Origin of the sequence: Mycetocola sp. CAN_C7 (assembly GCF_015752285.1) — a bacterium.
Classification (GTDB): Bacteria; Actinomycetota; Actinomycetes; order Actinomycetales; family Microbacteriaceae; genus Mycetocola_A.
The window spans coordinates 285,233-336,322 of record NZ_JADOUY010000005.1 but is presented as its reverse complement, the minus strand read 5'-3'; the positions used below and the strand labels follow the sequence as shown (position 1 = coordinate 336,322).

Annotated in this window: 47 protein-coding genes (1 of these 47 running past the window's edge); 11 read left to right on the top strand and 36 right to left on the bottom strand. The window is 65.8% G+C overall.

Translation table 11 applies throughout. The annotated features are described in order from the left end of the window. Positions 1–522: 522 nt before the first annotated feature. The 4 genes from IWX78_RS13350 to IWX78_RS13335 form a co-directional block, all read right to left on the bottom strand. Positions 523–912 (bottom strand): tautomerase family protein, encoded by a 390-nt coding sequence (locus IWX78_RS13350; RefSeq protein WP_196834022.1) that lies wholly within the window; start codon positions 910–912, stop codon positions 523–525. Between the two features lie 265 nt (positions 913–1,177). Further along, positions 1,178–2,332 (bottom strand): flavodoxin-dependent (E)-4-hydroxy-3-methylbut-2-enyl-diphosphate synthase, encoded by a 1,155-nt coding sequence (gene ispG / locus IWX78_RS13345; RefSeq protein ID WP_196834021.1) that lies wholly within the window; start codon positions 2,330–2,332, stop codon positions 1,178–1,180. A gap of 84 nt (positions 2,333–2,416) precedes the next feature. Further along, a complete protein-coding gene (locus IWX78_RS13340) occupies positions 2,417–3,052 on the bottom strand; it encodes a CoA transferase subunit B (protein ID WP_196834020.1) in 636 nt (211 codons plus the stop codon). A 1-nt stretch (position 3,053) separates the two neighbouring features. Further along, on the bottom strand, positions 3,054–3,827 hold the full coding sequence (locus tag IWX78_RS13335) for a CoA transferase subunit A (protein WP_196834019.1): 774 nt from the start codon (positions 3,825–3,827) through the stop codon (positions 3,054–3,056). A 216-nt stretch (positions 3,828–4,043) separates the two neighbouring features. On the opposite strand from IWX78_RS13335, the gene IWX78_RS13330 reads away from it, so the two are divergent. After that, positions 4,044–5,228 (top strand): acetyl-CoA C-acetyltransferase, encoded by a 1,185-nt coding sequence (locus IWX78_RS13330; RefSeq protein WP_196834018.1) that lies wholly within the window; start codon positions 4,044–4,046, stop codon positions 5,226–5,228. Positions 5,229–5,246: 18 nt separating this feature from the next. On the opposite strand, the gene IWX78_RS13325 is transcribed toward IWX78_RS13330, so the two are convergent. Both IWX78_RS13325 and IWX78_RS13320 read right to left on the bottom strand, forming a co-directional pair. Then, positions 5,247–6,911, bottom strand: a complete 1,665-nt coding sequence (locus IWX78_RS13325) for an HNH endonuclease signature motif containing protein (protein WP_196834017.1) — start codon at positions 6,909–6,911, stop codon at positions 5,247–5,249. Between the two features lie 87 nt (positions 6,912–6,998). After that, positions 6,999–9,041 carry a prolyl oligopeptidase family serine peptidase gene (locus IWX78_RS13320; protein WP_196834016.1) on the bottom strand — a complete coding sequence of 681 codons (2,043 nt, stop codon included), beginning with the start codon at positions 9,039–9,041 and terminating at the stop codon, positions 6,999–7,001. A gap of 63 nt (positions 9,042–9,104) precedes the next feature. Here IWX78_RS13320 and IWX78_RS13315 point away from each other — a divergent pair, with 63 nt between their 5' ends. Continuing rightward, on the top strand, positions 9,105–10,487 hold the full coding sequence (locus IWX78_RS13315; RefSeq protein WP_442929253.1) for a pyridoxal phosphate-dependent decarboxylase family protein: 1,383 nt from the start codon (positions 9,105–9,107) through the stop codon (positions 10,485–10,487). 139 nt (positions 10,488–10,626) lie between these two features. Next, positions 10,627–10,899, top strand: coding sequence for a DUF2277 domain-containing protein (locus IWX78_RS13310; protein WP_196834015.1), 273 nt, complete (start codon positions 10,627–10,629; stop codon positions 10,897–10,899). Positions 10,900–10,950: 51 nt separating this feature from the next. On the opposite strand, the gene IWX78_RS13305 is transcribed toward IWX78_RS13310, so the two are convergent. From IWX78_RS13305 to IWX78_RS13290, 4 genes are all read right to left on the bottom strand, one after another. After that, positions 10,951–11,253, bottom strand: coding sequence for an SHOCT domain-containing protein (locus tag IWX78_RS13305; RefSeq protein WP_196834014.1), 303 nt, complete (start codon positions 11,251–11,253; stop codon positions 10,951–10,953). Between the two features lie 117 nt (positions 11,254–11,370). After that, positions 11,371–12,036 carry a response regulator gene (locus IWX78_RS13300; protein ID WP_196834013.1) on the bottom strand — a complete coding sequence of 222 codons (666 nt, stop codon included), beginning with the start codon at positions 12,034–12,036 and terminating at the stop codon, positions 11,371–11,373. Beyond that, positions 12,033–13,229: a sensor histidine kinase gene (locus IWX78_RS13295; protein ID WP_196834012.1), complete on the bottom strand. Its 1,197-nt coding sequence runs from the start codon at positions 13,227–13,229 to the stop codon at positions 12,033–12,035. The genes IWX78_RS13300 and IWX78_RS13295 overlap by 4 nt, the downstream gene beginning before the upstream one ends. A 107-nt stretch (positions 13,230–13,336) precedes the next feature. Then, on the bottom strand, positions 13,337–14,725 hold the full coding sequence (locus IWX78_RS13290; protein ID WP_196834011.1) for a M50 family metallopeptidase: 1,389 nt from the start codon (positions 14,723–14,725) through the stop codon (positions 13,337–13,339). Between the two features lie 85 nt (positions 14,726–14,810). On the opposite strand from IWX78_RS13290, the gene IWX78_RS13285 reads away from it, so the two are divergent. Then, positions 14,811–16,343 carry a Mur ligase family protein gene (locus IWX78_RS13285; protein ID WP_334684739.1) on the top strand — a complete coding sequence of 511 codons (1,533 nt, stop codon included), beginning with the start codon at positions 14,811–14,813 and terminating at the stop codon, positions 16,341–16,343. Positions 16,344–16,350: 7 nt separating this feature from the next. On the opposite strand, the gene dxr is transcribed toward IWX78_RS13285, so the two are convergent. Both dxr and IWX78_RS13275 read right to left on the bottom strand, forming a co-directional pair. After that, the gene (gene dxr, locus IWX78_RS13280) at positions 16,351–17,433 is read right to left on the bottom strand and encodes a 1-deoxy-D-xylulose-5-phosphate reductoisomerase (RefSeq protein ID WP_196834009.1); all 1,083 of its coding nucleotides are present in this window, start codon (positions 17,431–17,433) and stop codon (positions 16,351–16,353) included. A gap of 35 nt (positions 17,434–17,468) precedes the next feature. Beyond that, a complete protein-coding gene (locus IWX78_RS13275) occupies positions 17,469–18,446 on the bottom strand; it encodes an FKBP-type peptidyl-prolyl cis-trans isomerase (protein WP_196834008.1) in 978 nt (325 codons plus the stop codon). A 237-nt stretch (positions 18,447–18,683) separates the two neighbouring features. On the opposite strand from IWX78_RS13275, the gene IWX78_RS13270 reads away from it, so the two are divergent. Then, a complete protein-coding gene (locus tag IWX78_RS13270) occupies positions 18,684–19,364 on the top strand; it encodes a lysophospholipid acyltransferase family protein (protein ID WP_334684741.1) in 681 nt (226 codons plus the stop codon). A 17-nt stretch (positions 19,365–19,381) separates the two neighbouring features. On the opposite strand, the gene IWX78_RS13265 is transcribed toward IWX78_RS13270, so the two are convergent. Beyond that, complete coding sequence (locus IWX78_RS13265; protein ID WP_196834006.1) at positions 19,382–19,852, bottom strand: OsmC family protein; 471 nt, start codon at positions 19,850–19,852, stop codon at positions 19,382–19,384. 49 nt (positions 19,853–19,901) lie between these two features. Between IWX78_RS13265 and IWX78_RS13260 the strand changes: the two genes are divergently transcribed. Beyond that, positions 19,902–20,924 carry an asparaginase gene (locus IWX78_RS13260; RefSeq protein WP_196834005.1) on the top strand — a complete coding sequence of 341 codons (1,023 nt, stop codon included), beginning with the start codon at positions 19,902–19,904 and terminating at the stop codon, positions 20,922–20,924. 123 nt (positions 20,925–21,047) lie between these two features. Next, entirely contained in the window at positions 21,048–22,172 is a 1,125-nt protein-coding gene (ald, locus tag IWX78_RS13255) for an alanine dehydrogenase (RefSeq protein ID WP_196834004.1), read from the top strand. 10 nt (positions 22,173–22,182) lie between these two features. On the opposite strand, the gene IWX78_RS13250 is transcribed toward ald, so the two are convergent. The 7 genes from IWX78_RS13250 to IWX78_RS13220 all read right to left on the bottom strand — a co-directional run bounded on the left by IWX78_RS13250 (position 22,183) and on the right by IWX78_RS13220 (position 32,644). After that, a complete protein-coding gene (locus tag IWX78_RS13250) occupies positions 22,183–25,068 on the bottom strand; it encodes an FtsK/SpoIIIE domain-containing protein (RefSeq protein WP_196834003.1) in 2,886 nt (961 codons plus the stop codon). Between the two features lie 103 nt (positions 25,069–25,171). Continuing rightward, positions 25,172–25,978 carry a PP2C family protein-serine/threonine phosphatase gene (locus IWX78_RS13245; protein WP_334684738.1) on the bottom strand — a complete coding sequence of 269 codons (807 nt, stop codon included), beginning with the start codon at positions 25,976–25,978 and terminating at the stop codon, positions 25,172–25,174. A gap of 87 nt (positions 25,979–26,065) precedes the next feature. Next, positions 26,066–27,214, bottom strand: a complete 1,149-nt coding sequence (locus tag IWX78_RS13240) for a DUF4192 family protein (protein WP_196834002.1) — start codon at positions 27,212–27,214, stop codon at positions 26,066–26,068. Positions 27,215–27,302: 88 nt separating this feature from the next. Continuing rightward, positions 27,303–29,279: an ABC transporter ATP-binding protein gene (locus IWX78_RS13235; protein ID WP_196834001.1), complete on the bottom strand. Its 1,977-nt coding sequence runs from the start codon at positions 29,277–29,279 to the stop codon at positions 27,303–27,305. Then, on the bottom strand, positions 29,276–31,009 hold the full coding sequence (locus IWX78_RS13230) for an ABC transporter ATP-binding protein (RefSeq protein ID WP_196834000.1): 1,734 nt from the start codon (positions 31,007–31,009) through the stop codon (positions 29,276–29,278). Before IWX78_RS13230 ends, IWX78_RS13235 begins: the two co-directional genes overlap by 4 nt. After that, entirely contained in the window at positions 30,999–31,619 is a 621-nt protein-coding gene (locus IWX78_RS13225; protein ID WP_334684737.1) for a TetR/AcrR family transcriptional regulator, read from the bottom strand. Before IWX78_RS13225 ends, IWX78_RS13230 begins: the two co-directional genes overlap by 11 nt. Positions 31,620–31,669: 50 nt before the next feature. Beyond that, a complete protein-coding gene (locus tag IWX78_RS13220) occupies positions 31,670–32,644 on the bottom strand; it encodes an aldo/keto reductase (RefSeq protein ID WP_196833999.1) in 975 nt (324 codons plus the stop codon). Positions 32,645–32,754: 110 nt separating this feature from the next. On the opposite strand from IWX78_RS13220, the gene IWX78_RS13215 reads away from it, so the two are divergent. Together IWX78_RS13215 and IWX78_RS13210 are read left to right on the top strand one after the other, a co-directional pair. After that, entirely contained in the window at positions 32,755–33,288 is a 534-nt protein-coding gene (locus IWX78_RS13215) for a methylated-DNA--[protein]-cysteine S-methyltransferase (RefSeq protein ID WP_334684736.1), read from the top strand. Between the two features lie 61 nt (positions 33,289–33,349). Further along, entirely contained in the window at positions 33,350–33,931 is a 582-nt protein-coding gene (locus tag IWX78_RS13210; RefSeq protein ID WP_334684735.1) for a DNA-3-methyladenine glycosylase I, read from the top strand. Positions 33,932–33,947: 16 nt separating this feature from the next. Here IWX78_RS13210 and IWX78_RS13205 read toward each other — a convergent pair whose 3' ends face one another. From IWX78_RS13205 to prmC, 13 genes are all read right to left on the bottom strand, one after another. Then, positions 33,948–34,685, bottom strand: coding sequence for a YaaA family protein (locus IWX78_RS13205; RefSeq protein ID WP_196833998.1), 738 nt, complete (start codon positions 34,683–34,685; stop codon positions 33,948–33,950). 29 nt (positions 34,686–34,714) lie between these two features. Continuing rightward, complete coding sequence (locus IWX78_RS13200) at positions 34,715–34,978, bottom strand: F0F1 ATP synthase subunit epsilon (RefSeq protein WP_196833997.1); 264 nt, start codon at positions 34,976–34,978, stop codon at positions 34,715–34,717. Positions 34,979–34,980: 2 nt separating this feature from the next. Then, entirely contained in the window at positions 34,981–36,447 is a 1,467-nt protein-coding gene (atpD, locus tag IWX78_RS13195; RefSeq protein WP_196833996.1) for a F0F1 ATP synthase subunit beta, read from the bottom strand. A gap of 26 nt (positions 36,448–36,473) precedes the next feature. After that, positions 36,474–37,373 carry a F0F1 ATP synthase subunit gamma gene (locus IWX78_RS13190; protein ID WP_196833995.1) on the bottom strand — a complete coding sequence of 300 codons (900 nt, stop codon included), beginning with the start codon at positions 37,371–37,373 and terminating at the stop codon, positions 36,474–36,476. A 3-nt stretch (positions 37,374–37,376) separates the two neighbouring features. After that, a complete protein-coding gene (gene atpA, locus IWX78_RS13185; RefSeq protein ID WP_196833994.1) occupies positions 37,377–39,014 on the bottom strand; it encodes a F0F1 ATP synthase subunit alpha in 1,638 nt (545 codons plus the stop codon). Positions 39,015–39,063: 49 nt separating this feature from the next. Beyond that, on the bottom strand, positions 39,064–39,858 hold the full coding sequence (locus IWX78_RS13180; RefSeq protein ID WP_196833993.1) for a F0F1 ATP synthase subunit delta: 795 nt from the start codon (positions 39,856–39,858) through the stop codon (positions 39,064–39,066). Further along, positions 39,858–40,409 (bottom strand): F0F1 ATP synthase subunit B, encoded by a 552-nt coding sequence (locus IWX78_RS13175; protein ID WP_196833992.1) that lies wholly within the window; start codon positions 40,407–40,409, stop codon positions 39,858–39,860. The genes IWX78_RS13180 and IWX78_RS13175 overlap by 1 nt, the downstream gene beginning before the upstream one ends. Positions 40,410–40,437: 28 nt before the next feature. Next, entirely contained in the window at positions 40,438–40,674 is a 237-nt protein-coding gene (atpE, locus tag IWX78_RS13170; protein WP_079728361.1) for an ATP synthase F0 subunit C, read from the bottom strand. 50 nt (positions 40,675–40,724) lie between these two features. Next, positions 40,725–41,522 (bottom strand): F0F1 ATP synthase subunit A, encoded by a 798-nt coding sequence (gene atpB / locus IWX78_RS13165; RefSeq protein ID WP_196833991.1) that lies wholly within the window; start codon positions 41,520–41,522, stop codon positions 40,725–40,727. 168 nt (positions 41,523–41,690) lie between these two features. Further along, entirely contained in the window at positions 41,691–42,137 is a 447-nt protein-coding gene (locus IWX78_RS13160) for a hypothetical protein (RefSeq protein ID WP_196833990.1), read from the bottom strand. After that, positions 42,134–43,414, bottom strand: coding sequence for an MraY family glycosyltransferase (locus tag IWX78_RS13155; RefSeq protein WP_196833989.1), 1,281 nt, complete (start codon positions 43,412–43,414; stop codon positions 42,134–42,136). The genes IWX78_RS13160 and IWX78_RS13155 overlap by 4 nt, the downstream gene beginning before the upstream one ends. Beyond that, complete coding sequence (locus IWX78_RS13150) at positions 43,411–44,097, bottom strand: L-threonylcarbamoyladenylate synthase (RefSeq protein WP_196833988.1); 687 nt, start codon at positions 44,095–44,097, stop codon at positions 43,411–43,413. Before IWX78_RS13150 ends, IWX78_RS13155 begins: the two co-directional genes overlap by 4 nt. Before the next feature lie 62 nt (positions 44,098–44,159). Then, positions 44,160–45,044 carry a peptide chain release factor N(5)-glutamine methyltransferase gene (gene prmC / locus IWX78_RS13145; protein ID WP_196833987.1) on the bottom strand — a complete coding sequence of 295 codons (885 nt, stop codon included), beginning with the start codon at positions 45,042–45,044 and terminating at the stop codon, positions 44,160–44,162. Between the two features lie 165 nt (positions 45,045–45,209). Here prmC and cysK point away from each other — a divergent pair, with 165 nt between their 5' ends. Together cysK and epsC are read left to right on the top strand one after the other, a co-directional pair. Further along, on the top strand, positions 45,210–46,148 hold the full coding sequence (cysK, locus tag IWX78_RS13140) for a cysteine synthase A (RefSeq protein WP_196833986.1): 939 nt from the start codon (positions 45,210–45,212) through the stop codon (positions 46,146–46,148). Continuing rightward, entirely contained in the window at positions 46,148–46,711 is a 564-nt protein-coding gene (gene epsC, locus IWX78_RS13135) for a serine O-acetyltransferase EpsC (RefSeq protein WP_196833985.1), read from the top strand. The genes cysK and epsC overlap by 1 nt, the downstream gene beginning before the upstream one ends. A gap of 406 nt (positions 46,712–47,117) precedes the next feature. Here epsC and prfA read toward each other — a convergent pair whose 3' ends face one another. The 3 genes from prfA to thrB form a co-directional block, all read right to left on the bottom strand. Continuing rightward, complete coding sequence (gene prfA, locus IWX78_RS13130; protein ID WP_196833984.1) at positions 47,118–48,197, bottom strand: peptide chain release factor 1; 1,080 nt, start codon at positions 48,195–48,197, stop codon at positions 47,118–47,120. 114 nt (positions 48,198–48,311) lie between these two features. Next, on the bottom strand, positions 48,312–50,597 hold the full coding sequence (gene rho / locus IWX78_RS13125) for a transcription termination factor Rho (protein ID WP_196833983.1): 2,286 nt from the start codon (positions 50,595–50,597) through the stop codon (positions 48,312–48,314). Between the two features lie 477 nt (positions 50,598–51,074). Then, positions 51,075–51,090: the 3' end of a homoserine kinase gene (gene thrB / locus IWX78_RS13120; protein ID WP_196833982.1), read on the bottom strand. Its footprint extends 944 nt past the window's final position; the window shows 16 of its 960 coding nt (coding positions 945–960); its start codon lies beyond the right edge, outside the window; it ends in the stop codon at positions 51,075–51,077.

Sequence of the window (51,090 nt, the reverse complement as noted above, 5' to 3'; positions counted from 1 at the left end):
CGAGGCGGTGATCCTCCCAGAACTCGCCGCCGCATAAGCTAGAAGCACTGACCCGCACGGTGTCGAGAAATTCCACCACTCAGCGGGACGTCACCCTCGATCGACCTACTCGCGCGCTCACTGGAACCTGGCGATGCGGCGATCCCGCGCGCAACGGCTCTGTACTCGCTCCCTCTCGGCGAGCCGCACCGTCGCCGGCTTCTTGGGCTGGACCCCCCGCCAACTCGGCAGGATGCGATGACTCATGCTGGTCAAGCCATCGCCTTGCTTTCACTCTGAAGGCGGATGAAATCCGGACTCCCAACGCCCCAAGGACTGATTGACTAGCGCGACCGGAAACGATCGTTTCTGATCTGGTGCTCGCGGCGATAGTCGGCGGCCTTTTCGCAACGCTCATGTCATCGCTGATGCCCGAATCCCGATCGTTACCGGACACCGACTAGAGGAACCCTCAACGGGGCGGCTGCCTTCGAAGGTTCAACATTCCTCGAAGAATCCTTCTCCGGGATACGTTGGTGCCCGTCAGACCTCTACCTTGTAGCCAAGGGTGAGGTCAGTAGCATTGATTCCTCTAATGCCCCAGTTCACCTTGGGGGTCTCTGTGATCGTGATCTCTAGACTGTGCGGAGCGATTCCGGCTTCTACCTCGACGCGATGGAATAACTCTGCGATTAGCGCCCGTTTGGCGTCGTCGGATCGACCCTCGAATATGGAGATCTCGATAATCGTATAGTCCGCGCCACGATCCTCGGGATGGACGAAGTCATCATCGTCAAGCGCGATAAAGCGTTGGAAGCATTTGTCTGCCGGGTACTCGAGGGCGACCATGATCGCGCCATGAATTGCCTCCCTCAGGGCCGCCCGCCGACGACCAAGCGCCCCTCGATGCCCGTAAACGACGACTTGTGCCATGTGAGCACAATACCTGAAGCGAGGTCGAAGCCGACCGCAAGCCGGACGTCCAACGGCGCATGCAGGCGAGTATTGACACTTGTGCAGATTACTTCTGAAAGTGACAGCCACGAATGCGCATTTGGCCAGCCCTTTTCTCGTATGACCCGTCCGCAGGAGATTCGCGCAGAGGTACCTTCACCGCGCCACGGTCAGCGGCACGAGCACGTAACGGAGTCACCCCGCCGGGGCGGAGATCAGCCGCCACAAGCAGAGTAAGACGAAATCAGCTGATGCTGACGACCGGGGCCCCCACTGAGGTATCACTCGCCGGCATCTCGGCGGCCAGGCGGTTGGCCTCTTCGATCAGCGTGGCGACAATCTCCGACTCGGGCACCGTCTTGATGACCTCACCCTTGACGAAGATCTGACCCTTGCCGTTGCCGCTGGCGACACCGAGGTCGGCCTCGCGGGCCTCCCCTGGGCCGTTAACGACGCATCCCATGACGGCGACACGAAGCGGAACGGTCATGCCCTCGAGGCCATCCGTCACATCGTTGGCGAGCTTGTACACGTCGACTTGCGCCCGACCGCAGCTGGGGCAGGAGACGATCTCGAGCTTGCGCTCACGCAGGTTGAGCGACTGGAGGATCTGCAGGCCGACCTTGACCTCTTCGGCAGGCGGGGCGCTCAGCGAGACGCGAATCGTGTCGCCGATGCCCTCAGACAGCAGGATGCCGAACGCCGTCGCGCTCTTGATCGTTCCCTGGAACGACGGACCGGCCTCGGTGACACCGAGGTGCAGCGGCCAGTCGCCCCGCTCTGCGAGCATCCGGTACGCCTTCACCATGACGATCGGATCGTTGTGTTTCACCGAAATCTTGAAGTCGTGAAAGTCGTGCTCCTCGAACAGGCTCGCTTCCCAGACCGCACTCTCGACGAGCGCCTCTGGCGTCGCCTTGCCGTATTTCTGCAGCAGACGGGGGTCGAGTGAACCGGCATTCACGCCGATGCGGATCGAGACATCAGCGGCCTTGGCCCGACGCGCGATCTCCGCGATCTGGTCATCGAACTTGCGGATGTTTCCCGGGTTCACCCGCACGGCGGCGCAACCGGCGTCGATCGCCGCGTACACGTAGTTCGGCTGGAAGTGGATGTCGGCGATCACCGGGATCTGGCTCTTCTTCGCGATGATCGGAAGCGCCTCGGCGTCGTCGCGGCTGGGAACAGCCACCCGCACGATGTCACAGCCGGATGCCGTCAACTCGGCGATCTGCTGCAGGGTCGCGTTGATGTTCGGGGTCGGCGTCGTCGTCATCGACTGCACACTGACCTGCGCATCACCGCCGACGAGGACCTTGCCGACCTTGATCTGACGGGACTTGCGGCGGGGGGCGAGGACTTCGGGGACCTTGGGCATTCCCAAATTAACTGCTGGCACGTTGCCATCCTACGCCGGGGCTTCTGAGCGCCCGCCGCACGCCAGCTGGGTGTCCGGCCTCCCCCGCCGCCGCGGTCCCGGGACTCAGACGACCACCCGCAGGGGCGCCTCGGTCGCCTCGACGACCTCCTCGACCGTGACCCCGGGTGCGAGCTCGACCAGGACCAACCCATCCGGTGTGACATCGATAACCGCCAGGTCGGTGATGATCCGGTCGACGACTCCCCTGCCGGTGAGCGGCAGGGAACAGTCGTTCACGATCTTGGCCGAACCGTCCCTGGCGACGTGCTCCATCAGCACGATCACCCGACCGGCACCATGCACGAGGTCCATCGCACCGCCCGGACCCTTCACCACCTTGCCGGGGATCATCCAGTTCGCGAGGTCGCCGGTCGCAGACACCTGCATGGCGCCAAGAATGGCCGCGTCGATCTTGCCGCCGCGGATCATCGCGAAGCTCAACGCCGAGTCGAAGAACGCTGTGCCAGGAAGCGTGGTGACCGTCTCCTTGCCGGCGTTGATGAGGTCGGGATCGACGGCATCCTCTGTGGGATACGGACCGACACCGAGGATGCCGTTCTCCGACTGCAGGGTGACGGTGATGTCGTCAGGCACGTAGTTGGGCACAAGGGTCGGTAGGCCGATACCGAGGTTCACGTATGCGCCGTCGGTCAGTTCGAGGGCTGCGCGGGCCGCCATCTCGTTACGGGTGAGAGCCATGTCAGGCACCTTCCGTCGTGCGAACGGTTCGTCGTTCGATGCGTTTCTCGATGTCGGGCCCCACGAGAAGGACGCGATGCACGAACACTCCGGGGAGATGGACGGCATCCGGGTCGATCTCCCCCGGTTCGACGAGCTCCTCCACCTGCGCGATGCACACCCGGCCGGCCATCGCCGCGAGGGGCGAGAAGTTTCTCGCGGATTTGTCGAAGACGAGGTTGCCGTGTCGGTCACCGCGTTTCGCGTGCACGAGAGCGAAGTCGGTGGCGATGGCCTCCTCGAGCACGAACGCCTTCTCATTCCCGCGAACGGAGAAATTCCGCACGTCTTTCGGAGGCGAGGCGATGGCAACGCCGCCCGATCCGTCGTATCGCCGCGGCAATCCTCCCTCGGCGACCTGGGTTCCGACGCCGGTCTGCGTGAAGAACGCGGCGATCCCCGCCCCTCCTGCACGAAGCTTCTCAGCGAGCGTGCCCTGCGGGGTGAGTTCCACTTCGAGCTCCCCCGACAAGAACTGCCGTTCGAACTCCTTGTTCTCCCCCACATATGACGACGTCATCTTGCGGATGCGCCGGTGAGCCAACAGCACGCCGAGACCCCAGTCGTCGACACCGCAGTTGTTGCTGACGATCGAGAGGTCGTCGCTGCCCTTCTCGAGCAGAGCCTGAATGAGGATCATCGGGTTGCCGCAGAGGCCGAACCCGCCGACGGCGATCGACGATCCACTGGTGACGTCTGCCACCGCTTCGGCCGCACTCGCCACAGTCTTATCCATCGTCACCGTTGCACCTCCATCGCTGCTGGGCTGCCACGTGCCTGTCGCGCTTGTGGCGCGAGTGCAGTGGCGTCGCGGCACCGGTGCCGCGACGGTTTCCAACCTAGCGGGTGATCGGGATGCCGCGACGCGCGCGCTGCGGACGGCGTATTCCGTGGCAAGCTGAGAGGAGGTCATCCGTGCGCCCGGGCGCACCCGACGAAGGAGTCGAAAAGAATGAATCCCCACGATGTTGTCATCCTGGCCGGAGCTCGCACCCCACAAGGGCGCCTCCTCGGCCAGCTGGCGCGGTTCAGCGCCGTCGAGCTCGGAGCCGTCGCCCTGCGTGCCGCCCTGGAACGCGCGGGGGTCGACGCCGCTGACGTCGACGCCGTGATCTTCGGCCAGGTTCTGCAGGCCGGAGCCGGGCAGAACCCGGCGCGTCAGACCGCCCGGGCAGCGGGGATCGGCTGGAATGTTCCGGCGGTCACCGTCAACAAAGTGTGCCTGTCAGGCATCCAGGCCGTCACCGACGCGGCGCGCCTCATCCGGCTCGGCGAAGCATCCGTCGTCGTCGCTGGAGGCCAGGAGTCGATGACGAACGCCCCTCATGTGTTGCCGTCGTCACGGGCAGGCCACAAATATGGCGACGTCACCCTGCTCGACACCGCCGCGTTCGACGGACTGACCGACGCTTTCGACGGCGATTCGATGGGGCTCTCGACCGAACGCCACAACCGGCCACTCAACATCAGCAGAAGCGAACAGGATGCCGTCGCGCTCGGGTCGCACCAGCGGGCGGCGGCAGCGCAGTCGGCCGGGGTGTTCGATGAGGAGATCACGCCGGTCTCCGTTCCGTCGCGTCGGGGAGAACCAACCGTCGTGTCGAGCGACGAAGGGGTGCGAGGCGAGTCCACCCTCGATTCGCTCGGTGCCCTGCGCCCGGCCTTCGACCCCGACGGCACCATCACCGCAGGCAACTCCTCGCCCCTGAGCGACGGAGCATGTGCCGTCGTGCTCGCGCGGCGGTCCTGGGCTGAGGAGCACGGTCTGAGCTGGCTCGCGGTGGTCGGAGCGTCTGGCTCCGTCGCCGGGCCGGACAATTCGCTGCACTCGCAGCCGTCGCGCGCCATCGCCGCCGCCCTCGAGAAGGAGGGCTGGGCGGCATCCGATCTCGACCTCGTCGAGATCAATGAGGCGTTCGCCGCGGTCAGCGTGCAGTCGATGCGGGATCTCGGACTCGACAACGACCGGGTGAACATCCACGGCGGCGCGATCGCCCTCGGCCACCCGATCGGAGCGTCAGGTGCGCGTCTCGTGCTGCACGCCGCGCTCGAATTGTCTCGCCGAGGCTCGGGGAAGGCTGCGGCCGCGCTCTGCGGTGGTGGCGGCCAGGGCGATGCCTTGCTCCTGTCGCTGTAGCGTCTGAGGGTGAGCTCGTCAGAACGGCGGGATGGCTGGGTTGATCGGATCCCCGCCGGAGTGTGGAGCATTCTCGGGTCGCCGCGCTTTCGTCGGAGGCACCGGTCCACGGACAGGGTTCTCCGGATGGGTGACATACTCCCGCCCCTGGGGCGATCTCCACATCAGGACGCCGTCGCCGAGCTGGTGCACTTGCCAGTCTATTTCGTGTTTCATCTTGTGGTGTTTCGGGCAGAGGTGGGCAAGGTTGTCGACATCGGTGCCGCCGCCGGAGCCGAATGGGTCGGTGTGGTCGATGTCGCACGACACCGCGCGACGATGGCAGCCCGGAAATCGGCAATATCCGTCCCGGTAGCGAAGGAAGCGTTTCATCGAGTTCGACGGTTTGTATTTCGTCTGCCCCAGCGATAACGCCACCCCGGTCTCGGGGTGCGTAAGGATCCGGCTGAACTCCGAAGCCTGCGCCGTCAGATCACGAGCCGTCTCGGGATCGATCGGACCGTAGCCGTCCAAGGTGCCCGGTTCGTCACTCTTGCCGAGGAGGGTCAGCACGGGAACCGTGACCATGACCGTCGGCACGATCTTGCGGAATTCCTGGACCGGGTCGTAACCGGGGCCGACGACCGAAACTCGGTGAAGGCGAAACGCTGCACCCGTTTTCTGGCCAGTCGCCGGCCTTGCTGCCGTCGCCACCTCCTGTGCCGACTCACATGAAGCATCGATCGGCGGCTCCTCGAGGTCGTATTGCGAGGTGCCGAGCCCGGTGCCGAAGATGCGGGTGCCGGTCACGTCGGGCGACGAGAACTCACCAATGAAAGACTCGATCATCGCCCCGACGACCACGTCAGCATCCAACTGGGACAGCGTCCGTGGTTCGACCGGGGACTGCAACCGCATCGACTGTGCCCGGATGGTCGAGAACATCGCCTCGACGCGAGGTGCCGTTGTGAACAGATTCAACCACGCCATCCCGTCGGCAGCCGGGACCATCTCCACCCGCCGGTCGCTCACCGACTTGGCGCACCGGTCGACAGCGGATTCCGGTTGCAGGCGTTCCCGCAGCATCCGGGTCTTCTGCCTGAACCGTGCGGCCGTCATCGTCGTGGCAAACGGGAGGGCTTTCTCCTCGAGCTCCGCCGCCGCTTCGTCGGTCAACGTCGAGACCTGATCGACCAGCTGCTGCGCATGCCGGAAGCTGATCGTCGCGTCTCTCAACGCTGCCATGGTGAGCGGAAGACGGTGCATCAGGGTGGAGCTGTCGTCGACCAGAGCAGTCGCGGTACGTTCCGGAATGCGCAACATGCAGGCCAGCTCTGCGATGAACGAGCGGAGCGCGAGATCGTTGCGCTGCTGCATCGTTCGAGGCCGCTCCGTCGCCACGACGCCCTCACCGCTGGTGACGGCGAGGGAACGGGCGTGGTCGATCAGTTCGACCTTCCACGCTGCCTGGAGCGCCTCCAGCTTTTCGACTTCGGCGACGGCATCGACGAGAGCGCTGCAGGTATCAGCGACCATCGCGTACAGCGTCGACGGAGGGAGGAATTCGTCGCCCACCGGATCGGGCGAACCCACGGAGGCGGCATCAGCGGAGGCGGCATCAGCGGACGTGACATCCGCGCGGATATCAGGAGGATCAGAATTTCTGTCGACGGGCGGCCCGACGACGGTGTCGTTGCTTTCCATACGTGAAGTCAACACCCTACCTCCGACATTGGTACTAATGTCGGAGGCCCTGGCTGCTCTCTACCCTCGTAGGTCTATCCGACTATCTCAGGCCAGTCGTTCGGCCAGGAACCGGTACGCGAGGGCCGACATCCTCGCGGCCTGCGCGTTGGTCGCCGCTCCCCCGTGGCCACCCTCGATGTTCTCGAAATACGTCACATCCGCACCGATCTCGAGAAGCTTCGCTGCCATCTTGCGAGCATGCCCGGGATGCACCCGGTCATCCCTCGTCGACGTCGTCAGCAGGACCGGCGGGTACGTCGTACCGTCGGAGACGAGGTGGTACGGCGAGAATCGCTGGAGAAACTCCCACTCGGCCGGGTCGTCGGGGTCGCCGTACTCCGCCATCCACGACGCACCCGCGAGCAACTGCGAGTAACGCCGCATGTCGAGCAACGGCACCTGGATCACAACGGCACCGAACAGCTCCGGGTACGACACGAGCATGTTTCCGGTGAGCAGACCGCCGTTCGACCCGCCCTGCACCCCCAAATGTCTGGACGACGTGACGCCCCGGGCGATGAGATCGCGGGCGACAGCGGCGAAGTCCTCATACGCACGACCCCTGTTTTTCTTCAGCGCGGCCTGGTGCCAGGTCGGACCGTACTCTCCTCCTCCGCGGATGTTCGCGACGGCATACGCCCCGCCCTGCTCGAGCCATGCACGACCCAGCGTTCCGGAGTAGCCGGGTGTGAGCGAAATTTCGAATCCTCCGTACCCGTAGAGCAGTGTCGGCGTTGAGCCGTCGACGACCCCATCGGCCTTGCGGACAAGGAAGTACGGCACTCGCGTGCCGTCTGCCGACCGCGCGAACTGCTGCTCGATGCTCAGACCGGAATTGTCGAAGAAGGCCGGCTGGGACTTCAGCTCCGTCGGAACCGCCTCCACCTCGCCGACTGTCACGATCGACAGCGTCGTCGGTGTGAGATAGTCCGTCGAGATCACCCAGACCAGGTCGCTCTCATCAGGGTCGACCGCTGAGACCTGCACGGTGGCGAACTCGGGAGCGCCAGGGAAATCGCTCGACTGCCAGCCGGCATCCGTCGGGGTGAGTACCCGGATGCGACTCTTCACGTCTTCGAGAACGGTGAGCACGAGGTGATGACGGGTCCAGGTCGCGCCGGCGAGCGACGTGGTCGGCGTCGGTTCGAAGACCACGGTGAGATCGCGCTGGCCAGACAGGAAGTCGTCGAAGTCGGTGACGAGAAGCGTGCCTGCCCGGTACGTCGTTTCGGCGGGAGTCCAGTCGTCGCGCAGTTCGATGAGCAACCACGACCGCGAGAAACCGATCTCGGCAGAATCGGGGACCTCGATGCGCGCCGGCTCGCCGTCGACCACGACGAACACCTCAGACGTGTAGAACGTGGTGGCCCGCCAGAAGAAATCGCGGATGAACCCGGGCGTGTGACTGCGGAACGCACTGACAGAGACATCCGACACCTCGCCTTCGAACACGACCTCAGCCGACTCGATCGGTGTCCCCCGACGCCAGCGCCGCGCCACCCTTGGATACCCGGATGCCGTCAGCGAGTTCTCGCCAAGCTTGGACGACAGGTAGACGGTGTCGTCGTCGATCCAACCGAGGCCGCCCTTGGCCTCCGGGCGGAAGAATCCGCCGTCTTCCGGCGCGACGAACCGGAACGTTTCGAGGTCGAACTCTCGCGTGACATCCGCGTCTGAACCGCCGTGCGAGAGATCGATCAGGGCGCGGCGGTAGGCGGGTTTGAGCACGCTGACCCCGTGCCAGACCCAGTCCTCACCCTCGGCGAGGTTGAGAGCATCGATGTCGAGCACCGTCTCCCACTCGGGCTCCGCCGAGCGGTACTGCTTGAGACTGGTGCGACGCCAGACACCCCGTTCGTGTTCGGGATCGGTCCAGAAGTTGTAGTAGAACTCGCCGAGCTTCTGCACGAAAGGCAGTTTCGCATCGGAGTCGAGGACCCCGAGGATTGCCTCCTCGGTGCGGGCGAAGGCATCGGTCGAACCGAGACTGCCCAGTGTTTCAGCGTTCCTCGCCCGAACCCAGGTGAGAGCGGCCTCGGAGTCGATGTCTTCCAGCCAGAGGTACGGGTCGTGCGCATCGACGGTCATGCTCCCAGCCTATGAGTCTCAGGGGGCTGTCGTTTTGCCCGGCGCGGGTCTAGCCTGTGGCTCGTGGCAGCGGAATCCGGCGATTATCGCCCCGCCCTTGATCGGGCATTCGCCCACTCGATGGAGTGGCTGGCGTCTCTTCCCACGCGCCCGATCGCACCCCGATCGACCGCGGACGAGGTGGGAGCGCACACGAGCGGTCCGCTGCAGGACGGACCGGCGAGCGCCGTCGATGTGATCGATGAGCTTGCCGCCCTGGCCGAACCGGGGCTGATGGGCATACCCTCCGGCCGGTTCTACGGCTGGGTGATGGGCGGGACCCTCCCAGCGGCGCTCGCAGCCGACTGGATGGTGAGTGCCTGGGACCAGAACACCGGTATCAGGTACGCGACTCCGGCGACCGCCGCGATCGAGGAGGCTGCGGGGCGGTGGCTCCTCGACCTGCTCGGTCTGCCCTCTGGTTCCGGTGTGGGATTCACGACGGGAGCGACAGTAGCGAACTTCGTCGGGCTCGCCGCGGGCCGGGCGAGCGTGCTCGCCGACGTCGGCTGGGACCTCAACGCGGACGGACTGGCAGGGGCTCCGCGGATCACCGTCCTGGTCGGAGAGGAGCGGCACACATCGGTCGACCTCGCCCTGCGCTACCTCGGTCTCGGCTCCCCCACCGCGGTCGCATCGGACGACCAGGGCAGGCTTCGGCCCGACGCGCTCGAAGCTGCCATCGCCCAGGTGAACGGCCCGGTGATCGTGTGTCTCCAGGCAGGCAACCTGCACTCGGGTGCATTCGATCCGATGCGCGAGTCGATCGAGCTGGCGCACGGGCACGGCGCGTGGGTGCACGTCGACGGAGCATTCGGACTCTGGGCAGCCGTGAGCCCGCGATACGCGGCTCACCTCGACGGCCTCGCACTCGCTGATTCGTGGGCGACCGACGCCCACAAGACACTGAACGTGCCATACGACTGCGGCCTCGCGATTGTTGCGAAGCCTCATCTGCTGCGGTCGGCGTTCGGCGCACACACCGACTACCTCATCCACGACGAGGCCGTCGGCGATCCGTTCGAGCGAGTGCCGGAGATGTCACGGCGGGCGCGTGGCGTCCCGGCGTGGGCTGCGTTGAGATCGCTCGGGCGCTCGGGCGCCATCGCACTCGTCGAGCGTCTCGCGGCGACCGCCCGCGATCTCGCCGATGGGCTCTCGGCGCTTCCCGGCGTCGAGGTGCTCAATGACGTGGTGTTCACCCAGGTCTGCCTGGCCTTCGGCTCCGACGAGCGCACACGACGGGTCACCCAGGCGCTCATCGCCGACGGCACGGTGTGGATGTCTGGGTCGCGGTGGCAGGGCCGCGACATCCTGAGGATCTCGGTCAGCAACTGGTCGACGGATGCCGCAGACGTCGCCACGTCGATCGATGCGGTTCGGCGGGCGATGGATCAGGCCGGTTGAGCGGGGTCGCGTTCACTCAACAGGACAATCTGAGGCAGACGCACGCTCTACAGGAGAATTCATGCGTTTCACGAGGGCAGTTCCTGTTGAGCGATACGGGACCCTTCCGAATCGCTCCCCCGGCGGTTAACCTGAGGCCATGTGCCGGAACATTCATACCCTTCACAATTTTGAGCCCGCCGCGACCGACGATGAGGTTCACGCCGCCGCCCTGCAGTTCGTGCGCAAAGTGAGCGGCTCGACGAAACCGTCCAAGGCCAACGAGCAGGCCTTCGACCAGGCGGTCGCCGAGATCGCCCACATCACGCGACACCTGCTCGCGGACCTGGTGACGACCGCCCCACCGAAGAACCGAGATCTCGAGGCGGAGAAAGCCCGCGCCCGCTCCGTGGCCCGGTTCGCCCGCGCCTAGCCCGACGGCCGCAGTCGCTGCCACGAAGCACGCGCGGACTGAACCCGCGGGCTAACGCGGCCCGGGGTTGTTCGCACGAATCACTCCGAGGCGCGCCCGGTATTCCGTCTCGTCGATGTCGCCCTGGGCGAAGCGTTCGGCGAGCGTCGCTTCGGCACTCCGCCCAGGAGCGTGCGCCATCGCCCACGGCGGCGCAGACCGACGCCACCGCCGCCCGAAGATGGCGAAGATCGTGGCGATCAGCAGGATCCAGAAGACCGGGATGAGAAAGAACCACCATCCGAATCCGTGCCCGGGGCCCGGGTGCATGGTGAGGCCGGCAACCACGGCCGGTGAGGAGAGTGTGCTGAGCATGGAGTCGTCCCTTTCGTTCGCGGCACGTTGGTGAGCCGTCGACCCCAGCCTCGCCGTCGCCAGCCGGAAGCGAATCTGCCCGACGGACGAATCGGCACTACTCCTGACGGACGACGGTCAGTCCGTGAAGCCGGGCGAAACGAGTCCGCTCTCGTACGCCAGAACCACAAGCTGCACCCGGTCGCGAGCACCGAGTTTGGCGAGGATGCGCGAGACGTGCGTCTTCGCGGTGAGCGGGCTGAGAAAGAGTCGCGCGCCGATCTCGTCGTTCGACAGGCCCTCGGCGACGAGAACCATCACCTCGCGTTCACGATCGGTCAGCACCTCGATCAGCCGAGACGGCACACTCGCATGCAACCGTCCGGCGATGCGCTCCAGCAGGCGCCTGGTCACGCTGGGTGAGAGCAGGGCGTCCCCCGCCGCCGCGATTCTCACCGACCGGATCAGCTCGACCGGCTCGGTGTCTTTCACGAGAAAACCGCTCGCCCCGGCGGCGATGGCCTGCCCGACGTACTCGTCGAGTTCGAAGGTGGTGACGACGACGATGCGCGTGCCGACCAGCGTGGCATCCGCCGTGATCTGCTCGGTCGCCCACAGCCCGTCACCGTCTGGCATCCGGATGTCCATGAGCACGACGTCCGGGCGAAGGTCACGGACGCGAGCGACCGCGTCGACTCCGGTGGATGCCTCCCCGACCACATCGATGTCTGGCTCGGCATCGAGAAGGGCGCGAAAACCCGCGCGGATGAGCTGCTGGTCATCGGCGACCACGACCCTGATCATGTCGTCACCGGGAAGGTCGCCGTGACAACGAACCCACCGTCCTTGCCGTTGGCGGCGATCAGCGTGCCGCCGAGCAGTTCGGCGCGCTCCCCCATGCCGAGAATGCCGCTGCCGGCCGGATTCGCAGAGGGCTCGGTCCGACCCCGCCCGTCATCGCTGATGGTCAGGCGGATGCTTCCCGCCTCGTCGTCGAGACGGACGTCGGCCGAGCGGGCATGTGCGTGCCTGAGCACATTCGTGAGGCTTTCCTGGACGATGCGGTACAGCGCGAGCTGTACCCCGGCCGTCGGCGGGGTATGGATGCTCGAGGTGTACCCGATCTCGAGTCCCTGCGCGCGCACGGACCCGAGAAGACCGGGAATCCGGGAGAGATCGGGTTGCGGGGCGAGCGCGGCCGCGTCGGCGGCATCCGCGCGCAGGAAGGCGAGGACGCCGCGCACCTCGTCGAGAGCCGTCTTGCTCGCCGACTTGATGTTGACGAGCGACTCGCGAGCGCGCTCGGGTTGCGAATCCATCAGGTGGAGCCCGACCCCAGCCTGCACATTGATCTGTGACAGCGAGTGGGCGAGCACGTCGTGGAGTTCGCGGGCGATCCGCATCCTCTCCGCTTGTTCGACCGTCAGGCGCCGTTCGGTCGCCGTGCGCCGAGCCTCCCTGAAGCGTTCGCGACGTTGCCTCACGCGTTCGGCCAGTGCGAGGAGCAGCGCGATCCCGGCGGTCGCCAGGGCAATCCTGACCGGGTGCCAGTCGATGTCGAGCAGCGACCCGATGGTGATGGCGGCGACCCAGCCGACGGCGACGGACGCGTAGACCCAGACCCGGGCTCCGCGCACGATGCCGAGCGCGACCGCGAAGGCGAAGGCCAGATACGGCGGCCCGAACAGAGGCGCAAGAAGCAGATCGGCAACGGCCGCCACAGTGACGACGGATGCCACGGGGCCGGGGAACCGGCGCGCCGCGATCAACGCGAGGGGGCCGGCTGCAGCAGCGGCGACAGCGGCGGTCGCGACGGCCGGGGTCTCGGCCGGTGCGAACCGCCACAGGATCACGAGAGTTGCCGGCACCTGGACGAGGAACGAGAGCACGACCGGCAGCCAGAGCCTCACAGCAGGCGGGAGTCCTTGGAACGGCGGCCGGCCACCCCACCGCGCGGAGGGATCACCACTGTCGCGGTCGACCTCGGCGGGTTGCATCCCCTCAGCGTACCGACGACGCGGAGCCGCGGCATCCGCCCTGTGGCTTCCGCGCGTACTCCGCGCGGAGTACGACTCGCACGACTGGCAGGTGTCGCGACCGGCGATCAGCCGAAGAGGTTCACCGGCTTGACGATGTCGGCGAAGATGAGCAACGCACTCATACCGCCGAGGAAGATCACGACAACGAAGGTCAGGGGCATGAGCTTCGCCGCATCGACAGGCCCCGGGTCCCGGCGTCCGAACAGCTTCGCGAAGCCGCGCCTGATCGACTCCCACAGTGCTGCGGCGACATGGCCGCCGTCGAGCGGAAGCAGCGGAACCAGGTTGAACACGAACAGGGCGACGTTGAGGGAGCCGAGGATGCCGACCATGGTCTGTACCTTCGCGGCGACAGGAACCTCTTCAAGGCTCACCACTTCGCCCGCGATCCGGCCGACTCCGACGACGCTGATCGGACCGTTCGGGTCGCGCTCGCCCGGACCGAACGCGGCGTTCGCGATCCCGACGAGGCGGTCGGGCAGGTTGAGGATCATGTTGGCGACGTTGGCGATGTTGTCGCCAACGGCGGGAAGCACGGCGGTGGCGGGCTCGGGAACGAGCGCTTCCTGCGACCCGATCCCGACGAAGCCGACCTCTTCGGTGACGGGTTCGCCGTCGGCATCCGTCACGATCGTTCCGCTGTCGTCGAGGACGTAGCGTTCGGTGAGCAGCGGCGTGAGGGTGGTGGTCACCTCGGTGCCATCGCGATCGACAACGAGGTCGAGGTCCTCGCCCGCAGAGGTGCGGATGATCGCGGTCGCGTCGGTCCACGAGGCGATGGCCGTTCCGTCGATCGACACGATGGTGTCGCCAGGCTGCAGCCCGGCTTCCGCGCCGGGAGAGACCGGGGCGTCGTCTGTGCAGGTGCGTTCAGTGCTCGCCGCAGCCACGACGCACTCGTTCACCGAAACGAGGGTCGTTGTTGGCTGCGGGCTGCCGAACCCCATGAGCACGATCGCGAACAGGAGAATCGCGAGCAGCAGGTTCATCGCCGGCCCACCGAGCATGATGATGATGCGCTTCCACACAGCGAGGCGGTAGAAGGTCCGGTCATCTTCACCGCTGCCGACGGTCTCGGCACTGGCCTCGCGGGCATCCTGGACGAGCGTCCGGAAGAAGCCGGACTTCCGTGACTCGGCGGCAACCGGGCGGGGTTCTTCGGCGAGCGTCTGCAGGAATCCGGTCGTGGACTCACGTGGCGTCCCGTCCTTCGCCGGCGGGTACATGCCGATCATCGAGATGTAGCCGCCGAGCGGGATGGCTTTGATCCCGTATTCGGTGTCGCCCTTTTTGCGCGACCACAGCGTCTTGCCGAAGCCGATCATGTACTGGGTGACTTTGACGCCGAACAGCTTGGCCGGAACGAGGTGCCCGATTTCGTGCAGCCCGATCGACACGGCTACGCCGATCAGGATGATCAGGACACCGAGAATGTACAGGAGGACGGATTCCACTCCCAGAGAGTAGCGCCCAGTGCTGGGCGGATGCTGTCGGCGCGCTGTGAGGGACGGCCGCCCGAGCGCTGTGAGACGATGGGTTGTGCGCCCAGACCATCCCCAGCCGACCTCCCTCGCCGCGTTCGCGGACCGGTTCCGCCTGGCGTTGCACGAGGATCATCCGACCGCCCTGCTGACCGGAATCACCATGGACAGCAGGGATGTGCGGCCGGGCGACCTCTATGTCGGCGTCCCAGGCGACCGCTTCCACGGTGCGTCATTCTCAGCGGATGCCGTCGGTCGCGGCGCCGTCGCCGTTCTCACGGATGCCGCCGGTCTCGTCGATGCGACCGCATCCGGTGTTCCTGTTCTGGTGACCGTCGAGTCACCGCGGCTCACCGTCGGGAGCATGGCTGCGTGGCTGTACCGCACGGATCGCGACGCCCCGCCGGTGTTCGGGATGACCGGCACGAACGGGAAGACTTCGACGGCGCACTTCCTCGACGCGATCCTGCGCCAGCTCGGCAGGACGACCGGGCTGAGCACAACCGCAGAACGGCGCATCGGCGACGAGGTCGTCGTCAGCTCGCTGACCACACCGGAGTCTCCTGAACTTCACGCCCTCCTCGCCCGGATGCGGGAGAGCGGGGTTGATGCAGCGATCATCGAGGTGAGTGCGCACGCACTCACGCGGCACCGCGTCGATGGACTGGTCTTCGAGGTTGCAGCGTTCACGAACCTCAGCCAGGATCACCTCGACGATTACGCAACCATGGACGACTACTTCGCGGCCAAGCTCGAGCTGTTCACTCCTGAACACGCCAGACGCGCCGTGGTGTCGCTTGACACCCCGGCCGGCCACACGGTCGCCGAGCGGGCGAGCATCCCGGTGACGACGATCACCTCGCTGCCACGGACGGCGGCGGACTGGCTCGTTCTCGTCGACGAGGAAACCCCGTCGTACACGGCGTTCACCCTGCGCCGCGCCGCGGACGGCAGCGAACTGTCGACCCGCGTGCCGGTGATCGGCCGGCACATGGCCGCCAACGGGGGCCTCGCGATCGCCATGCTGGTGGAGTCGGGGGTCCCGCTGTCCGAAATCGGCGCCGCCCTGCAGCGGGACGGAGGCATCACCGCGTCGCTTCCCGGTCGCGCCGTGCACGTGAGAGTCGTCGACGGCCCGGCGGTCTACGTCGACTCCGGCCACACCCCCGACGCCTTCGCCAAGACCCTCGAAGCCGTCCGCCACCTCACCTCCGGCCGCGTGATCATGATCGCCGGAGCGAACGGCGACCGCGACCAGCTGAAGCGGCCCGAAATGGGTCGGGAGGCTGCGCTCGGCAGCGACATCCTCATCATCACCGATCACCAGCCACGCTCGGAAGACCCCGCTGCCATCCGCGAGGCCGTGCTCGGGGGCGCACGCGCTGCCAAACCCGCCGGGGACATCCGCGAGATCGCCGCTCCTGAGGACGCCATCCGGGTCGCTGTGAGCGAAGCAGGCGGGTCTGACACCATCCTCTGGGCCGGACTCGCCGAAAAGAACTACCGCGAAGTCGCCGGTGTGAAGGTCCCGTTCTCGGTGCTCGGTGAAACGCGCGCCGCGCTGGCCGAGGCAGGCTGGATCCCCGTTTAGGGAGACGCTAGGTCGCGGCGATCACCCGGTCGGCGTGCGCGCGGGCGAAGGTTTCCGCGTCTGCGAGGCTCTCCAGGGTGAGTTCCCCCTGCGGTTCATGCGCATCGACGACCCGCCTGACGGTGTCGAGGATGTCGACGAATCCGATCCGGCCATCGTGGAACGCCGCTACAGCCTGCTCGTTGGCGGCGTTGAACACGGCCGGGTATGTGCCCCCGGCGCGGCCGACAGTCTTGGCGAGGTCGACGGCGGGGAACGCGTCGGAATCGAGCGGTTCGAACGTCCAGTTCTGCGGCACGGTCCAGTCGAGTGGCTCGCCGACACCGGATACCCGGTGGGGCCAGTCGAGCCCGAGCGAAATGGGCAGGCGCATGTCTGGAGGGGATGCCTGTGCCAGCGTCGATCCGTCGATGTACTCCACCATGGAGTGGACGATCGACTGCGGGTGGACGACGACGTCGATCCGCTCGTACGGCACGTCGAACAGCAGGTGCGCTTCGATCACTTCGAGGCCCTTGTTGACGAGGGTCGCCGAGTTGGTCGTGACGACGTTGCCCATGTTCCAGGTCGGGTGGGCGAGAGCCTGGGCGGGGGTCGCCTTCGCCAGCGAGGCACGTGACCAGCCGCGGAATGGACCACCGGATGCCGTAAGCACGAGCCGCCGGACCTCCCGTTTCACTCCCGACCGCAGCGCCTGGGCGATGGCGGAGTGTTCGGAATCGACAGGCACGATCTGGCCGGGTGCAGCGATGCGGGTGACGAGGTCACCGCCGACGATCAGGGATTCCTTGTTGGCCAGCGCGAGGGTGCGACCCATCTCGAGAGCTGCCAGGGTCGGCCCCAGCCCGACGGACCCGGTGATGCCGTTGAGCACGACATCGGCGTCGACCGACCGGACGAGCTGTTCAGCCTCTGTCGCACCCACGGCGGTGTCATCGACGTCGAACTCGCCCGCCTGGGCGGCGAGGAGTTCGCGGTTGGCGTTCGCCGACAGCCCGACCACCTCGAATCGGGTGGGATGAGCCCGGATGACGTCCAGGGCCTGGGTTCCGATCGAGCCGGTTGATCCGAGAATGAGAACGCGACGCACGGAGTCAGCTTAGCCGCGGCATCCGCGCCGCCGGATTATCGGGTGGTTGCGAGGATGTCGACCACGAAGACGAGGGTGTCTGTGCCTTCGATGCCGGCGTCTGGCTGGCCGGCTTCACCGTAGCCCTCCGCGGGCGGCACGACGACGAGCATCTGCGATCCGACGGCATGGCCGACGAGAGCGGCCGAGAAGCCGGGAACGACGCCGGTGGTGGCGAAGCTCGCCACCGACTTGCCCCAGCTCTGGTCGAAGACCTCACCGGTGCGCCAGTTCGTTCCCTGGTACTGCACCGACACGGTGTCCCCTTCGACGACGACCTCTCCGTCGCCCTGCTTGAGCGTGGCCAGCTGCAGCTCGGCGGGGGCGTCTGCGTCCGGGATCGTCAGGGTCGGGGTGCCGTCGTCGGCGAGTTCGACGGTGGGCATGCCGTCGACCGGCTCCTGGTCGGCGCCTGTCGCCTTCTCGGGCATGATGCTCAGCACATCGGCAACGAGCAGGAGCGAGTCGGTGCCTGCGACGCCGGCGTCTGTCGAACCGGCTTCACCGAAACCGTCCTCGGGGGCGACGACTGTGACGACGCGGGATCCCACGTTCACGCACTCGATGGCGCGGACGATCCCGGGCAGGATGCCTGTGCTGTCGTCGACGACGATCTGCTGCGGGCCGAGACCGTCATAACGGGTCTGGGCGAGCTGCTCACCGCTCGTGGCGTTGAACAGGGTCAGCTCGACGGCGACGCTGTCTGATGGTGCGGTCTCGTCGCCGGTGCCCTTGATGACGACCTTCTTCTCGGAGGACTCGACGCTCACCGGTGCGGTGAAGTTGACGGTGGGCTTTGCCCCGAACTCGCCATCGACGGTCACCGAGCCGACGGCTGCGCCTGCCGGGGTGTCTTCACAGCTGAGTGCTGCGGGTTCCTCGGTGGCAGCGGGCTCCGGAGTGCTCGAGCATCCGGCCAGAACGAGGGCGGATGCCGCCGCGACCGCGACGAGAAGAGGGAGAGGAGTGCGCACAGAGATTCGCTTTCACAGATGGGGGGTGGGAACGACCTGCCCAGTCTGCCTCACCGGCCCTCGAATTACCTGCGAACCGTCTCCAGAATCGAATATGGCTCGCGTCTCCCCCATGCGCAAGGAGGAATACAACAACAACTACGCTCATCCTTCGTGTCAATCACGGAACTTTCCGCCGACAGTGGCGACGACGCCACCTCACCTGGCCTCGTCTACCACCTCGGCCGAGCTGTGCTCATGCCGATCGTCCGGCTCATCTATCGACCCCGGATCCTCGGCCGGTCGAACGTGCCCAAACACGGGCGTGTCATCCTCGCCAGCAACCATCTGTCGTTCATCGACAGCATCGCCATCCCGGTCGTGGCACCACGGCGCGTGCAGTTTCTGGCCAAGTCGAGCTACTTCGACGGCGAGGGGCTCCGCGGCTGGGTCTCGCGAGTCTTCTTCACCTCGATCGGGGCGGTCGCGGTCGAACGTGGAGCCGGCGCAGCAGCGCAGGAGGCACTCGATGCGGGCAAACGCATCCTCGAGACCGAGAGCGCATTCGCGATCTACCCGGAGGGCACCCGCTCGCTCGACGGGCGGTTGTACAAGGGGCGAACCGGCGTGGCCTGGCTCGCCCTGTCCACAGGCGCCCCCGTCGTTCCTGTCGGACTTCTCGGCACAGACGAACTCATGCCTGTTGGAAGCACAGTGCCCCGGCTCAAACGGGTGACCGTCGTTTTCGGCGACCCCCTCGACCTCAGCCACCACGGTCCCGCGACGAGCGGGAGGGCCAGGCGGGCGGCGACAGACGAGATCATGACCGCCATCCACGCCCTCACCGGGCAGGTTCGAGCGGATGCCTACAACGAGGCTCCCCCTGCAGACACGATCGAGAAGCTCAGGCGGGCCGTCTTCCAGCGCGAACGCATCTGACCCGCAGGCTGAGCGGGTCAGGCGACGACGATCACCGGCTCGTGACGCACGGGGAAGTTCACCGAATTCGCGATGAAGCAGAGCTCGTTCGCTCGCGCGTGCGCTGAACGGGCGGCATCCACCATCGAGGCATCCGCGACGGTCACCCGGGGGCGCAGGACGACCTCCGTGAACGCGCCGGAACCCGCGCCGTCTTCGACCATGGTCCCGTGCGCGTCATCCGCGTATGCGGTGACGACGACCCCGACGGTGACGGCCACGTGCAGGTACGACAGCAGATGGCACTGCGCGAGAGCGGCGAGGAGCAGCTCTTCGGGATTCCACCTGGCCGGGTCGCCGCGGAACGGCTTGTCAGCCGATCCCTCGAGCGGATGCTTGCCCTCAGCCGACACGACGAGCTCGCGGCTGTACTCGCGGTAGCCGCTCGTGCCTGTTCCGCGGTTGCCGTGCCAGACCACTCCGACGGTGTACTCGTGTTCGCCCAACATGGCCCCAGTCTCGCACGCCCGATCGCCTGATCAGGGCTACCCTTGACCGGTGACCACTGCACCTGCCCTCGTCGAGACCTTTCCAGCGGCGAGCGCCGTCGAACTCGCGATCGTCACCCGAAGCGGTTTCGTCGAATCGCGTCACGTGGGTTCCGCGATCGTGCTCGACCAGCATGCCGACATCATCCGCTCGCTCGGAGACCCGAACGCTCCCGTCTTTCCGCGGTCGACACTGAAACCGTTCCAGGCCATCGCCGTGATGAACGCCGGCGTCGGTCTCCGCGGTGCCGCTGCGGTGCTGGCGACGGCCAGCCACTCAGGAACCCAGCGACACGTGTCAGTGGTGCGCAGCATCCTGGCCCAGGCCGGCCTCACCGAGATCGCCCTGCAGTGCCCTGCCGACTGGCCGACAGACCAGACCGCCCGCGACGAACTGCTCCGCGACAACGGCACGCCCTCTCCCATCTACATGAACTGCTCGGGCAAGCACGCCGCGATGCTGCTGGCCTGTGTGACCAACGGCTGGCCGATCGAGACCTACCTCGAGAACGACCACCCGATGCAGGTGCTGGTGAAGGACGTCGTCGAAAGATTCACCGGCGAACGCCCGTCGCACACCGGAATCGACGGCTGCGGAGCACCCGTCCACGCTCTCTCGCTGGCCAGCCTCGCCCGCGGGATCGGTCGCATCCGTACCTCGTCGCCCACCTCGCCGTTCGCGATCTACCGCAACGCCGGTCTGCTCTGTGCGGCCGTGCTCGAGAACGGCTGGGCACTCGACGGCCCCGGCCGGGCGAACACCATTGTCATCGACCGGCTCGGCGTCTTCGCCAAGCTCGGCGCCGAAGGTGTCATGGTGATGGCCGCTGCCGACGGAACGACGGTGGCGCTCAAGATGCTCGACGGCAGCCTGCGAGCGGCCACCGTTGTCGGGTTGCAGCTTCTCGTCGACGCCGGCGCCCTGGAACGGGAGGCCGTCGACGCGGTCCTGCCCGACCTGAAGCTGTCGATTGCGGGCGGCGACCGTACCGTCGGCGAGATCCGCGTCTCCCCGCTGCTCGAACAGGCGTGACCTCGGTAAGCTGATGGCGGGCATCCGTGCCCACTGACACTGCTGTCGCGACTCCCACAGGGGTTGCAGAGCATTCCCCTGTGTGCCGTTCTCACCCCGAATGGCACGGAAACCGGAGCCACCATGAGAGTCGCCATCCCCCGCGAGGTCAAGAACAACGAGTTCCGCGTGGCCATCACGCCTGCCGGTGTGCACGAACTCACCGTTCACGGTCATGAGGTTCTCATCGAGACCGGGGCCGGGTCCGGGTCGTCCATCTCCGACGAGGCCTATGTCGCCGCAGGGGCGACGATCCTGCCGGATGCCGCGACGACCTGGCAGCGCGCCGAACTGCTCCTCAAGGTGAAAGAGCCCGTCGCCGCTGAGTACGGCTACTTCCGCGACGGCCTGGTGCTGTTCACCTACCTGCACCTCGCCGCCGAGCCCGAGCTGACTCGTGCCCTGATCGCGTCGAACGTCACGGCGATCGCGTACGAGACGGTGCAGCTGCCCAACCGGTCGCTTCCGCTTCTCGCACCGATGAGTGAGGTCGCCGGTCGGCTGGCCACGATCGTGGGCGCCAACACGATGCTCAAGCCGAACGGTGGCCCTGGTCTTCTTGTGCCCGGCGTCCCCGGCACCTCGCCCGCTCGCGTCACCGTGCTCGGCGGAGGCGTGGCCGGAACGAACGCGACCGCGGTCGCCGTCGGGCTCGGCGCCGATGTCACTGTGCTCGACACGAACGTCGCACGGCTCCGTGAACTCGATGCCCTCTACGCCGGGCGGATCAAGACGATTGCGAGCAACGCATTCGAGATCGAACACTCCGTCGTTGCTGCCGACCTCGTGATCGGCTCAGTTCTCATCGCTGGGGCGCAGACACCGAAGCTCGTCAGTAACGCCCTCGTTGCGAAGATGAAGCCGGGCAGTGTGCTCGTCGACATCTCGGTCGACCAGGGCGGATGCTTCGAGGACTCGCACCCCACCACCCACGCCGCCCCGACCTTCGCCGTCCATGGTTCGCTGTTCTACTGCGTCGGCAACATGCCCGGCGCTGTGCCGCACACCTCCACCTACGCCCTGACGAACGCGACGCTGCCATACATCCGATCGATCGCGAACTCCGGCTGGCGGGCGGCGCTGACGGCAGACCCGGCGCTCGCCCTCGGCCTCAACGTGCACGATGGGGCCGTGTACAGCGCGCCGGTCGCCTCCGCGCACGGGTTCGACCATGCCGACGTGTCAGCACTGGCGTCGTCACACAGCTGAGACGCCGGCATCACAGCTGGTCGAGAGCCACCCTGCTGATCCCGCCATCCGGTGTGCACAACCAACCGCGCCCAGGCACGCGGTGCAGCAAAGGTGGGCGCATACGGATGCGGGTCACGGCGCGGAACTCGGCCGGCGAACACCCGTCGACGACGATGCGTGCGTCCTCGCGCAGGGTCGAGAGGAGCGACCAGTGTGCCTGCCACTGGTCGCTGTCGCCGACGATCACCACGGGGCCGTCCCGTCGCGACCGCACCTGCTCGACGGTGATGCCTCCGACCGCAGCGTCACCGAGCGTCGCCACGGAGACCGGCGACAGCCCCTCCCGGTTGCCGGAACGGATCTGATCGGCACGTCGCACCGGTGAGTTCGAGACGATAAGGGTGAGCGGAGCAGCGCGCCAGTCCACCGGGCTGACGGTCCTGCTGGCGGCGTGGCGCGGCATCGGGTGCGCCGCCTCTGGTGCACAGAGCTGCACGGTGACTCCCCTCCAGATCGCATTGCCTGGCCGGCGGGATTCCACCCAGCCGGCGCTCTCGCCCCCGGCCAGGACGTGCTCCTGCCTGTTCGCTGTTCCGAGAAGGACGGTCGAGCCGACGAAGCCACCGAGAACACCGACCGGCCCGGCGAGACGCTGCACGGTGACGGCGACATGGAGGTGGGTCCTCGGCCCGTCACGAAGAAGAGTGAGCACCGCATCCCGTATCGCTAGGGCGTCTTCGGGATCGATCCCGGCGAGGAGCGAGTCGAGGCCGTCCAGAAGAACCAGCACGGGCGGGTCGTCTCCGGTGCGCCCCCGGAGCGAACCCACCAGGCTGTGGAGAACGTCCCAGGCGAGTTCGGCGTCGAACCCCGCGCGTTCGACCACCCGATCGCCCAGACGCGCGGCTTCAACGGCGATGGTGTCGAGCAGAGCGGTCTTCCCGGTCCGTGGTCCACCGACGATCAGGATGCTGCCGTCCCTGTCAGGCCGCCAGAGCGCCGTGTCCTGACGCTGTTGCGCCGGATGATCGGCCAGCCCCAGCCGGATGCCGCCGGGCGCGGCAACGAGGTCCTCACGCGCGACCGTGGCAGGGAGAGGATCCAGCCACGGTCGCCGCATCGTCCCGGCGTGCGGCCACCGGCCAGACGCACGCTCGACATCCTCGTCGCTCGTCGACGCCACCTGCAACGTCACGATGCCGGTAGGCGTCGCCCAGGCGAGGCGCCCGGGGATTGCCGGAGGCAGGAACGCTGCCGTGTCTGCACCGAGGATCGCTGTGCTGTCTGCCCGGTTGTTGACGCGGAGCGACATCCGCAGTCCGCAGTTGGCGAGTAGCGAGTCCTTCACCACACCTGCCGGTCTCTGGGTGCAGAGAATGAGGTGCATCCCCAGCGAGCGCCCGCGCGCCGCCAGGTCGACGAACAGGGCGTGGAGGTCGGGGTACCCATCGAGCATCGCGGCGAACTCGTCGACGACGATGACGAGACGCGGCAGGGAGGTCACCTCGGCGATGTCACGCGCATCACTATCCCGGAGGTAGCGCTCCCGAAACCGGACCTCGGCGCGGAGGCTCTCGAGCGCGCGGGCGGCTGCGATCGTGTCGAGATCGGTGACCACCCCGACGACGTGAGGCAATCCCAGGAGCGGGGCGAAGGCTGCTCCCCCTTTGAAGTCGACGAGGAGCAGGTTGACGGAGTCAGGCGGATACCGCGTGGCGAGGCTTGTCGCCCAGGTCACCAGAAGTTCGCTCTTGCCGCTGCCGGTGGTGCCACCGACGATCGCGTGCGGCCCGTCGCCGACGAGGTCGACGAGAACACCGGCATCCGCTGTCGTGCCGAGAACCGCTGACAGTGAGGTGACCGGCCGGGGCGGAGCCAGCCCAGCCGATGCGTCCGTGATGCTGACCGACGCCGGCAACGCGTCGCCTTCTCTCCCGAGACCGGCGGTCAGCGCCAGCGCCGCCAGATTCCGGGTGAATGCGGTCGCTTCGGCTGCGGAGACGAGGTCGAGCGTCACCATTGTCTCCGTAGCAGCGCCCGTCGCCGTCTGGCCGTGGAGCACCGCGGTCGTGACCCCGGTGAAGCGGACCAGGGAGGCGCAGCGCGGCGGGATGTCATCCGGACACTCAGACATCACCACCAGCACGTCGCCCTCAGCCTGCGTCGTTGCCCTCCGGCCCTCGTCGAACAGGTCGATCACCCGAACGGCCGGGCCCCCGCCGCGCTGCCGGTGCGGGAGCGAATCGGCCCAGCTCCAGCTCTCCGGGAGCTCGACGACGGTCAACGAATCGGGCCCCGTGCCGCTGCACAGTTGCAGGAGGATGCCACGGGCGAAAGCACCGGCGAGGAGCGGAGGACCGACGACACCGATTCCCCTGGCGGCGTCCACCTCCACGGGGACATCCGCGACCATCGACGCCCGCGTCTTCGCCTCGGCGGTAGCCTGCCCGGCCGGGCCGTCGACCCTGAGCCTGCTGGGCTGGTCGCCATAGCCGACCACGACGATCGTGCGCCGCTCCACCGGCATCCGCCAGCGCCCGAACCCTCCGCGTGAGGTGGGGTCCGTGGTCGCGTCGAGGACAGCACGCACCCCGGTGGATGCTTCTCTCCGAGTACAGCGCTCGGTCTCGTGCCGTTCGTCGATCACGGCCTGGATTCGCGCCAGGTCGTCGCGATAACGGATGCCGTCTGCGCGAAACCGTCGGCGCGCAGACCACCTGCTGTCGACGAGCCCGGCGACGGCGATCAACGGGCCGAGCGCAGCGAATGCAAGAACGAACGGCGACCGGGTGAGAAGGAAGATGACGAGGGAGCCGACCACAGGAGCGATACTCGCCGCGACGGGGAAGGGAGTTCCGGTTCCTGCAACCGGCTCGGGGGGAACGACGATCGGTTCCTCGACGTCTGGGGCCATCACCCCAGAACATCAGGCCGGACTACCAGGAAAGGGACACCGGTCGTTCCGGTGGATGACGGCCTCGCCGGCACTTGCCGTGGAGGAGCCGCAGATCCGACCGTCAGTCGGGAGAAGGAGAAGTCGTCAGCAGCTCGTCGAGAACGATGGCGCTGACGTTGTCCCTGCCTCCGTTTTCGAGCGCAGCATCGACGAGGGTGCGCACGGCGTCTTCCGGCGTCTCCGCCTGCATCAGGAAGTGCCGAAGGCCGAAGTCGGTGAGCTCTTTCGTGAGCCCGTCTGAGCACACGAGCCACCGTGCACGGTCAGTGGACGGAACATCGGTGTAATCGGGCAGCGGATCATCACTGAAGCCCACTGCCCTGGTGATCACATTGCCGTGCGGGTGGGATTCTGCCTCGTCTGGCGTGATCGCACCGATGGAGATCAGCTCCTGAACGACGGAGTGATCGAGGGTGACCTGGATGAGTTCGTCACCGAGCAACCGGTACACACGTGAGTCACCGATGTTGAAGACCGTCCAGGCCGGGACGTCACCGTCTGGTCCTGAAAAACCGAAGACGATACCGGTGACGGTAGTTCCTGTGCCGAGGTCTGAGGTGCCGACCTGTTCGAGCATGTCTCCGACGGCGGCCCTGAGCGCGGTCTCCACCGCTTCACGGTCGACGGCATCGCCGGAGGCGACACGCTCGGAAAGACGGGCGATGACGGCCGCGCTGGCGACCTCACCGGCGTCGTGCCCGCCCATGCCGTCTGCGACGGCGAAGATCGGGTAATCGACGATGAGGGCATCCTGATTGACCTGGCGTTTACGGCCGGTGTCTGTGACCGACGCCCACGACAGTGTCAGTGCCTGTCCGCCGGGCACGTCGACAACACGCGAATCGGTGCTCACGTCGATGCCGGTCACGCACTCATCCTCTCGGACCCCCCACAGTGCGGAGCCGCTGGGTCGATAATACCGGCCACAGCGGGGGTGACACGCCGTGGCGTACCGTCAGCGGTCGATTGTCACCGACGTCAGCACGTCGGGTGGCACCGCCCAGGCCCACTCAGGCAGATGCCCGGCCTGCAACATCGTGTCGAGCAACTCGGCGAGTCGGTAACTCCGGTCGATGGCTCGCGCCTGATCTGTCCACCGACCGGCCAGGGTTCCTGCCCCGAGCGCCCAGTGAGACCAGGCAATCATCGTGAGCAACGGTGGTCGAGCCCGGCGCGGTACCCGCGACGCGGCGACACGGAGCAACTCGATGGCCGATCGAAGGCGCTCCGGAGCGGGGCGGGGCATATCGAACCCCCCGAGCGCCATCGATCCGGGCAGATCGCCGATGTCTTCTCCGGCGTTGTGCCTGTCGTTCATCTCGGCAACGGTGAGACCGAAGCGGGTGCCCCAGGCCCAGGTCAGAAGGATCTCGTCGCGCAGGCACGGACTCGACACGGCGAAGGCGAGAAGGGCGCCATCTGCCGGCGAAATCTCGATCGGAGCGATGCTTATCAGTCTCTCGGCGAACGCCACGACGTCACCGGAGAAACCGTGGTCGAAGACGAGTGCAGGTTCGAGTTCCGGCGAGTGACGGAGGCGGTCGAGTTCCGAGTACTTCTGTGCCGTGCGTTCGAGAGGCTCGAGCGCGGCGACGGGCAACGCGGATTCGGTATCGAGGTCGAGAAGCGACCCGGCGTCCTCAGACGCGATCAGCGATTTTTGCGCCGCAGATGCCCCGATCAGGGCGAGCGGGCGACCACCGCGCGGAGCGTCGTCGTCGAGGTAGCTCGCCCAGGCGTCCGAGGCAACACACAAAGCATCGCGCACGAGGAATCCGGAGTACCTGGCCCGGCTGAGAAGAACCGTCACGATGTCGCTGCCTGGCATGGACCTGCCCGGTGCGAACGGTGAATCTGCATACACGACCGGGACCAGCGCATCGACGTCGGGAATCCGGCAGATCATCCCGACCATGGTCGTTGCCGCTCGCCGCAGCACGGCAGGCGGCGAACCCTGCTTTGGCAGGTCACATCGGAGTGCCCCGCAGGTGCGTTTGCCGCGAAAGGCGACGAGGACGATGCTGTTGCAGGGCTGGAACCCGGTGAGGTGAGGAACGAGGGCGAGAAAATCCTCGGCGTTCTGCGCGCGAATGAGAGTGGTCATGCCCGGGATTCTGGTCCCGGGCATGACCGTCCGGCATGGGCGGCCGGCATCTGTGGACGGATGCAGGCACGCGGCCGGCTGTGGAGAACTAGACCTCGTCGGTCACCGGCGCTGCGAACTGGGAGTTGTAGAGGTTGTTGTACGCACCGCCCCTCGCCAGCAGGTCATCATGACTGCCCTGTTCGACGATCCGACCGGATTCCATCACCAGGATCGTGTCGGCGTCGCGGATCGTCGAGAGCCGGTGAGCGATGACAAAACTCGTGCGGTCCTGCCTGAGGGTCGACATCGCCTTCTGAACGAGAACTTCGGTGCGGGTGTCGACGGAGCTCGTCGCCTCGTCGAGGATCAGAACACTCGGCCGCGCCAGGAACGCGCGAGCGATGGTGATCAGCTGCTTCTCCCCCGCTGAGACGTTCGAGGCTTCGTCATCGAGCACTGTGTCGTAACCGTCGGCCAGCGAATGGACGAACCTGTCGACATAGGTGGCGCGCGCCGCGTCGAGAATCTCCTCCTCCGTGGCATCCGGGCGCCCGTAGGCGATGTTGTCGCGGATGGTTCCGCCGAACAGCCAGGTGTCCTGCAACACCATCCCGACGCGGCTGCGGAGGTCGAGGCGGGTCATGGTCGAGATGTCGACGCCGTCGAGCAGAATCCGCCCGCCGTCGAGTTCGTAGAACCGCATGATCAGGTTCACCAGGGTCGTCTTCCCTGCCCCTGTCGGCCCGACGATCGCGATGGTGTTTCCCGGCTCGGCCACGAGATCGAGACCCTGGATGAGCGGCTTCTCGGCCGAGTAGCTGAACGATACGGAGTCGAAGACCAGGCGGCCACCTTCGCGAGTCGGCACAACGGGGACGGCGGGGTCCGGGAGCTGCTCATCGGCATCGAAGAGTTCGAACACCCGCTCGGCTGATGCGACTCCTGACTGGAGCAGGTTCGCCATCGACCCGAGCTGGGTCAGCGGCTGGGTGAACTGCCGTGAGTACTGGATGAAGGCCTGCACACTGCCGAGGCTCAGCGCCCCGGTTGCGACCTGCAAGCCACCGACGACGGCGATCGCCACGTAGACGAGGTTTCCGACGAACATCATCGACGGCATGATGATGCCCGAAATGAACTGGGCACCGAAACTCGCCTGGTAGAGCTCCTCGTTCTTGTCGGAGAACCGCTTGCCGACCTCCCGCGAACGACCGAAGACCTTGACGATCGCGTGTCCGGAGTACATCTCCTCGATTTGAGCGTTGAGTTCACCGGTATGAGCCCACTGGGCGACGAACTTCTTCTGCGACCGCTTCGCGATCACCGCTGTGATCACGATCGTGAGCGGAATGGTGACGAGGGCGATCACTGCCAGCAGCGGCGAGATCGAGAACATCATCGCCAGAACGCCGATCACACTGAGCAGCGAGACGAGCACCTGGCTGAGGGTCTGCTGGAGTGTCTGCGAAATGTTGTCGATGTCGTTCGTGACCCGGCTGAGCAGCTCGCCGCGCGGCATCCTGTCGAAGTACGACAGCGGGAGCCGGTTGATCTTCGTTTCGACGTCTGAGCGGAGCCTGAACATGGTCCGCTGCACGACGCCGTTGAGCACCAGCGCCTGAATCCAGCCGAAGAGGAAGGCGAGGGCGTAGATCGCCAGGACGAGGATGAGCACCCTCGATAGCGCACTGAAGTCGATACCGGAGCCCGGTGTGAGGTTCATCGCGGCGAGCATGTCGGCCTGCTCGTTCTGACCGTCGGCTCGGAGACCGGCGACGATCTGCTCCTCGGTGGCACCAGCAGGCAAGTTCTGCGAGATCGCCCCCTCGAAGATGATGTTCGTCGCGTCTCCGAGGATGCGAGGTCCGACCACGGTGAAAGCGACGCTGATGACCGCGAGCACGGTGACGAGCACGAGCGGCATCCACTCCGGCTGCAACCGCTTGAGCAGTCGCTTGGCGCTCGGCCCGAAGTTCATCGACTTCTCGACCGGCATACCGGCTCCGCCACCCCAGGGGCCGCCTCCGGCCCGCGGCGGCCTCGCAGGAGTCTGTGTTTCGGTCTCGGTCTCGGTGTCGCTCATGATGCTTCCTCTGCGGTGAGCTGGGATTCGACGATCTCGCGGTAGGTGGCTGAACGATCGAGCAGCTCGTCGTGCGTGCCCAGTCCGACGATCTGCCCGTCCTCGAGAACGAGGATCTGGTCGGCGTCACGGATGCTCGACACGCGCTGGGCGACGATCACGAGCGTCGCACCGGCGACATCCTTCGCGAGAGCCGCGCGGAGCCGGGCGTCCGTTGCGAGGTCGAGCGCCGAGAACGAGTCATCGAACACATAGATCTCGGGGCGTTTCACGAGCGCCCGAGCAATGGCGAGCCGCTGGCGCTGTCCTCCCGAGACGTTCGACCCACCCTGGGTGATGGGTGCGTCGAGGCCGTCGGGTAGCGCTTCGACGAAGTCCCTGGCCTGGGCGACGTCGAGTGCCCGCCAGAGTTCGTCCTCTGTGGCATCCGGTTTGCCATAACGGAGGTTGGATGCCACCGTCCCGGTGAACAGGTACGGCTTCTGCGGCACGATCCCGATCTTCGACCACAGCAGGTCCTGATCGGTGTGTGAGACAGCGACGCCGTCGACGCGGACGCTTCCTGCCGTTGCGTCGAACAGGCGGGGCAGGAGGTTGACCATTGTGGTCTTGCCGGACCCGGTCGACCCGATGATGGCCGTCGTCGTTCCCGGCTCAACCGCGAACGAGAGGTCGCGGAGCACGGGCTGCTCGGCACCGGGGTAGGAGAACGACACACCGTCGAAAACGATGCCGCCTGCGGTGTTCTCGGTCACGACCGGTGATTCCGGCTGGAGCACGGAGGACTCGGTACCGAGCACCTCTCCGATCCGGTCGGCGCTGACCGCCGCTCGCGGGATCATCACGGCCATGAACGTGGCCATCATCACCGCCATGAGGATCTGCATCAGGTATTGCAGGAAGGCCATGACCGTTCCGACCTGCATGGAGCCCTCTTCGACCCGGAACGCCCCGAACCACAGCACGGCGATGCTCGACACGTTGAGAACGAGCATGACGATCGGAAACATGATGGCCATGAGCCGGCCGACGCGGAGTCCGGTGTCGGTCAGCTCGGCGTTGGCCTTCTCGAACCGACTCGACTCGACGTCTTCACGTACGAATGCACGCACGACGCGGATGCCGGTGAGCTGCTCACGCAGGACCTGGTTGATCCGGTCGATCCGACGTTGCATCGACTGGAAGAGTGGCACCATCCGCACGATGATGAGACCGACGGCGATGAGGAGCACGGGGATGGAGACGGCCATCAGCCAGGACAGCTGGAGGTCGAGTCCCAGGGCGAGGACGACGCCGCCGACGGCGAGGATCGGTGCCGAGACCATGAGGGTCGAGGTCATCAGCACGAGCATCTGCACCTGCTGCACGTCGTTCGTCGAGCGGGTGATGAGCGACGGGGCGCCGAACGATGACACCTCGCGCTCGGAGAATGCCGACACCCGGTCGAACACGCTCTGACGGAGGTCGCGACCGAGAGCCATCGCCGCCTTCGCGCCGAAGTAGACCGCGGCGATCGCGCAGAGCACCTGCACGAGCGTGATCCCGAGCATGAGCATCCCGACCCGCATGATGTATGCGGTGTCTCCTGTCGCCACTCCCTGATCGATGATGTCGGCGTTGAGGGTCGGCAGGTAGAGCGACGCGATGGACTGGGCGAGCTGAAAGACGATGACGCCGACGATCAGCGGCCAGTGCGGCTTCAGGTAGTGGGCGGTGAGTTTAGCGAGCATGGGTGTCCTCGTTCGTGCCAGTGCCGGTGATGCCGTGCATCAGGAGTCCGGTGAGTTCGTCGTCGGAGAATTCGCTGCCGACTGTCAGGGCGGGGAAGGCAGATGAAAAAGCGATCAGCCTGATCAGCTGGGCGATCTGCGCCGGGTTCCAGTGGAGGTCGCCCGCTTCGGGGGCGAGGGCCGTTGCCACACGTTCGGCTATCTCGCGCGACACGGAGGTGGGGACAGGCCGTTCCTTCTCGCTCAGCGTCGACATCACGCGGAAGACTCCGGTGAACCGGCGGCGAAGGGCAACGAGCACCGCACGCACCTTCGTGTCGAGCGGCCAGGTTGGATCGATGGCGTCGAGTTCGGTCAGGAGCGGCTCGGGGTCGAGGCACCGGGTGACGGCCGCCCTGAGCAGGGTTTCCTTGTCTCCGAAGGCTCGGAAGATCGTGCCTTCTGCCACACCGGCCGCTTCTGCGATCTGCCGCGAGGTCACCCCAGGGCCGTGGTCCATCAGTAACGGCAGCACGGCGTCGACGATCATCGACCGCCGATCGTCGGGTGAGAGAGGAGCAGCACGGCCCGTCTGGTCGAAGCACTCGGCGGTGGATGTCGGGGAGGTCACCCGGCCCAGCCTAACTGAGTGAGTGCTCACTCAGTGTGCTGTGTTCGGCCTTATTCTCCGCCCGGAGCGAACAACCCGTCGATCGTCGTGAGCTCATCGGCCGAGGGGTGCCAGGCGGTCGCGGCATCCGCGTTCTGGGTGATCTGCTCTGGCCTTGTCGCTCCGGCGATAACGCTCGTCAGCGCCGGCTGGGCGAGGAGCCACGCGAAAGTCGCTTGCAGCATCGTGATGCCTCGATCGTCGCAGAACGCCTGGAATGCGTCGATGGCGTCCCACGGTGCACTGTCGAGAAGGTGGCTGCGCTGGCGCATGATCCGGCTGTCTGCCGGGCCGCCGTCGCGGCTGAACTTGCCGGTGAAGAGGCCGTTGTATAGCGGGAAGTAAGGAAGGAAGCCGAGTCCGAAGTGCCTCACAGCGGGGAGAACCTCGCGCTCCGCGTCGCGCGCGAGAAGGCTGAACTCGTTCTGAGCAGAGATGAATTTCGGATGCCCGGTGAGCTCGGCGACGAGGTCGGCCTCCGCCACCTGCCAGCCGGCCAGGTTGGAGTGACCGATGTAACGCACCTTGCCTTCGCGGATCAGGTCGTCGAGCACCGAGAGGGTCTCCTCGATCGGCGTCACCTGGTCGGGTGTGTGCAGCTGGTAGAGGTCGATCCAGTCGGTCTGCAACCGGGTGAGCGACGCTTCGACGGCGAGCCGTACGTACCGCCTCGACGCCTTCGCGCCCCAACCGTCGATCCCGACGTCAGCACCCGAGTGACCGAACTTGGTCGCGAGGACCACCTTGTCCCTCCGTCCCCGGAGCGCAACGCCCATCAGGGTCTCGCTCAGGCCCGGCTCCTTGCCATACATGTCTGCTGTGTCGAACAGGGTGACGCCGGCGTCGAGCGCAGCCGAGATGACGGCATCCGTCCCCTCCTGGCTCTCGCTCGCCGTTCCGAGCCTGCCGAAGTTGTTGCAGCCCAACCCGATCGTCGAAACGCGGAGGCCGCTCGAGCCGAGGGTGCGGTAGTCGATGTCTGCCATGGTTCCAAGGCTAGCGCGACGGCTCCTTCACAGCCGCAGCCGGTGCGCATCCTGTCCACCGGTTCCCGCTCGTCCGGTAGCCGCCGGGACGGCGACCGTACGGTCGAGTCATGACACCACGCACAGCACCCACCGAACCACAGCCCACCCTCTTCGACCGCCCGGCCGGTCTGCTCAGGATGACCAGTCCGCTCGGGCGGATCGAACTGGTGAGCGACGGGGCCGTGATCACCGGACTCACTCTCGAACACGACGCACGACTCCCCCGAGACGGCTTCCGCGAGAGCTCCCTCGATGTGCTCGTCGTCGCCGCCGAACAACTCACCGAGTACTTCGACGGCAGACGCCGCCGGTTCACGCTGCCCGTCGTTGTGGAGGGAACCCCTTTCCAGCGCAGGGTGTGGGCAGCGCTCGCTGCTGTGCCGTTCGGGTCGGTCACGACCTACGGAGCGATCGGTCAGGCGGCGGGCGTCGGTCGAGCCGGCCGGGCCGTCGGAGCGGCCGTGCGCGCCAACCCGGCGCCGCTCCTCATCCCCTGCCATCGGGTGTTGTCGAGCGACCGCCGGATCGTCGGTTACAGCCAGGGCAGCGGGGTGCCGACGAAACAGTGGCTGCTCGACCACGAGCGGATCGCCTACCGCTGACCAGCGTCGGCTATTCTGACGACGCCGGGCGTTCCCGGCAGACCCCTGTCGAAGGACACCAGTGCCAGCCAGCCCCTCCCTGCTCGTCGGACCAGACTCCCGATCCCGCTGCGCGTGGGTGGGAACCGATGCCGAATACCAGCGCTACCACGACGAGGAGTGGGGAACACCGCTGGTCGGCGACCAGCCGGTCTTCGAGAAGATCAGCCTCGAAGGTTTCCAGGCCGGGCTCTCGTGGATCACCATCCTGCGCAGGCGACCCGCTTTCCGCGCGGCATTTCACGGTTTCGACATCGAGCAGGTAGCGGCCATGACGCCAGACGATGTGGAGAGGCTCGTGCTCGACGCATCGATCATCCGGCACAGGGGCAAGATCGAGGCGGTCATCTCGAACGCAAGGATCACCCGCGGCCTCGGTACGAGCCTTTCCGAGCTGGTCTGGAGCTTCAAGCCCTCCCCCGCTCGCGCCCGGCCGGCCGAGCTCGCGGAGATCCCGGCCGTCACAACCGAGTCGACCGCGCTGAGCACGGCACTGCGTGCCCGCGGCTACCGGTTTGTCGGACCGACGACGATGTACGCGCTGATGCAGTCGGCCGGACTCGTCGATGACCACGTCAGCGGCTGCTGGCGGGCGACCACCTGAGGACGAGGCGGCCCGATCAGACGATCAGCGCGAGTTCAGCTGGAGCGTGCCGCTCCAGCTGGAACCCCACGGTCGGAGCCCACTCGAGAAGCTCGTCAGCACCGGTGAACACGGTCCCGGCGTCAAGGATCGCCCGGGTGAACTCTCCCTTGGCCTTCTTGTTGAAGTGATTCAGTGCACGCCGCGCGCCGCCGGCACCCTCGGTGAGCACACGAAGGAACTCAGATCCGGCCGGAGCAGGACCGAGCGCGACATAGGCATCCGACCGCAGATCGAGAATGAGCCCGGGTTCCGCAGCGAGTGACGACTCCACCTGCGCGCGCCAGTGCCGTTTGAGAGGCCTGCCTGGCACCCGGGAGTCGTGGGAGAGCCGGTAGGCGGGGATCGGGTCGAGAGCGCCAACCGGACCGAGCAACGCGGCGTGGATCACCAGGTGGCGTCCCGCGAACGTGCGCGCGGCATCCGAGAGGGACGCCGGATCGAGGGAGTCGAAGAGCACCCCGGTGTAGCGGTCGAGTGCCGGGAGGGTCGGGGATTCCCACAGCAGCCGGTTCGCCTCGACCTCTGAGCGTTGCTTCGGGCCGAGCTTGAGAGCGGCGACGGCCGCATCCGTGTCAGCACTGAGCGCGACGACATCCATCGTCAGTGCACGCCGAGCCTCGGTGAGCGCGGGAAAGCGAAGCGCGTCAAGAGACAGCGAACGCCCCGTGCCCCCTGCCCTCTTCGTCTCAGACGGAGGGAGCAGGATCAGCACGGGGCGTTCGGGGTTGCCTTGCGGCGGAGCTACTTGACGAGGCTGGCGTTGCCGGCCACGATCGTCACCGAGTTGTTCTCGACGGACAGGAATCCGTCGGCAGCTGTCGCAACGATCTTCTGCCCGTTATCGGCAGTGACGCGCACTTCACCCTCAGCGAGAATCGCGAGCATCGGCTCGTGGCCGGGAAGAATTCCGATCTCTCCCTCGACCGTGCGAGCGATCACCAGAGAAGCCGTTCCCGACCAGATCTCCTGGTCTGCACCGACAACACTGACTTTCAGCGACGCCATGACTAGCCGTTCTCCTTCTGGATCTGTGCCCAGCGCTCTTCGACGTCGTTGATGCCACCGACGTTGAAGAAGGCCTGCTCAGCAACGTGGTCGAACTCACCGTTGGCGATCGCCGAGAAGGACTCGATGGTCTCCTTGAGCGGAACGGTCGAACCCTCGACACCGGTGAACTTCTTCGCCATGTAGGTGTTCTGCGAGAGGAACTGCTGGATACGACGTGCACGGGCGACCGTGATCTTGTCTTCTTCGCTGAGCTCGTCGACACCGAGGATCGCGATGATCTCCTGGAGCTCCTTGTTCTTCTGCAGGATCGCCTTCACACGAACGGCCGTGTTGTAGTGGTCATCACCGATGTAGCGAGGGTCGAGGATGCGGCTGGTCGACGTGAGCGGATCGATGGCCGGGTACAGACCCTTCGACGCGATCTCACGCGACAGCTCGGTCGTTGCGTCGAGGTGCGCGAACGTCGTTGCCGGAGCCGGGTCGGTGTAGTCGTCGGCAGGCACGTAGATGGCCTGCAGAGACGTGATCGAGTGGCCACGGGTCGACGTGATGCGCTCCTGGAGGATACCCATCTCGTCGGCGAGGTTCGGCTGGTACCCGACGGCGGACGGCATGCGTCCGAGAAGGGTCGAAACCTCTGAACCGGCCTGCGTGAAGCGGAAGATGTTGTCGATGAACAACAGCACGTCCTGCTTCTGCACGTCACGGAAGTACTCGGCCATGGTGAGAGCAGAGAGGGCGACGCGCAGTCGCGTTCCCGGCGGCTCATCCATCTGGCCGAAGACGAGGGCCGTCTTGTCGAAGACACCCGCTTCTTCCATTTCGAAGATGAGGTCGTTGCCCTCACGGGTACGCTCGCCGACACCGGCGAACACCGACACACCACCGTGGTCTGACGCTACGCGCTGGATCATTTCCTGGATCAGGACGGTCTTGCCGACACCGGCACCACCGAAGAGGCCGATCTTTCCACCGAGGACGTACGGCGTCAGAAGGTCGATCGACTTGATGCCGGTCTCGAAGAGTTCCGTCTTCGACTCGAGCTGGTCGAATGCCGGCGGCTTGCGGTGGATCGGCCAGCGCTCGGTGATCTCGATGGTCTCGCCTGGCTCGGCGTTGAGGACCTCGCCGATGACATTGAAGACCTTGCCCTTGGTGACGTCGCCGACGGGCACCGTGATCGGTGAGCCGGTGTCCGTGACCTCTTGGCCGCGGACGAGTCCGTCGGTGGGGTTCAGGGCGATGGCGCGGATCAGGTCGTCACCGAGGTGCTGGGCAACCTCAAGGGTGAGGGTCTGGGTCTCGCCGGCCATGTTGACGGTGGTCTTCAGGGCATTGTAGATACCGGGGATCGCGTCGTGCGGGAACTCGATGTCAACAACCGGACCGGTGACGCGGGCGACACGGCCGATAGCACCGGCCTTCACCTCACTCGTCGTGTCCTGAGCGGTGGCAATGTCTGTCATGCTCTTCTTCTCTCTTCGTAATCGCGTTACTTGGCGGACGACAGTGCGTCTGCGCCGCCGACAATCTCGGAAATCTGCTGGGTAATCTCGGCCTGGCGTGCGTTGTTCCGCAGCCGGGTGTAGTCCGTGATGAGCTTGTCTGCGTTCTCGCTTGCCGAGCTCATCGCCTTCTGCGTTGCCGCGTGCTTCGCAGCAGCGGACTGCAACAGGGCGTTGAAGATACGGCTCTCGATGTAGACGGGCAGGAGAGCATCGAGCACGCTCTCTGCGTCTGGCTCGAACTCATAGAGCGGGAGAACCACCTTCGAGTCGGGCTCTTCGACGCCTTCGACGACCTCGAGCGGGAGGAGGCGAACGACCTCGGGCACCTGGCTCATCATGCTGACAAGACGGTTGTAGACGATGTGGATCTCGTCGACGCCACCATCAGAAGCATCCACAAGGAACTTCTCGAGGATCGCCGCGCTGATCTCCTGAGCCATGGTGAAGCTCGGGTTCTCGCTCTCGCCGATCCACTGGCCTTCGCTCGGGCGTTTGCGGAACGTGAAGTACCCGACGGCCTTGCGACCGACCAGGTAGAACACGACATCCTTGCCCTGGCTGCGCAGCAGCTCGGCGAGTTCGTTCGCCTCACGCAGGACCTGCGAGTTGAACGCGCCGGCAAGGCCGCGGTCGGACGCAAAGATCACGACAGCAGCGCGCTCGACGGTCTCGGGCTCCGTGGTGAGCACGTGGTCGACGTTGGAGTACGTCGCCACGGCGCTCACTGCGCGGGTGATCGCCCGCGAGTACGGACCTGACGCTGCAACGCGCGCCTGCGCTTTTGCGATGCGCGAGGCAGCGATGAGCTCCATCGCCTTCGTGATCTTCTTGGTCGTCTGCGCAGACTTGATCTTCTGCGTGTAGACCCGAAGTTGAGCACCCATTACTTATCGACGTCCCTTGACGATCTTTTCCTGGTTGACATCTTCGGCAGGCAGCTCCGTGAACTGCTCGGAGCCCGGGCCGTTGAGCGGCTTGCCCGCACCGGTCTGGAACTCCTTCTTGAAGGCGTCGACGGCCGCGTCGAGCTCGTCGACGATGTCGTCGCTGAGCACGTTCGAGTCGCGGAGCTTCGTGAGCACCTGGGTGTTGCGACCCAGGTAGTCGTGAAGTTCGGTTTCGAAACGCAGGATGTCTTCGACGGGAACCTCGTCGAGCTTGCCCTTCGTACCTGCCCAGATCGAGACGACCTGGTTCTCGACGGGGAACGGCGAGTACTGCGGCTGGCGCAGCAGCTCGGTCAGGCGTGCACCACGAGCGAGCTGGCGACGGCTGGCCTGGTCGAGGTCGGATGCGAACATCGCGAATGCCTCGAGCGAACGATACTGGGCGAGCTCGAGCTTCAGGGTTCCTGAAACCTTCTTGATGCTCTTCACCTGAGCGTCACCACCGACTCGCGAGACCGAGATACCCACGTCGACCGCCGGACGCTGGTTGGCGTTGAACAGGTCGGACTGGAGGAAGATCTGGCCGTCCGTGATCGAGATCACGTTGGTCGGGATGTACGCCGAGACGTCGTTCGCCTTGGTCTCGATGATCGGAAGACCGGTCATCGAGCCGGCACCGAGCTCGTCGGAGAGCTTGGCACAACGCTCGAGCAGACGGGAGTGCAGGTAGAACACGTCACCGGGGTACGCCTCGCGTCCCGGCGGACGACGGAGGAGAAGAGAGACCGCACGGTAGGCCTCGGCCTGCTTGGACAGGTCATCGAAGACGATCAGCACGTGCTTGCCGCCGTACATCCAGTGCTGGCCGATGGCCGAACCAGTGTACGGAGCCAGGTACTTGAAGCCTGCGGGGTCGGAAGCCGGGGCAGCGACGATGGTGGTGTACTCCATCGCTCCTGCCTCTTCGAGCGCGCCCTTGATGGCGGCGATCGTCGAGCCCTTCTGACCGATAGCGACGTAGATGCAACGAACCTGCTTGTTCTCGTCGCCCGAGTCCCAGTTGGCCTTCTGGTTGATGATGGTGTCGATCGCGATCGCGGACTTGCCGGTCTGGCGGTCACCGATGATGAGCTGGCGCTGGCCACGGCCGATCGGGATCATGGCGTCGATCGCCTTGATGCCGGTCTGCATGGGCTCGTGCACGCTCTTGCGCTGCATCACGCCTGGTGCCTGGAGTTCGAGCGCACGACGGGTCTCCGCCTTGATCTCGCCGAGGCCGTCGATCGGTGCGCCGAGCGGGTCGACCACGCGGCCGAGGAATGCGTCGCCGACCGGGGTCGACAGCACCTCTCCGGTACGAGTGACTTCCATGCCCTCGACGATTCCGCCGAACTCACCGAGCACGACGACGCCGACCTCATCCTCGTCGAGGTTCTGAGCGAGGCCGAGGGTGCCGTCGGCGAAGCGGATGAGCTCGTTGGCCATCACACCTGGCAGTCCCTCAACGTGGGCGATGCCGTCGCCGGCGTCGGTGACGTAACCGACCTCGGTTGTGGTCGCCTTACCCGGCTCGTAAGCCGTGACGAAGTCCTTGAGAGCATCCCGGATCTCGTCGGGGCTGATCGTAAGTTCTGCCATCTTCTTCCCTATCTGTGTGGAGACGCATGTCCCCTACGTTGTACTGGCGTTAGCCAGCAAGCTGAAGTCTGAGTTCGCCGAGGCGCGAGGCGATGCTGCCGTCGATGACGTCGTCGCCGACCTGCACACGCAGGCCTCCGATGACGGCTGGGTCGACGACCTGGTTGAGTCGGACTGCCCGCCCGTACTGCGCGGCGAGGCCTTTCTCGAGGCGTTCGAGCTGGGCTGTTCCGAGAGCTGACGCACCGGTGACCGTAGCGACGATGAAGCCGTTCTGGTCAGCGACGACGGATGCCGCGTGGCGAAGCAATTCACCGATGCGGCGACCCCGCGGCTGCAGCACGAGGTGCTTGACGATTTCGACGATCTCCGTCGACCCCTTGCCGGCGAGAAGACTCTCGACCAGCGCGGCCTTGGAATTTTGTGCGCCGAGCTTCGAGCCGAGCGCGAGCTCGAGTTCCGCGTCGGACGAGACGACCTGTCCGAAGGAGAAGAGCTGGGCTTCGATGCGTGCATCGGGACCGGCTGAGAGCGCAGCTGCCCGGAGGCCGAGTTCCTCGATACCGCCGAGGAGGTCGTCGGAGTTCGACCAGCGAGCTCCAACGAGGTCGCGAAGCAGGCTGACAGCCTGGGCGCCCAGCCGTGGGCCGAAGACCCGGTCGATGACCGATTCCTTGACCTGGCTCTCAGCGGACGGGTCCGCGAGGAGCGACCGCAGCTGACCGGAGTCGCCGACGACCCGACCGGCAGCGAAGATCTCGCTGACCGTGGTCAGGTCGGTCGTTCCGAGCTCAGACAGAGCCTTCTTCGACGAAGCCAGAGCTTCCCGAGTTGCACTTCCCATTAGTTTTTTGCCTTCTCCGAAGCTTCGAGGTCAGCGAGGAAGCGGTCGACGATGGCCGTTGCCTTAGCGTCGTCTGCGAGGGTCTCGCCGATGACGTTGCCGGCGAGGTCGATGGCCAGCGTTCCCACTTCGCTGCGAAGCGAAACGAGAGCTGACTGACGCTCGGCCTCGATCTGCGCCTGGGCGCTCACGGTGACGCGCTGGGCCTCTACCGTGGCCTGGGTGCGGGCCTCTGCGACGATCTGCTTGCCGTCTTCACGAGCGGACTCGCGAATCTTTCCAGCCTCCTGGCGAGCCTCGGCCAGCTGAGCGGTGTACTGCTCGAGCGCGGCTTCGGCCTGTCGCTGTGCCTCGTCGGCCTTCGCGATGTTGCCCTCGATGGCTGCTGAACGCTCGTCGAGCATGGTCTGCATCTTGGGAAGGAAGACCTTCCAGAAGGCGAACAGGATGACGACGAAGCAGAGCGCAGACCAGATGATGTCGTACGGCGCGGGAATGAGAGGGTTCACAGCCTCGCCTTCTTCGGCCGCCACAACGAGTGCGTTGAGCATCTTGCCTCCTTCTGAGACGTTGAAGAGACTAGTTAGTGAAGATGAAGTAGGTTGCGATACCGATGAAGGCGAGCGCCTCGGTGAATGCGATACCGATGTACATCAGCACCTGCAGTCGACCGGCGAGCTCAGGCTGACGAGCGACGCCTTCGATGGTCTTGCCAACGACGATACCCACGCCGATGGCGGGTCCGATTGCTGCGAGACCGTAACCGACCGTCGCGATGTTTCCGTTGATCTCGGCGAGAACGGTTGTTGCGTCCACGTGATGTTTCCTTCCGTGATGAGCGTCTTCGGCGGGCGCCGAAGACGTTGTTAGTGTTCCTCAGCCAGCGCGAGCTGGATGTAAACAGCAGTAAGCAGGGCGAAGACGTACGCCTGAAGTACGGCGACGAGGATTTCGAAGAGCGTGAAGACGAAGCCGAAGGCGATCGTCCCCAGACCGAACAGCTTGAAGAGTCCGTCAGCGTTGAAGAAGAAGAACTGCGTGGCCGAGAAGAACAGGACCAGCAGAAGGTGGCCGACGACCATGTTCATGAGAAGTCGCAGGGTCAGGGTGACCGGACGCAGGACGAAAGCCGAGAGGAATTCGATCGGCGTGACGATGATGTAGAGGAACTTGGGAACTCCGGGCGGGAAGAGTGCGTTCCGGAAGAAGTTCGACGGGCTCTTCTTGACGCCGGCGTAGATGAAGGCCACGTAGGCAACGACAGCCAGAACGAGCGGCACACCGATGACCGACGTTCCCGCGATGTTGAGGAACGGGATGATGCCGGTGATGTTCATGAACAGCACCATGAAGAAGATCGTGGTGAGAAGCGGCAGGAACCGCTTGCCGTCTTTCTTGCCCAGCAGGTCTTCTGCGATGTTCACTCGGACGAAGTCGAGTCCCATTTCGACGAGGGACTGACCGCGACCGGGGATGACCTTCATGCGGCGCGTTCCGAGCCAGAAGATGAGCAGGATCGCCAGCACAGCGATGAACCGGATCAGGATGATGCGGTTGATCTCGAAGTTGGTACCTTCGAAGAAGATGACCGGCGGGAAGAATTCGTCGATCGAGGGCCCGTGGAAAGTGCCATCATCGGTTGCGGTAGGAACGAAGACGTTCACAGCGTTAGCTAGCAGCGCGCTCTCCTGGTTCGGGCGTGGAGCAAGGCTCTCGCGATTACAATCGTGGGCTTTCCACCACGCGGGCGACGCTGATCGCGTCAATTTCGGTGGGGGATTCTTTCAGTAACTCTAGCAAACGATGGCGCGTCGAACGAATCGAGATGCAAGTTAATCGGAGTGGCTGTGTGTGCTCGGTTCCTTCGCGTCGCTGACGTACGGAATCCGTGATCGGGCTATGACCACGACGTCGATGACGAGCCCTCCGATGACGCTGGCAAGGATGCTGAGGAACAGGACGGTGGTGTTGAGCGTCGTCTGCTCCTTGAGCACGACGACGAGCACCAGGAAGACGATGAACTTGACGATCCAGCCGCCCATCACCACTCCGAAGAAGATGGGGACATACATATCGCGGCCGTAGAAGCGGTTGGCGAAGAGGATCGACGCACCGGTGATCCCGAGGAACACCGCGGACATCAGAGTTCCGACGAGTGCGCTCACCAGCCCGTTGGTCCCGTCGACGAGGAACCCGATCCCACTCGCGAGCACCGCGATGGCCAGGGTCAGGAGCCCTCCCCAGACGAGGATGGTTCGGAACACGGCTGTTGACTTCATCGGGGGTCCTTGGGGGTTGTGACGATCGGTTCTGGCAGAGTCGCCTCTGGGTCGAGTTCGCCTGATGCTTCGTCGAGCGGGTCGTAAACGGCGAGGCTGTCTGCCTCACCGGTGCCTTCGTGCGCGCTCTGAGCGGTGACCTCAGCCGCCTTCCGGCGACCGAGAGGGGCGAGGGTGACGATGGTACAGACCACGACCCCGAGAATCAGGAAACCGAGCCCGAACCAGTACGGCTGGAACACGAAGAAGAGCAGGCATGACAACGCGATGACCGTGGTCCAGGCGTAGAAGATGAGCACGGCGTGGAGGTGGGAGTGCCCCATGTCGAGCAGCCGGTGGTGGAGGTGCATCCGGTCGGCGCTGAACGGCGATTTGCCCGCGCGCAGCCGGCGGAAGACCGCCAGGGCGAAGTCGAGCAGGGGAACGACGAGGATGGCGAACGGGAGGATGATCGGAATGAACGCACCGATCAGCTGGCTGCGGCCGACCCCGCCGACGGTCGGGTCGCCGTTGAGCGCTGACGGGTCGATCTGGCCGGTGATCGCCACGGCGGACGTGGCCATGAGCAGCCCGACCAGCAGCGCACCGGCATCCCCCATGAACATCTTCGCCGGATGCCAGTTGAGTGGCAGGAATCCGGCGCAGACACCGACGAGGACGGCGGAGATGAGAAGCGAGAGGTTGAAGAACGTCGACTGGCCGAGGTCACGCACCAGCAGGTAGCCGTAGACGAGGAACACCCCGTTGGCGATGAGACCGACACCGGCGACGAGACCGTCGAGCCCGTCGATGAAGTTGACGGCGTTCATCACCAGCACGATGGTGAACACGGTGAGCGCGGCAGACATCCAGGAGGACCCGACGGTGAGCCCGCCGATGGGGAGCGAGTAGATCTGCACACCCAGCCAGGCGATGAGCCCCGCCGCCATGAACTGGGCGGCCAGCTTGATCATCCAGTCGAGGTCCCACAGGTCGTCGGCGATACCGATGAGCACGATGATCAGTGCGGCACCGAGGATGGCGAGGATCGACCCCGGCGGGTTGAACGTCTGCTCGAAGAATGGCGTCACCCGCGAGATTCCGTAGGCGAGGGCGAATGCCGCCAGCACCCCGATGAACATCGCGACTCCGCCGAGCCGGGGGGTCGGGCGGGTATGCACGTCACGCTCGCGGATCGCCGGATAGAGCTTGTAGCGCAGAGCCACCTTGTAGACCACGAGCGAGAGCACGTAGGTGATCACGGCCGTGGCGAGCGCGATCAGGGCGTAGAGAATCATGCGGCGGGATCACCGTCGCCTGACGGAGGCGACTCGAGCAGGTCACCGAGGACCTCCCTGAGCTGTTCACGAGTGACGGCACCTTCGCGGAGGACGGTGACCGTGCCGCCGGGGGCACTGAGAGCGGTGGCGTCGACGATGGTCGACGCTGTCGACGCGCTCGGGCCGCCATCGAGGTAGGTGTCGACGGAGTCGCCGAGCATGTCGAGCGCCTCGCCCGCCGTCGTCGCAGCGGGCTTGCCGGTGAGATTGGCACTCGAGACGGCGAGCGGCCCGGTCTCTTCGAGCAGTTCGAGGGCGATGCGGTTGTCTGGCATCCGGACGGCGACCGTGCCGTCGGTGTCTCCGAGGTCCCAGGCCAGCGACGGCTGAGCGGGAAGCACGATGGTCAGGCCGCCGGGCCAGAAGGCGTCGACCAGCTGGCGGACGGCATCCGGAATCTCGGCGGCGAGGGCTTCGAGCGTCGCGATTCCTGGGACGAGCACCGGAGGTGGTGACTGGCGGGTGCGACCCTTCGCATCGAGCAGCTTCTGCACGGCCTTCGGCGAGAACGCGTCTGCGGCAACGCCGTACACCGTGTCCGTGGGGAGCACGACGAGATCCCCACGACGAACAGCCGCCCGTGCGAGCCGCATGCCGGTGAGGAGGTCGGAATCCTGGGAACAGTCGAAGAGTCTGGACATCTCGCCGATTCTATCCCGGGACGGGTGAGAGGATGCCGCGAACGCCACCTGCACCGGCCTGATCAGGTGTGGTTGTCGCCGCGAACAGCCGTGGTGGTGCGATCACGCTGGCTGAGATCCCTGAACGTCGCTGCTGCACGCCAGCCGTCGCCGGTGAGGATGCTTCGAATAGCAGCACCCTGCAGCTCACCGTGCTCGATCACGAGAGTGCCACCAGGCCGGAGAAGGCGCGCAGCCGTCGACGAGAGCTGGCGAACGACATCGAGACCGTCCTCTCCCCCATACAGCGCCGCAGCCGGATCGAAGAACCGCACCTCGGGGTCACGTGGTATCGCGGCATCCGGAACGTACGGCGGGTTCGAGATCACGACGGCGACCTGACCGTCGAGTTCGGGGAAAGCCATGGCCAGGTCGTTGAAAACCAGTGTCGCGTTCGGCGCGTTCGTCTCGGTGAAGTTCTGTCGCGCCCAGAGGAAGGCGTCGACGGAGTTCTCGACGGCGAAGATGCGGGCGTGAGGGATCTCTGTGGCCATCGCGAGCGCGATGGCGCCAGAGCCGGTTCCGAGGTCGATGCCGATCGGTTCCGGATCCGGCATGGATCTCAGAGCGTCGATCGCGAACTGGACGACCTGTTCGGTCTCCGGCCGCGGCACGAAGACGCCGGGCCCGACGGCGAGTTCGAGGGAACGGAACGCGGCCCGGCCGAGGATGTGCTGCAACGGCTCCCGGGAAGCCCGGCGTTCGACGAATGCGGCGATCGCCGCGGCATCCGTTTCGGTGACGGCCCGTCCGGTGAGTCCCGCGGCCTGGACCTCTCCCCTGCCGAGTCCGACAACATGCCCGACGAGCAACTCAGCGTCGACCTCCGGGCTCGGAACGCCCGAAGCGGCCAGCTGCTCGGTCGCCTGCCTGACGAGCGCGGCAACGGTCGCGGGTCTCGTGGTCATGACGATGGTGGCCTGTTCTGTCGAGAGGACGTTTGCAGATCGAGCCTACCCGCCGCAATCCGGTGGCGTCCGGAATGTCATGAACCGCCCGCCGGTTGCACCGGGGAATAAGCTGTAACCCCGACACCGCGCTGGTGCGCGGACCATAACCCAAGGAGCATATACGTGGCCGGCAAAATTCACGCCAATATCACCGAGGCGTTCGGAAACACCCCGCTCGTTCAGTTGAACCGCGTGACGGATGGCGCAGGAGCCACCGTTCTCGCGAAACTGGAGTACTACAACCCCGGCTCGAGCGTGAAGGATCGCCTCGGTGTCGCGATCGTCGACGCAGCGGAGGCGGCCGGCGCGCTGAAGCCCGGCGGGACCATTGTCGAAGGCACGAGCGGCAACACCGGCATCGCGCTCGCACTCGTCGGCGCCGCGCGCGGATACAAGGTCATCCTCACGATGCCCGCGTCGATGAGCTCGGAACGTCGGGTGCTGCTGCGCGCCTTCGGCGCCGAACTGGTGCTGACCGAACCCGCTCTCGGCATGAAGGGTGCTGTCGCCCGCGCAGAAGAGATCGTCGAAGCGACGCCGGGTGCGATCCTGGCCAAGCAGTTCGCGAACGAGGCGAACGCCGAGATCCACCGCAAGACGACAGCGGAAGAGATCTGGCGCGACACCGACGGTGACATCGACATCTTCATCGCCGGAGTGGGCACCGGCGGAACCATCACCGGGGTCGGTCAGGTGCTCAAGCAGCGCAAGCCCGACGTGAAGGTCGTCGCGGTCGAGCCTGTCGACTCCCCCATCCTCAACGGAGGAGCACCCGGCCCGCACAAGATCCAGGGAATCGGCGCGAACTTCGTTCCGGAGATCCTCGACACCACCATCTACGACGAGGTCATCGACGTGTCGTTCGACGACTCGATCAGGGTCGCCAAACGACTCGCAGCAGAAGAAGGCATCCTGGCCGGCATCTCGTCCGGTGCCATCATCTGGGCAGCCACCGAGCTGGCGAAGCGTCCCGAGAACGCCGGCAAGCGGATCGTCGCCATCGTCTGCGACACCGGCGAGCGGTACATCTCGACGCCGCTCTGGTCGGATCTCGCCGACTAGTGCCCATTCTCTCCCGAATCCGGGAAGATCTCCGAGCCGCGCGCGTGCACGATCCTGCCGCGCGCGGGTCGGTGGAGATATTCCTCACCTACTCCGGCCTCCACGCCGTGTGGGCGTACCGGCTGACCCATCGGCTGTGGTCGATGGGCGCCAGGATGCCTGCGCGCCTGCTCTCGCAGTTCGCCCGGTTCCTCACCGGAGTCGAGATCCATCCGGGTGCCGTCATCGGCCGACGCTTCTTCATCGACCACGGCATGGGCGTCGTCATCGGTGAGACGGCAGAGATCGGCGACGACGTGATGATGTACCACAGCGTCACATTGGGCGGAAAATCCCGCGGCCGCGAGAAGCGGCATCCGACGCTGGGGAACGGAGTGCAGGTGGGGGCCGGAGCGAAGATCATCGGTCCCGTCATCGTCGGAGCGGGCAGCATCGTCGGAGCAAACGCGGTCGTCACCAAGGATGCACCTGCGCAGTCGCTCCTCGTGGGAGTGCCCGCGGTCGCGCGCCCGCGTGTGCCGGGCAAGACGTACGGTCTAACCGAGCCGGAGTACCACATCTAGCGATCGGTGTGGTGGTCGTCGCGCGGCGGACACAAACCGCTGTCACCCGACGCCATAACCACCATTCGCGACGGACGAACGGATGCCGCCCACCGCGCGCCGCATTCATCCGTCGCATGTGCCGGAGATCAGTCGTCAAACCCACCATTCGTGACGGACGAACGGATGCCGCCCACCGCGAGCCGCATTCATCCGTCGCATGTGCCGGAGATCAGTCGTCAAACCCACCATTCGCGACGGACGAACGGATGCCGCCCACCGCGAGCCGCATTCATCCGTCGCACACGTCGACAAACCGCCGCCGAATCCACCATTCATGACGGACGAACGGATGCCACGACGACCATCCGCATACCGGCCGGCCACCGTCGATGGATGGCCGGCGTGCGGGAGATGAAAGCGAGCGTCAGCCCTGGTCGCCGATGTCGGCGAGGCGCGCCTCTTCGTCGGCACGGATGGCCGACTCGATGAGCGGGTCGAGCGCCCCGTTGATGACCGCGTCGAGGTTGTAGGCCTTGTAGCCGGTGCGGTGGTCAGCGATCCGGTTCTCGGGGAAGTTGTAGGTGCGGATGCGCTCCGACCGGTCCATCGTGCGGATCTGGGTCTTGCGCTTGGCACTGTCGAGCTCAGCCTGCTCCTCCTGCTGGCGCGCGAGGATGCGGGCACGGAGAACACGCATTCCGGCCTCACGGTTCTGCAGCTGGCTCTTCTCGTTCTGCATCGCGACGACGATGCCGGTCGGGAGGTGGGTGATGCGCACAGCGGAGTCCGTCGTGTTGACCGACTGTCCGCCAGGACCGCTCGACCGGTAGACGTCGATCTTCAGATCGTTCTGGCTGATCTCGACCTCTTCGGGCGCATCGACCTCAGGGAACACCAGCACGCCGGTGGTCGAGGTGTGGATGCGTCCCTGCGACTCGGTCGCCGGAACGCGCTGGACGCGATGCACGCCGCCCTCGTACTTGAGGTGCGCCCAGACTCCCTGCGAGGGATCGGTCGCGTTGGACTTGATGGCGACCTGAACGTCCTTGTAACCGCCGAGGTCGCTTTCGGTCCGTTCGAGGAGTTCCGTCTTCCAGCCCTTCGACTCGGCGTAGTGCAGGTACATCCGAAGCAGGTCGGCGGCGAATAGTGCGCTTTCGGCGCCGCCCTCTCCACCCTTGATCTCCATGATGACGTCACGTCCGTCGTCGGGGTCGCGCGGGATCAGCAGCCGGCGGAGCTTCTCCTGCGCCGTTGCGAGACCCTCTTCGAGACCGGGAACCTCCTCGGCGAATGCGTCGTCTTCCTTCGCGAGCTCGCGGGCTGCGGCCAGGTCGTCCTGGACCTCGAGCCACGCGCTGTGCGCCGCGAGGATCTTCGACAGCTCGGCGTAGCGTCGGTTGATCTTCTTCGATCGAGCCGGATCCGCGTGGACGGCGGGGTCAGCGAGCTGGTCCTGCAGATCCTTGTGCTCGTCGATCAGTACCTGTACCGATTCAAACATTGTCTTCCGTTCTGTGCGATTGTCTACCTGCCTGCTGAGGAACGAGAAAACCCGTCTGCTCCAGCCGACACCCTCGAAGGGTGCCTGCCGGAGCAAACGGGTTCGTCTGCCCAGCTAGCGGTGGTCGCGTTCGTGTCCGTGGCTGTGCCCGGTGCCCGCAACGGGTGCCGGCATCGACTTCTGCATCTGAACGAGGAACTCGACGTTCGACTGGGTCTCCTTGAGCTTGCCAAGAACGACCTCGAGTGCCTGCTGCTGGTCGAGTCCGGCAAGGGCACGACGAAGCTTCCAGGTCACACGGACCTCGTCTGCACCGAGCAGCATCTCTTCGCGACGGGTCGACGAGGCGTTGACGTCGACGGCCGGGAAGATCCGCTTGTCCGCAAGCTGGCGTGACAGTCGGAGTTCGGAGTTTCCGGTGCCCTTGAACTCTTCGAAGATGACCTCGTCCATCTTGGACCCGGTCTCGACGAGCGCCGTGGCGAGGATGGTGAGAGAGCCACCGTTCTCGATGTTGCGCGCAGCACCGAAGAAACGCTTCGGCGGGTAGAGAGCGGATGCGTCGACGCCGCCAGACAGGATGCGACCCGAGGTCGGCGCTGCCAGGTTGTATGCACGGCCGAGGCGGGTGATCGAGTCGAGAAGCACAACGACGTCGTGTCCGAGTTCAACAAGCCGCTTGGCCCGCTCGATGGCGAGCTCGGCGACCGTGGTGTGGTCCTCGGCCGGACGGTCGAAGGTGGAGGCGATGACCTCACCCTTCACCGTGCGCTGCATGTCGGTGACTTCTTCAGGGCGCTCGTCGACGAGAACGACCATGAGGTGGACCTCAGGGTTGTTGATCGAGATGGCGTTGGCGATCTGCTGCAGGACGATCGTCTTGCCTGCTTTGGGCGGTGCGACGATGAGGCCGCGCTGTCCCTTGCCGATCGGGGCGATCAGGTCGATGATGCGCTGGGTGAGCTTGCCCTGTTCCGTCTCAAGACGCAGACGGTCCTGCGGGTAGAGCGGGGTGAGCTTGCCGAACTCGACACGGGCAGCGGCCTCGTCGACGCTCTGCCCGTTGACCGAGTCGACCTTGACGATCGCGTTGTACTTCTGGCGCGCGTTGGCGTCGTTCTCGCGCGGCTGGCGGATGGCTCCGACGACGGCGTCACCCTTGCGCAGGTTGTACTTCTTGACCTGACCGAGCGACACGTAGACATCGTTTGAGCCGGGCAGGTAGCCCGAAGTGCGCACGAACGCGTAGTTGTCGAGCACGTCGAGGATGCCTGCGACGGGCAGGAGCACGTCGTCATCGGCGATCTCGGGCTCGAATTCGGCGTTGTCTGTTCCGCCGCGACGCTTGCGGTCGCGGTACCGGTTGCGGCCGTTGCGGCTGCTCTCGTCCTGCTGTTCGCGCTGCGAGTCGCGGTTGCGGTCGTTGCCGGAACGGTCGTTGTCAGCCTGGCGATCGTTGTTGCGCTCGCCCTGGCGGTCGTTGTTGCGCTCGCCCTGGCGGTCATTCCGGTCGGCGTTGCGGCCGCGATCGTTCTGGTTGCGATCGTTCTGGGCTCGATCGTTCTGGTTGCGATCGTTCTGGTTGCGATCGTTCTGGGCTCGATCGTTCTGGTTGCGATCGTTCTGGGCCTGGTTGTCTGAACCCTGCTTCTCGTCGCCTGCCGGAGCCTGGTCGGAGTTGTTGCGGTTGCGGCCACGGCCACGGCCACGACCCTGGCGGGGTTCCTGCGGAGCGTCATCAGACGACTCGCTCGAGTCGGACTGCTCGGCCTCGACCGGAGCTGCGTCCGCCTGGTTGTCGCCGGATTCGGCGCGGTCTGCCTTCGATCCGCGTCCCCGGCGGTTGCTCTTCTTCGGACGCTGGTTGCCGGCATCCTCTGTCGGAGCGTCACCGTCGGCCTGCTGCTGCGGGGCTGCGGTCTCGGCAGGTGCATCGTCGACCGGCGCATCGGCTACGGGCGGGTTCTGCGGTTCAGCAGCGGGAGTTTCGGGGTTTCTGGTTGCGTCGTCTGAGTTGACGTGGCCGGCAGCGGCAACAGGCGCCGCTTCTTTCGCCGACTGAGTCGTCGCACGGCGGGGAGCACGCTTCTTGACGACGGGAGCTACCGGCTCGGCCTCTGCCGAGGGCTGCTCGGCGACGATGGCCGGTGCTTCCACCTGCACCGGCGATTCAGCCGGGGCTTCGATCGGCAATTCCGCCTGGGGGATGCCGGGCTGCGCTGCCCCGTCGACCTCTGACGCGGCCTGAGCCTCTGAAATTTTCTCCACGAGTTCCCCCTTGCGAAGTTTGGATGCGCCCTGGATCCCCCATCGGCTGGCAAGCAGCTGCAGGTCGGAGACCTTGAGGGATGACAGGTTTGCGCCTGATTCCGTATCGATACGGATGTTGACGTTGGTCACTGAGAGTGGGTTCCTTCCCCCTGATCCGCGACGTACGCGTCAGGAGAGCTCATCGCGTATGCAGGAGGGTCCGTCAGATCGACTGGCACCCTACCCGCCGTGTGACCCTCAGAGCACAGGGACACACTGCTTTTCAGCGATGGCGTTGGGTTTGCAGAAATCACCCGAAGGCCAGATTTGCCTGTTCGGCGTTGCCTGTCGGGATCGGCACAACTCTATCACTTCCGTGAGATGCCGCCGCACCCCCGCGTTTGCGCGAGTCGCGCCCCCAGTTGAGGTGTGCCTGGAACTGCGGATGCTTCGGGGGCGGATTCAAGGAACGCTCGTCGTTGCGGGGTTGCGGGTTGCAGTTGTACAGGCTCGAGCCGCCGCGTGGTTGCGGATCGACGTCGCGTCTTTGAGATTGCCTTAGTTGAGGCTGCCGCATCCCGATCCGCGCACGCGGCGGTGTCTGTGAGGTCACGTCCACGGGACTGCCTAGTTGAGGCTGCCG

Excerpts from the sequence above, each read along its gene's own strand:
- IWX78_RS13235 (WP_196834001.1), bottom strand. The coding sequence starts at position 29,279 with ATGAGCGACACCGAGACCGAGACCGAAACACAGACTCCTGCGAGGCCG.
- IWX78_RS13175 (WP_196833992.1), bottom strand. The coding sequence starts at position 40,409 with ATGCTCAACGCACTCGTTGTGGCGGCCGAAGAAGGCGAGGCTGTGAAC.
- IWX78_RS13160 (WP_196833990.1), bottom strand. The coding sequence starts at position 42,137 with ATGAAGTCAACAGCCGTGTTCCGAACCATCCTCGTCTGGGGAGGGCTC.
- IWX78_RS13300 (WP_196834013.1), bottom strand. The coding sequence starts at position 12,036 with ATGATCAGGGTCGTGGTCGCCGATGACCAGCAGCTCATCCGCGCGGGT.
- IWX78_RS13240 (WP_196834002.1), bottom strand. The coding sequence starts at position 27,214 with ATGACCACTCTCATTCGCGCGCAGAACGCCGAGGATTTTCTCGCCCTC.
- IWX78_RS13215 (WP_334684736.1), top strand. The coding sequence starts at position 32,755 with ATGACACCACGCACAGCACCCACCGAACCACAGCCCACCCTCTTCGAC.
- IWX78_RS13200 (WP_196833997.1), bottom strand. The coding sequence starts at position 34,978 with ATGGCGTCGCTGAAAGTCAGTGTTGTCGGTGCAGACCAGGAGATCTGG.
- IWX78_RS13305 (WP_196834014.1), bottom strand. The coding sequence starts at position 11,253 with ATGCTCAGCACACTCTCCTCACCGGCCGTGGTTGCCGGCCTCACCATG.
- IWX78_RS13320 (WP_196834016.1), bottom strand. The coding sequence starts at position 9,041 with ATGACCGTCGATGCGCACGACCCGTACCTCTGGCTGGAAGACATCGAC.
- prmC (WP_196833987.1), bottom strand. The coding sequence starts at position 45,044 with ATGACCACGAGACCCGCGACCGTTGCCGCGCTCGTCAGGCAGGCGACC.
- IWX78_RS13265 (WP_196834006.1), bottom strand. The coding sequence starts at position 19,852 with ATGTTGGGCGAACACGAGTACACCGTCGGAGTGGTCTGGCACGGCAAC.
- atpD (WP_196833996.1), bottom strand. The coding sequence starts at position 36,447 with ATGACAGACATTGCCACCGCTCAGGACACGACGAGTGAGGTGAAGGCC.
- IWX78_RS13230 (WP_196834000.1), bottom strand. The coding sequence starts at position 31,009 with ATGCTCGCTAAACTCACCGCCCACTACCTGAAGCCGCACTGGCCGCTG.
- atpA (WP_196833994.1), bottom strand. The coding sequence starts at position 39,014 with ATGGCAGAACTTACGATCAGCCCCGACGAGATCCGGGATGCTCTCAAG.
- IWX78_RS13155 (WP_196833989.1), bottom strand. The coding sequence starts at position 43,414 with ATGATTCTCTACGCCCTGATCGCGCTCGCCACGGCCGTGATCACCTAC.
- IWX78_RS13295 (WP_196834012.1), bottom strand. The coding sequence starts at position 13,229 with ATGCAACCCGCCGAGGTCGACCGCGACAGTGGTGATCCCTCCGCGCGG.
- IWX78_RS13310 (WP_196834015.1), top strand. The coding sequence starts at position 10,627 with ATGTGCCGGAACATTCATACCCTTCACAATTTTGAGCCCGCCGCGACC.
- IWX78_RS13335 (WP_196834019.1), bottom strand. The coding sequence starts at position 3,827 with ATGGATAAGACTGTGGCGAGTGCGGCCGAAGCGGTGGCAGACGTCACC.
- prfA (WP_196833984.1), bottom strand. The coding sequence starts at position 48,197 with ATGTTTGAATCGGTACAGGTACTGATCGACGAGCACAAGGATCTGCAG.
- IWX78_RS13270 (WP_334684741.1), top strand. The coding sequence starts at position 18,684 with ATGCCGATCGTCCGGCTCATCTATCGACCCCGGATCCTCGGCCGGTCG.
- IWX78_RS13340 (WP_196834020.1), bottom strand. The coding sequence starts at position 3,052 with ATGGCTCTCACCCGTAACGAGATGGCGGCCCGCGCAGCCCTCGAACTG.
- IWX78_RS13325 (WP_196834017.1), bottom strand. The coding sequence starts at position 6,911 with ATGGAAAGCAACGACACCGTCGTCGGGCCGCCCGTCGACAGAAATTCT.
- ald (WP_196834004.1), top strand. The coding sequence starts at position 21,048 with ATGAGAGTCGCCATCCCCCGCGAGGTCAAGAACAACGAGTTCCGCGTG.
- IWX78_RS13180 (WP_196833993.1), bottom strand. The coding sequence starts at position 39,858 with ATGGGAAGTGCAACTCGGGAAGCTCTGGCTTCGTCGAAGAAGGCTCTG.
- IWX78_RS13220 (WP_196833999.1), bottom strand. The coding sequence starts at position 32,644 with ATGGCAGACATCGACTACCGCACCCTCGGCTCGAGCGGCCTCCGCGTT.
- IWX78_RS13330 (WP_196834018.1), top strand. The coding sequence starts at position 4,044 with ATGAATCCCCACGATGTTGTCATCCTGGCCGGAGCTCGCACCCCACAA.
- IWX78_RS13190 (WP_196833995.1), bottom strand. The coding sequence starts at position 37,373 with ATGGGTGCTCAACTTCGGGTCTACACGCAGAAGATCAAGTCTGCGCAG.
- IWX78_RS13150 (WP_196833988.1), bottom strand. The coding sequence starts at position 44,097 with ATGTCCAGACTCTTCGACTGTTCCCAGGATTCCGACCTCCTCACCGGC.
- IWX78_RS13350 (WP_196834022.1), bottom strand. The coding sequence starts at position 912 with ATGGCACAAGTCGTCGTTTACGGGCATCGAGGGGCGCTTGGTCGTCGG.
- IWX78_RS13250 (WP_196834003.1), bottom strand. The coding sequence starts at position 25,068 with ATGGCCCCAGACGTCGAGGAACCGATCGTCGTTCCCCCCGAGCCGGTT.